General features: G+C 65.1%; 40 protein-coding genes (1 of these 40 only partly in view). 11 read left to right on the top strand and 29 right to left on the bottom strand.

What is annotated here, in order from left to right:
• Nucleotides 1-135: 135 nt before the first annotated feature.
• Nucleotides 136-1,839: a helicase HerA-like domain-containing protein gene (locus AC6CHY_RS15445; RefSeq protein WP_498227281.1), complete on the top strand. Its 1,704-nt coding sequence runs from the start codon at nucleotides 136-138 to the stop codon at nucleotides 1,837-1,839.
• A gap of 46 nt (nucleotides 1,840-1,885) precedes the next feature.
• Nucleotides 1,886-2,881 (top strand): hypothetical protein, encoded by a 996-nt coding sequence (locus tag AC6CHY_RS15440; RefSeq protein WP_498227280.1) that lies wholly within the window; start codon nucleotides 1,886-1,888, stop codon nucleotides 2,879-2,881.
• 26 nt (nucleotides 2,882-2,907) lie between these two features.
• Here AC6CHY_RS15440 and AC6CHY_RS15435 read toward each other — a convergent pair whose 3' ends face one another.
• The 10 genes from AC6CHY_RS15435 to AC6CHY_RS15390 form a co-directional block, all read right to left on the bottom strand.
• Nucleotides 2,908-4,179, bottom strand: a complete 1,272-nt coding sequence (locus AC6CHY_RS15435; protein ID WP_217390332.1) for an MFS transporter — start codon at nucleotides 4,177-4,179, stop codon at nucleotides 2,908-2,910.
• Between the two features lie 5 nt (nucleotides 4,180-4,184).
• Complete coding sequence (locus AC6CHY_RS15430) at nucleotides 4,185-4,673, bottom strand: MarR family winged helix-turn-helix transcriptional regulator (RefSeq protein WP_498227279.1); 489 nt, start codon at nucleotides 4,671-4,673, stop codon at nucleotides 4,185-4,187.
• 231 nt (nucleotides 4,674-4,904) lie between these two features.
• Nucleotides 4,905-6,860: an NHL domain-containing thioredoxin family protein gene (locus tag AC6CHY_RS15425; RefSeq protein WP_498227278.1), complete on the bottom strand. Its 1,956-nt coding sequence runs from the start codon at nucleotides 6,858-6,860 to the stop codon at nucleotides 4,905-4,907.
• Between the two features lie 143 nt (nucleotides 6,861-7,003).
• Complete coding sequence (locus AC6CHY_RS15420; protein WP_498227277.1) at nucleotides 7,004-7,774, bottom strand: hypothetical protein; 771 nt, start codon at nucleotides 7,772-7,774, stop codon at nucleotides 7,004-7,006.
• Nucleotides 7,764-9,875 (bottom strand): bifunctional copper resistance protein CopD/cytochrome c oxidase assembly protein, encoded by a 2,112-nt coding sequence (locus AC6CHY_RS15415; RefSeq protein WP_498227276.1) that lies wholly within the window; start codon nucleotides 9,873-9,875, stop codon nucleotides 7,764-7,766. Before AC6CHY_RS15415 ends, AC6CHY_RS15420 begins: the two co-directional genes overlap by 11 nt.
• Nucleotides 9,876-10,014: 139 nt before the next feature.
• A complete protein-coding gene (locus tag AC6CHY_RS15410) occupies nucleotides 10,015-10,635 on the bottom strand; it encodes a copper resistance CopC family protein (protein WP_498227275.1) in 621 nt (206 codons plus the stop codon).
• Nucleotides 10,636-10,693: 58 nt separating this feature from the next.
• Complete coding sequence (locus AC6CHY_RS15405) at nucleotides 10,694-11,323, bottom strand: hypothetical protein (RefSeq protein ID WP_498227274.1); 630 nt, start codon at nucleotides 11,321-11,323, stop codon at nucleotides 10,694-10,696.
• 185 nt (nucleotides 11,324-11,508) lie between these two features.
• Nucleotides 11,509-11,793 carry an HU family DNA-binding protein gene (locus AC6CHY_RS15400; protein WP_071212675.1) on the bottom strand — a complete coding sequence of 95 codons (285 nt, stop codon included), beginning with the start codon at nucleotides 11,791-11,793 and terminating at the stop codon, nucleotides 11,509-11,511.
• Nucleotides 11,794-11,874: 81 nt separating this feature from the next.
• Nucleotides 11,875-12,123, bottom strand: coding sequence for a hypothetical protein (locus tag AC6CHY_RS15395; RefSeq protein WP_498227273.1), 249 nt, complete (start codon nucleotides 12,121-12,123; stop codon nucleotides 11,875-11,877).
• Entirely contained in the window at nucleotides 12,116-13,099 is a 984-nt protein-coding gene (locus tag AC6CHY_RS15390; protein WP_498227272.1) for an SDR family NAD(P)-dependent oxidoreductase, read from the bottom strand. Before AC6CHY_RS15390 ends, AC6CHY_RS15395 begins: the two co-directional genes overlap by 8 nt.
• 388 nt (nucleotides 13,100-13,487) lie before the next feature.
• On the opposite strand from AC6CHY_RS15390, the gene AC6CHY_RS15385 reads away from it, so the two are divergent.
• The gene (locus AC6CHY_RS15385) at nucleotides 13,488-14,126 is read left to right on the top strand and encodes a DnaJ family domain-containing protein (RefSeq protein WP_498227271.1); all 639 of its coding nucleotides are present in this window, start codon (nucleotides 13,488-13,490) and stop codon (nucleotides 14,124-14,126) included.
• A 106-nt stretch (nucleotides 14,127-14,232) separates the two neighbouring features.
• Here AC6CHY_RS15385 and rpsN read toward each other — a convergent pair whose 3' ends face one another.
• The 8 genes from rpsN to AC6CHY_RS15345 form a co-directional block, all read right to left on the bottom strand.
• Nucleotides 14,233-14,538: a 30S ribosomal protein S14 gene (gene rpsN / locus AC6CHY_RS15380; RefSeq protein ID WP_068733062.1), complete on the bottom strand. Its 306-nt coding sequence runs from the start codon at nucleotides 14,536-14,538 to the stop codon at nucleotides 14,233-14,235.
• Between the two features lie 2 nt (nucleotides 14,539-14,540).
• Entirely contained in the window at nucleotides 14,541-14,708 is a 168-nt protein-coding gene (gene rpmG / locus AC6CHY_RS15375) for a 50S ribosomal protein L33 (RefSeq protein WP_007270730.1), read from the bottom strand.
• Nucleotides 14,708-14,944 (bottom strand): 50S ribosomal protein L28, encoded by a 237-nt coding sequence (gene rpmB / locus AC6CHY_RS15370; RefSeq protein ID WP_132359223.1) that lies wholly within the window; start codon nucleotides 14,942-14,944, stop codon nucleotides 14,708-14,710. Before rpmB ends, rpmG begins: the two co-directional genes overlap by 1 nt.
• Before the next feature lie 417 nt (nucleotides 14,945-15,361).
• Nucleotides 15,362-15,835: a MarR family winged helix-turn-helix transcriptional regulator gene (locus tag AC6CHY_RS15365; RefSeq protein ID WP_217390088.1), complete on the bottom strand. Its 474-nt coding sequence runs from the start codon at nucleotides 15,833-15,835 to the stop codon at nucleotides 15,362-15,364.
• A gap of 96 nt (nucleotides 15,836-15,931) precedes the next feature.
• Entirely contained in the window at nucleotides 15,932-16,729 is a 798-nt protein-coding gene (locus tag AC6CHY_RS15360) for an ABC transporter permease (protein ID WP_217390086.1), read from the bottom strand.
• Nucleotides 16,730-16,740: 11 nt separating this feature from the next.
• Nucleotides 16,741-17,685 (bottom strand): ABC transporter permease, encoded by a 945-nt coding sequence (locus tag AC6CHY_RS15355; RefSeq protein WP_498227270.1) that lies wholly within the window; start codon nucleotides 17,683-17,685, stop codon nucleotides 16,741-16,743.
• Nucleotides 17,682-18,836, bottom strand: a complete 1,155-nt coding sequence (locus AC6CHY_RS15350; protein ID WP_498227269.1) for an ABC transporter ATP-binding protein — start codon at nucleotides 18,834-18,836, stop codon at nucleotides 17,682-17,684. The genes AC6CHY_RS15355 and AC6CHY_RS15350 overlap by 4 nt, the downstream gene beginning before the upstream one ends.
• A gap of 52 nt (nucleotides 18,837-18,888) precedes the next feature.
• The gene (locus tag AC6CHY_RS15345) at nucleotides 18,889-20,127 is read right to left on the bottom strand and encodes a polyamine ABC transporter substrate-binding protein (protein ID WP_498227268.1); all 1,239 of its coding nucleotides are present in this window, start codon (nucleotides 20,125-20,127) and stop codon (nucleotides 18,889-18,891) included.
• Nucleotides 20,128-20,446: 319 nt separating this feature from the next.
• On the opposite strand from AC6CHY_RS15345, the gene AC6CHY_RS15340 reads away from it, so the two are divergent.
• A complete protein-coding gene (locus tag AC6CHY_RS15340; protein WP_071213195.1) occupies nucleotides 20,447-20,884 on the top strand; it encodes an Lrp/AsnC family transcriptional regulator in 438 nt (145 codons plus the stop codon).
• The gene (locus tag AC6CHY_RS15335) at nucleotides 20,881-22,296 is read left to right on the top strand and encodes an aspartate aminotransferase family protein (protein ID WP_498227267.1); all 1,416 of its coding nucleotides are present in this window, start codon (nucleotides 20,881-20,883) and stop codon (nucleotides 22,294-22,296) included. Before AC6CHY_RS15340 ends, AC6CHY_RS15335 begins: the two co-directional genes overlap by 4 nt.
• A gap of 90 nt (nucleotides 22,297-22,386) precedes the next feature.
• Here the strand turns inward: AC6CHY_RS15335 and AC6CHY_RS15330 are convergent, their stop codons facing one another.
• Nucleotides 22,387-22,677: a cupin domain-containing protein gene (locus tag AC6CHY_RS15330; protein ID WP_254456288.1), complete on the bottom strand. Its 291-nt coding sequence runs from the start codon at nucleotides 22,675-22,677 to the stop codon at nucleotides 22,387-22,389.
• Between the two features lie 203 nt (nucleotides 22,678-22,880).
• Nucleotides 22,881-23,288 (bottom strand): hypothetical protein, encoded by a 408-nt coding sequence (locus AC6CHY_RS15325; protein WP_498227266.1) that lies wholly within the window; start codon nucleotides 23,286-23,288, stop codon nucleotides 22,881-22,883.
• Between the two features lie 96 nt (nucleotides 23,289-23,384).
• On the opposite strand from AC6CHY_RS15325, the gene AC6CHY_RS15320 reads away from it, so the two are divergent.
• Together AC6CHY_RS15320 and AC6CHY_RS15315 are read left to right on the top strand one after the other, a co-directional pair.
• Nucleotides 23,385-24,056, top strand: coding sequence for a helix-turn-helix transcriptional regulator (locus AC6CHY_RS15320; protein ID WP_498227265.1), 672 nt, complete (start codon nucleotides 23,385-23,387; stop codon nucleotides 24,054-24,056).
• Nucleotides 24,057-24,181: 125 nt separating this feature from the next.
• Nucleotides 24,182-26,131 carry an acyl-CoA dehydrogenase family protein gene (locus AC6CHY_RS15315; protein ID WP_498227264.1) on the top strand — a complete coding sequence of 650 codons (1,950 nt, stop codon included), beginning with the start codon at nucleotides 24,182-24,184 and terminating at the stop codon, nucleotides 26,129-26,131.
• Here AC6CHY_RS15315 and AC6CHY_RS15310 read toward each other — a convergent pair.
• From AC6CHY_RS15310 to AC6CHY_RS15280, 7 genes are all read right to left on the bottom strand, one after another.
• Nucleotides 26,128-27,099: a PDR/VanB family oxidoreductase gene (locus tag AC6CHY_RS15310; protein WP_498227263.1), complete on the bottom strand. Its 972-nt coding sequence runs from the start codon at nucleotides 27,097-27,099 to the stop codon at nucleotides 26,128-26,130. The genes AC6CHY_RS15315 and AC6CHY_RS15310 overlap by 4 nt on opposite strands.
• A gap of 48 nt (nucleotides 27,100-27,147) precedes the next feature.
• Complete coding sequence (locus AC6CHY_RS15305) at nucleotides 27,148-27,951, bottom strand: amino acid ABC transporter ATP-binding protein (protein WP_269468896.1); 804 nt, start codon at nucleotides 27,949-27,951, stop codon at nucleotides 27,148-27,150.
• Nucleotides 27,948-28,883, bottom strand: a complete 936-nt coding sequence (locus AC6CHY_RS15300) for an amino acid ABC transporter permease (RefSeq protein WP_217390068.1) — start codon at nucleotides 28,881-28,883, stop codon at nucleotides 27,948-27,950. Before AC6CHY_RS15300 ends, AC6CHY_RS15305 begins: the two co-directional genes overlap by 4 nt.
• 16 nt (nucleotides 28,884-28,899) lie before the next feature.
• Nucleotides 28,900-29,832 carry an ABC transporter substrate-binding protein gene (locus tag AC6CHY_RS15295; RefSeq protein WP_498227262.1) on the bottom strand — a complete coding sequence of 311 codons (933 nt, stop codon included), beginning with the start codon at nucleotides 29,830-29,832 and terminating at the stop codon, nucleotides 28,900-28,902.
• 67 nt (nucleotides 29,833-29,899) lie between these two features.
• Nucleotides 29,900-30,952 carry a M14 family metallopeptidase gene (locus tag AC6CHY_RS15290; RefSeq protein WP_498227261.1) on the bottom strand — a complete coding sequence of 351 codons (1,053 nt, stop codon included), beginning with the start codon at nucleotides 30,950-30,952 and terminating at the stop codon, nucleotides 29,900-29,902.
• Nucleotides 30,949-31,398, bottom strand: coding sequence for a hypothetical protein (locus tag AC6CHY_RS15285; RefSeq protein WP_498227260.1), 450 nt, complete (start codon nucleotides 31,396-31,398; stop codon nucleotides 30,949-30,951). The genes AC6CHY_RS15290 and AC6CHY_RS15285 overlap by 4 nt, the downstream gene beginning before the upstream one ends.
• A 5-nt stretch (nucleotides 31,399-31,403) precedes the next feature.
• Nucleotides 31,404-32,444 (bottom strand): Rieske 2Fe-2S domain-containing protein, encoded by a 1,041-nt coding sequence (locus AC6CHY_RS15280; protein ID WP_498227259.1) that lies wholly within the window; start codon nucleotides 32,442-32,444, stop codon nucleotides 31,404-31,406.
• A 169-nt stretch (nucleotides 32,445-32,613) separates the two neighbouring features.
• Here AC6CHY_RS15280 and AC6CHY_RS15275 point away from each other — a divergent pair, with 169 nt between their 5' ends.
• On the top strand, nucleotides 32,614-33,276 hold the full coding sequence (locus tag AC6CHY_RS15275; protein WP_498227258.1) for a GntR family transcriptional regulator: 663 nt from the start codon (nucleotides 32,614-32,616) through the stop codon (nucleotides 33,274-33,276).
• A gap of 26 nt (nucleotides 33,277-33,302) precedes the next feature.
• Here AC6CHY_RS15275 and AC6CHY_RS15270 read toward each other — a convergent pair whose 3' ends face one another.
• The gene (locus tag AC6CHY_RS15270; RefSeq protein WP_498227257.1) at nucleotides 33,303-34,907 is read right to left on the bottom strand and encodes a PucR family transcriptional regulator; all 1,605 of its coding nucleotides are present in this window, start codon (nucleotides 34,905-34,907) and stop codon (nucleotides 33,303-33,305) included.
• 148 nt (nucleotides 34,908-35,055) lie between these two features.
• On the opposite strand from AC6CHY_RS15270, the gene AC6CHY_RS15265 reads away from it, so the two are divergent.
• The 3 genes from AC6CHY_RS15265 to AC6CHY_RS15255 all read left to right on the top strand — a co-directional run bounded on the left by AC6CHY_RS15265 (nucleotide 35,056) and on the right by AC6CHY_RS15255 (nucleotide 40,810).
• Nucleotides 35,056-37,110, top strand: coding sequence for a hydantoinase/oxoprolinase family protein (locus tag AC6CHY_RS15265; protein ID WP_498227256.1), 2,055 nt, complete (start codon nucleotides 35,056-35,058; stop codon nucleotides 37,108-37,110).
• Between the two features lie 2 nt (nucleotides 37,111-37,112).
• On the top strand, nucleotides 37,113-39,110 hold the full coding sequence (locus tag AC6CHY_RS15260) for a hydantoinase B/oxoprolinase family protein (RefSeq protein ID WP_498227282.1): 1,998 nt from the start codon (nucleotides 37,113-37,115) through the stop codon (nucleotides 39,108-39,110).
• Between the two features lie 383 nt (nucleotides 39,111-39,493).
• On the top strand, nucleotides 39,494-40,810 hold the full coding sequence (locus tag AC6CHY_RS15255; protein WP_498227255.1) for a purine-cytosine permease family protein: 1,317 nt from the start codon (nucleotides 39,494-39,496) through the stop codon (nucleotides 40,808-40,810).
• Between the two features lie 94 nt (nucleotides 40,811-40,904).
• Here AC6CHY_RS15255 and AC6CHY_RS15250 read toward each other — a convergent pair whose 3' ends face one another.
• A protein-coding gene (locus AC6CHY_RS15250; protein ID WP_498227254.1) for a PucR family transcriptional regulator crosses the window boundary here: on the bottom strand, nucleotides 40,905-40,989 show its final stretch. It continues 1,568 nt past the right edge of the window; 85 of the gene's 1,653 nt are visible here — the last part of the coding sequence; its start codon lies off the right edge, out of view; the stop codon is at nucleotides 40,905-40,907.

Below are 40,989 nucleotides of genomic sequence, written 5' to 3'. Positions count from 1 at the left end.
GGGCACGGAGCAGCGCACCGCAACCACGACGGCCGGCCCCGGGAGCATTCCTCCCGGGGCCCTGCGCATCCTGGCTGCCAAAAAGAATTGGCGCGCCCACCACCACTGTCACGATCCAGACCGTAGGCTATGGTCATGGCCAAGATGACAACAGCCCAGCACGTGGAATCCATCAGCGCAGGTTATGCCTTTGACGGGTTGGCGGTGAATCTGGGGGCAACGCTGGTCGATGGCCAGCTCTTCCCCGAGGCACAGGTCCGCCTGCCGTTGCGAATGATGAACCGGCACGGCCTGGTGGCAGGCGCCACCGGCACCGGCAAGACCATTACCCTGCAGTTGATGGCCGAACAGCTTTCGGCCCACGGGGTTCCGGTCTTCCTGGCAGACATCAAGGGCGATCTCACCGGTCTTTCCACGCCCGGGACCCCGACGGAAAAACTCACTGCGCGCACCGCCTCTGTCGGCATGAAATGGGAAGCCAAGTCCTTCCCCGTGGAGTATTACGCCCTGGGCGGCAACGGGCAGGGAACCCCGATCCGCGCCACCCTCTCCTCCTTCGGTCCCCTGCTGCTCTCGCGGATCATGGAGTTGAACGAAACGCAGGAATCCTGCCTGCAGCTGATCTTCCACTACACCGACACCAAGGACCTGGACCTCCACGACCTCAAGGACCTGCGCGCGGTCATCCAGCACCTGACCAGCGATGAAGGCCAGGACGAACTCGAGGGGCTGGGAGGCGTGTCCAAGGCGACCGCCGGCGTCATCCTGCGCGAGCTTGTCACCCTCCAGGCCCAGGGCATGGAGTCGTTTTTCGGCGAGCCGGAATTCGACACCGCCGAGCTCCTGCGCCAGGCACCTGACGGCCGCGGGGTCATCAGCATCCTTGAACTGCCGACCCTCATGGAAAAGCCGCTGCTCTTTTCCACCTTCATGATCTGGCTGCTGGCGGACCTCTTTGCCGAACTGCCCGAGGCCGGGGACCCGGAGAAGCCCAAGCTGGTGTTCTTCCTCGACGAGGCGCACCTGCTCTTCAACGGGGCCTCCAAGGCCTTCCTGACCTCGATCACGGCCACCGTCCGGTTGATCCGCTCCAAGGGCGTCGGCGTGTTCTTCGTGACCCAGACGCCCAAGGACGTTCCCGGCGACGTGCTGGGACAGCTGGCCAACCGCATCCAGCATGCCCTGCGGGCCTTCACCCCCGATGACGCCAAGGCACTGAAGTCGACGATCTCCACGTTCCCCACCAGCGACTACGACCTGGACGAGGCGCTGACGCAGGCGGGCACCGGCGAAGCGGTGGTCACTGTCATGAACGAGAAGGGCGCCCCCACCCCGGTGGCCTGGACGCGCATGTGGAGCCCTGAATCCACCATGGGCCCCTCCGCCCCCGACGTGGTATCCGGGATCATCGGTTCTTCCGCCCTGATGCAGGTCTACGGCACGAGCGTGGACCGCGAATCCGCCTACGAAAAGCTCAACGGGGCCACCACCTCGGGCTCCGAGGCGCCGGTGCCCACCGGAGGGTCGGTTGCCGCCCGGGTCCCGGGTCCCGGCCAGACGCAGGCCGACATCGACGCCGCCGCACGGCACATCGAGGAATCCATTCTTGGCCGGCCGTCGTCAATCCCGAATTCCGCTCCGGAACCGGGGGCGGCCGACTACACCAAGGCCGAACCGCCGGTGGCCACAACGGGTTCCCCCGGTGGCAGGACCAAGGCGCCGGCACCGGCGCAGAAGCCCGACAATCCCCTGCTTGACATGGCCTTACAGGCTGCAAACATGTTCGGAAGGGAAATGCTCCGCGGCATGTTCGGCACCAGGCGGCGCCGCCGCCGCTAGGACAATTAGCGCAAACGTCCCGATTTTCCCGGTAGCCTTGGACTCAATGAGCGAACGTTTATCACCCACAAGGGTCGCTGCCATCTGGGCGGCGGCCCTTGTGGTGCTGGCCGTAGTTGCAGTTTCCGTCATCGTCCTGGTGAACCAGAAGGCCTTCGGGCCGGCCCAAATGGTCAAGGAACTCCAGTCCCACCTCGTCAACGGCGAGGGCGCCCAGGCACTGGGCATGCTCAATGCCAAGGTGCCCGCGGGCAACGCCCTGCTGCTTGACGGCGAGGGGCTGAAGGCCGCCAGTGCCGACATCAAGGACTTCACCGTCGGCAAGCCCGAGGAGATCCTCGGGGCCGAGGACACCGTCAAGGTCGTGGCCAGCTACTCGATCCACGGCGTTGAGCAGCAAACCACCTACCAGTTGCGGCACACCGGGCGCAGCTGGCTGTTCTTCGACAACTGGGAGTTCGTTCCCACGACCCTTCCCACGGTGGCCATTTCGGCCAACACCACCAACGAGGTCTTGGTGAACGCGCGGCGCGCCCCGCTGGTCAAGGGCCAGGCCACCGTTCCGGTCTTCGTTCCCGCGGTCATCGACACCGGTTTCGCGACCCCCAACTTCAGTGCCGACTCGCGGGGCCTGGCCGTGACCGATTTCGCCAGGAAGGGCACGGAGGTGAAGTTGCAGACCCGGCCGACCAAGAAATTGCTCGACGAGGTCAACAAGCAGATCACCGCGTACCTCGATGGCTGCGCCAGCCAGCAGGTGCTCATGCCCGCCGGCTGCCCGATGAGCTACTCCACCTCCGCACGGGTGCAGTCGGACTCGATCCACTGGAGCATCGTGGACTACCCGGCCGCCGAGGTCGTTTCCTTCGACGGGGGCTGGTCCCTGCGTCCCTTGACCGTCAAGGCCCGCCTGGAACTCACCGAGCAGGACCTGCGGACCGGCAGGTACACCGAACAGACCATCGACGACACCTTCGGTTTCACCGCGGCGCTCAAGGCCAACACCACCAAGGTCCGCGTCACCCCCGTCTCCAGCGAGTAACGCGCGCTTCGGCCCAGCCGCGGGGCCTAGCGGCCCAGCGCGGGGACCAGCGGGCGGGATGCGGCCCGGTGCCTGGCCGGGGAGCCGGACTTCAGTCGCGGGGCGTTCCGCGACCTGCGCACCACCAGGACAACGGCGATGAGCCCGGCGACCAGGGAGAGCACCGCGCCGCTGCCGACCGACCAGCGGGCACCGAACTCGGTGCCGAGCCAGCCCACCAAGGGGGCGCCCAGGGGCGTTCCGCCCTGGACCACCATCACGTAGAGCCCCAGCACGCGCCCGCGGTAGGCAGGATCGACCGACAGCTGGATCATGGTGTTGGCGCTGTTGAGGAACGTCAGCGAGGCCAGCCCCACCGGCACCATCATCAGCGCGTACCAGAGGAAGCTCGGCATGAAACTGGCAATCAGTGCCGTGGCGCCAAAGCCGATGGCACCGCCCAGCAGGTAGCGCATCCGCGGCCTGCCCCGCCGGGCGGCCAGCAGGGCCCCGGCCAGGGTGCCGACGGCCATGATGGTTCCCAGCAATCCGAACTCCCCCGCACCGACGTTGAACACGTCGGTGGCCATCATGGCGTTGGTGAGCTGGAAGTTCAGGCCGAAGGTGGCCACGACGAAGGCCAGCCCAAAGATCAGCAGCAGGTCGGGGCGCTGGCGCACATAGGCCACGCCCTCGCGGATCTGGCCCTTCCGGCGGGCCACCAGCACGGTGGGCTGGAACCGCTCCGTGCGCATCTTGGCCAGGGAGAAGATCACCGCGCCGAAGCTGGCGGCGTTGATGAGGAATGCCGGTCCGGTGCCGAAGAGGGCAATCAGCATCCCGGCGACGCCGGGGCCGGCCAGCCGGGCCAGGTTGAACGAGGCGCTGTTCAGCGCCACGGCATTGGGCAGGTCGCCGGCCGGCACCAGTTCGGAGACAAAGGCCTGGCGTGCCGGCGCGTCGAAGGCGCTGGCCACGCCCAGCCCCAGTGCAAGCAGGTAGACATGCCAAAGCTCCGCGGCGCCGGTGACCACCAGTACGCCCAACAGCACGGCAAAGAAGCCCATCGCCGACTGCGTGACCAGCAGCAGCTTGCGCTTGTCCATGCGGTCCGCGAGCACGCCGGCAAAGGGGCCCAGGAGCAGAATCGGGAGGAATTGCAGGCCGGTGGTGATGCCGACGGCCGTTCCGTCGTGGTTGGTCAGCATGGTGAGCACCAGCCAGTCCTGGGCCACGCGCTGCATCCAGGTGCCGATGTTGGAGACCAGTGCGCCGGCGGTCCAGAGCCGGTAGTTCGGGTTTTTCAGGGCGCTGAACATCCGGCTCACTTGGCGCTCATTTCCTGCAGCAGGGCCGCGGCGCGCGCGAGCGTTGCCCGGTCCTTGGCTCCGAGTGTTTCCAGGCGCGTGGCCAGCCAGGCGGTGCGTTGGCTGCGTGCGCCCCGGTAGGCGTCCCTCCCGGCGGCGGTGGGTGCGATCAGCACCTGGCGTCCGTCGTGCTCGCTGGCGGTGCGGGTGACCAGCCCCGCCTCCAGCAGGGACTTCACGATGCGCGTCATGGACGGGGCCGCGACCTGTTCGCGGGCGGCCAGCTCGCCGATGGTGTGTTGCTCGTTTCTCAGGCCCGCGAGCACTGAATACTGTGCGGGGGTGAGCGACTCGGAGCTTGATTCCAGGCGCAGGCGGCGGGATGTCTTCATCACGGCCACGCGCAGTTCGGCGGCCAGGTCCCCGGTGTCGCTGGGGTCGGCGGGGGTTGTTGGTGCGGGTTTCGGGGCGTTGTTGGTTACGTTCACTTGATCCGGGCGAGCCACGGACCCTCCTTCAATGCGCCGGGCGACCCGGCGTCTTTGGTTTCGACCTCGTTGGTTTCTTTAGCATTGCTAACGATACGCGGGTCGAATTTTCCCCGCCATGACGCGGCTCACCGTTCGCATCCCGGCAGTGGGTGAGAATGCTCACCATGCCGCGGTGCACCCGCGGACGGCGCGAGGCCCGCCCCCGGATGGGGACGGGCCTCGCGGAGGGGCAGGGGAAGGAACCCGCTAGTTGTCCAGCCCGCGCAGGTCCAGGACCAGCTCGCTTTCACCCTCGGCGTCCAGGACCACCGGGATGCCCCAGTCCTGCTGGTAGAGGTGGCAGGCGGCGTGCATCGGGATCTCGCCACCCGGCTCCCCGTCGCAGGCGGCGGCGCGGGCCGTGATGTGCAGGACGCCCTCGGGGATCTCCGGGTTCAGTTCCAGGGTGCGGGTCAGGCCCGTCGAGGTGCCGCCGCCGGAGAGCAGCAGCTCCTCCGGGGAGGAAGAGATCTTCAGCTGGGTGGGATCCCCCCAGCGGTCATCGAGCTTCTGGCCCTTGGGTGCGGAGAAACGCACGGTCAGCGCGTGCTCCCCCGCCGTGACCTTGGTCTTGGGGCGCTGGGTCTGGCTGGCGCCCTCGTCAACGACCAGTGCCTCGGCCGGCAGCGGCAGGCGCACCAGCTGGTGGTTGTTGGTTTCCACGACCAGCAGGACCGGCTCGCCGTCCACCGAGGCATCGAGCTGCACGTCGGCCGGCTCGTTCAGGCCGCGGGCCAGGGTGCTGACGGTGGCGGTGGCCGGGTCGTAGCGGCGCACCGCTCCGTTGTAGGTGTCGGCGATGGCAATGGAGCCGTCGGGCAGCGCCGCAACGCCCAGCGGGTGCTGCAGGCGTGCCGCCTCGGCCGCGCCGTCGCGGAAGCCGAAGTCAAAGAGCCCGGCGCCGATCGCTGTTTCGACCGCTTCGACGGAGCCGTCCGCGGCCAGCACCAGGCGGCGCAGCGCGGAGGTCTCCGAATCGGCAACCCAGATGTTTTCCTGCTTGTCCAGGGCCAGGCCGGAGGACTGGGCAAACCAGCTCTCCCCGGGCGCCCCGTCGGCGAGGCCCTCCAGGCCCGTGCCGGCGAAGACGGAAAGGGCCAGGGTCTCGGGGTTGAAGGAGAAGATCTGGTGGGTTCCGGCCATCGCGATGATGACCGCGTTGGTCTTGGGGCTCCACAACACGTCCCACGGGGAGGACAGGGAGGTGTTCAGCGGGTCGTTGCCCAGGTCGCTGATCCAGGCCCCTTCGTTGCCGTCGCCGGCCGCGGTGCGGGCCTGGTCGGCGTCGAGCAGGCGCTGGATGCCGTTGCCTGCCAGCGTGGTGACCGCGCCGGTGTCGAGGTTCAGCCCGCGCAGGCGGTGGTTCACGGTGTCGGCGATGACCGCGTGGTAGCCCAGGGTGGCGGCAAGCTCGGCCGGGAGCAGGGCCAGGCCCTGGGGCTCGTTGAACTGTGCGGTGGCCGCGTCGCCGTCGGCAAAGCCCTTAACTCCGGAGCCGAAGGTGCGCACCACGGTGGACAGGTCGTTGCCCAGTTCCACGATGCGGTGGTGGCCCGAGTCCCCGATGAGGAAGTTTCCGTTTTCCAGGGCCACCGCCTTGCCCGGGAAGCGCAGGTCGCCCTCGCGTGCCGGGGGTGCCACGTAGGGGCCGGTGCCGCGGTGCAGCGTGCCCTTGGCGTCGTGCTCGGCGATGAGTTCCTCCACCAGCGACTCCAGTCCGCTGGCGTGGCCCTCGCCGGAGAGGTGGGCGACGATGTAGCCCTCGGGGTCCACGACCACCAGGGTCGGCCAGGCGCGGGCGCCGTAGGCCTGCCAGGTGACAAGCTCGGGGTCATCGAGCACCGGGTGCTGGATCTCGTAGCGTTCCACGGCCGCGGCCAGGGCCACCGGGTCCGCCTCGTACTCGAACTTCGGGGAGTGGACGCCGACCGTCACCAGGACCTCGGAGTACTTGGCCTCCAGCGGCCGCAGTTCGTCCAGCACGTGCAGGCAGTTGATGCAGCAGAAGGTCCAGAAGTCCAGGATCGTGATCTTGCCACGGAAGTCCTGCAGCGTCAGCTGTTTCCCGCCGGTGTTCAGCCAGTTGCGGCCGACCAGTTCTGAGGCGCGGACCTTGTACGAGGTACGCACGGATTCGGTTCCGGTGTTTGTGGGCGCTGTCATGGGGATACTCCTTGAGCTTGTCGGCTGACGCGGTGCTGGATTCAATTATCCCGGTTTGGTCCCCGGGGCGGGACATCATGACCTGATGCGACGAACCCGCCGGCGGGCCCCGGGCCCCTTGCCCGGGCAAGGCACGGGGCCGGTTAGCCGGCCTGGGCGAGTGCGGCGTTGAGGATCTGGGCTGCCATCTGGCTGAACTCGGGGGCCTCAAGGCCGTCACCGGCGATGAAGGACACCATTGCCACGTGGTCCCCCTTGGCCTTGATCAACACCAGGGCCTGCTGGCGCATTCCCTGGCCGGGCCTGCCGCGGGTCCACGCGATGGCCGAGTCCGCCTCGCCGGCCTTGAGATCCGGCTTGGCGGTGGCGAAGGGCACCGTCTCGGTTTCCTGGTGCATGGTCACCTTCTTGCAGTCGGTGAGCATGGCCAGCACGGTGGCGTAGTGCGCCTCCAGCGCGGCCTTGTCGGTGACCTTGGCGACCTCGACCGACCCGGTGGCGGGAATCTTCTCGGTCAGGAAATCGGTCCGCGCGCCCTCGCCGCCCATCTGCAGCGGGGACCAGTTCAGCGACTCGATGACCTCGGCGCATTGGGTGGGCAGCACGGTGACCCCGCCCTGGGTACCCTCCGGCGCCTTCTTCAGCGCTGCGAGTTCGGTGCCGGTGATCACCCGTGCCTGGTCGAAGCCCAGCCGTGCGGCCATGGAGATGCCCGAGGCCACCGAGAGCTCCGAGACGTCCAGCTCGGTAGCCGCGCTGGAGGGCGCGGCGGCGGAAGACCCGGTGCTGAGCGGTGCGTGCCCCTCGGGCAGCTCGACCGCCTGCGGGGATCCCGCGCATCCGGCCAGCAGCAGGCCCATCGACAGGCTCAGTGCAAGGGTGCGCAGGGCACCCGTCTTGGTCCTAGCGGCCACGGCGCGCAATCTCCTCGTCTCGTTTTTTCAACTGGGCAAACATGTCGTTGTACGCATTCAACTCGGCGTCGTTGTCGCGTTCGGCCTGCCGGTCCTTGCGCTTGCTCTCCCTGGAGTCGTCCCGGTTCCAGGAGACCATCACGCCCAGGGCCAGCAGCAGCGTCGGGATCTCGCCGATCCCCCACATGGCCCCGGCGCCCAGCCGCTGGTCCTCCAGCGCATCCTCGCCCCAGGTGCGTCCCATGTTGCCGAACCAGTCGGCCTGCATCAGCGAGGTGGAGCTCATGATGGAGACCCCGTAGAAGGCGTGGAAGCTCATGGTCGCCAGCAGGATCACCAGGCGCAGCGGGTACGGCGCGCGGCGCGGCACCGGGTCGGTGCCGATCATCGACAGGGCGAAGAGGTAGCCGGTGATGAGGAAGTGCACGTTCATCAATTCGTGGCCCACGTGGTTGCGCAGGGCGAAGCCGAAGGCCTCGGTGCCGTAGAAGATGATGATCGATCCGGCGAAGTTGGCGGCGGCGAAGATCGGGTTGGTGACCAACGCGGAGAACTTCGAGTGCACCAGCACCAGGATCCACTCGCGCGGCCCGCGGGTCCCGTCGCCGCGCGAGGGCAGGGCCTTCAGGGCCAGGGTGACGGGCGAGCCGATCACCAGGAACAGGGGCGCGACCATGGTCAGCGCCATGTGGTCGACCATGTGCACGGAGAAAAGGATCTTGCCGTAGACGGCCAGGGCGCCGGAGGTGAAGTAGAACAGGCAGGCCAACCCGACCATCCAGGAAATCGTGAGCAGGACCGACCACTTGTCTCCGCGGCGGCGCACCTTCACCACGGCCCACAGGTAGGCGAGGGCCAGGAAGAGCGCGATGGCGATCCACAGCCAGTCGAAGCGCCAGACCTCAAGCCAACTGGCACTGGTCAGCGCCGGGGGAAGCTCGTACCCGGTGAGCAACCGTGCCGGGGTCGGCAGTTCCGGCGCGGTGTCAGGAGTGGGAGGCGCGGTGCGGGCCAGGACCGTGGCCAGTGCCATGACGGCGGCCATAACGATGGCCTCGGCGCCCACCACGAGCCAGGCGGCGCGCGTGGCCTGGAGCTTTCCGTCCCGAAGCGCCGGGATCACCCGTCGGCGGTGGGCCAGGCCCAGGGCACCCAGGGCCAGGGTGGCCACGGCCTTGGCGATCACGATCCAGCCGTAGGGGGTCATCCACTGGTCCCAGCCGGTGATGCGGATCGAGGCGTTGACGACGCCGGAACCGGCGACCAGGACGATGGAAATGGTGGCCAGCGCCGAGAAACGCTGCAGCACGGTGCCGGCCAGGATGGGCCGGGTGCCCGCGTAGCGGCCCGGAGCCTTGGCGGCCAGCAGCGGGGCCAGCGCGGCAAGCACGACAATGCCGCCGAACCAGAGGCACACGCCCACCAGGTGCAGCATGATCGAGTTGACCGCTCCCCAGTGGTCGTCGCCGCCGGCGGCATGTCCGATCAGGGACATCGGCAGGACTCCCGCGAGGGAAAAGACGGCGGTGGCACCCACCAGTGCCGGGGACCGCACGCCAAAGGCCAGCGAGGAGGTGATCGCGGCAATCACGATCATCCAGGCCCAGGCCCGGCCCACGGAAATGTTCAGGACGTAGTCGAGCATCGCGCTGGTATAGCTGGGATCGGTGCTCATGGGCTTGCCGACGAGGTCCCAGAAATTGAAGACCAGCACCCCCGCCGCGGACACCGTCCAGAGCATGCCTGCGGCGGCGGCAAGGTTCATGGTGCGGGCAAAGGCGGGATGGACCTGGCCGCCGTCGGTGTCGTGTTCGCCCGGTGCCGGGCGCTTGGGCTTGGTGGAGCGCGGCAGGATGGTGGCGGCAAAAACCAGCGCGGCAACCGTGATGGCCATCGAGGAATGGTGAAGCGCTTTGGCCACGGGAAGGGCCCAGCGGATCAACGGTCCGGGGTCACCCAGCTCGCTGGCCTGCGCGGTGCCGGCAAAGTAGCTGGCCGCGATCAGCACCAGCACGCCGACAGCCAGTGCGGGAAGGGTCAGCAGCGGCCACAGCCGTCCCGTGGGGTCCGCCGCCTGCGCCCTGGCGGCCGTTGCCTGCATGTTCCGTGACTTGTTCACAATGTCCTTTCAGCTTCCTGCCGCTTCATTCTCCCACCGATCGGCCACTCCTCCGGGCCCAGGGTGGCCCACGCCACCCTGGGCCCGGAAGAGTTGCGACAGGTCGTTGCCGGGCAGCAGGCTACTTGTTTTGGCGGCGGACCTTGAGCAGCACCAGCACGACCATGCCGATTCCGGCAAGGGCGAGGATCGTCCAGACAAGGCCGGCGGGCATGCCGGCCAGGGGCTGGCCGTCCGCGGCGTCATCGGCGGTCGCTGCGGTTTCGGCCGCGGGTGCCGGTCCTGCCGCCGGTGCGCCGGCGTCAGGGGCCTGGGCGGTTGCGGGCGCGGAGTCCGCGACGGCCGCGGGGCCGTTGACCTGGAAGTCGATGTCCTTGGCGATCGGGTGGCCGTCGGAGGACACCACGCGGGCAACCAGCGTGTAGCTTCCGTTGGGCAGCGGGGCCTCGGGGGTGACGATGACGTCACGGCGGTCAATCTTGAAGGTGGTGCCGATCTTCTTCCCGTCGGCGGCCTTCAGCTCGAGGATGGTGCCGATCTCCTTGATGTCCCCGCTGAAGGTGAGCACGAGCGACTTCGGTGAGGTCTTGAGGACGTCGCCGCTGGCCGGGGTGGAGGAAATCAGCTCATCGTGCGCCTGCGCTCCGGAGACGCCGAAGACGGTCATCAGGCACAGCAGCACGGCGGCAAGGAGCACGCCGATCCGGGTGGCGGTGCGCGGGGTTGGGATTACTTGGGTCATGGGTCTTGTGGTCCTGTCCTTCGCGGCACTGCTGCGCCGCGATCGTGGTCTGGGGCTTTTACGAGAATGCGAAAGCGGGACCACGCGGAGGACCGCGGCGATGCAGCGCGGGACGCAGCACGTCGCGCAGCACCAAGGACCTGAAGGGGACACCGAGCAGCGGCTGCTTGCCGCGTACGGATGGCAGGCTGCGGATGAACAGGATCAGTCGCGGCACGTAGAGGGAGACGACGTCGGCGAATGCACGAACAGCGACTTCGCCCCGGCGCAGGGCCACCACGGTCACCGCCGCCGCAAGCACGTGCGCGAGCGGCATCAGCCAGGATGCGGAGGGATCGGCGGCCGCTGCCACGGAGGTGTCCACGCTCAGTGTCAGGGTGTGGGCGGCGTGACCGGCAAGACTTGGGTCTTCATTGAGCAGACCTGAGGCCCGATGCTGGTGTCCGAACAGGGCAAAGGCGCCGTGGTACGCACCCTGGCTCAGCATCACCGCTAGCGCGGTGCGCGGCAGCGAGATCCGGCTGCCTGCAAGCGCAGTGCAGATCGCGGCACCGATGCACAGCAGGAGGCCGAGAATCGGCAGCGGCGGCAAGTCGCCGTCGATCAGTGTGTGGGAGGCAGCGGCAAGGCTGGTGCAAACGAGCGCGCCAATCCAGCCACGCACGATGCGCTGGCCGTGATTCTTCATGCCGTGATTCCACCACCAAGGGATTCCGAGGTCTTGCCTACAAGTTCCAGCAAACATTCTACGGGGTTCTACTGATCGTAGAACCCAGATTTCGCCGAGGGCCCCGTTAACGCCAAGCCGCCCCCTGCTTCCGGTCCATGGACCGATGCAGGGGGCGGCTTGAAAGCTGTTGCGCGGGGCGCAGATTACTTGCCGGTGACGGCAGCCTTCAGCTTCGAGCCAGCGGTCAGCTTGACCGAGTGGCCGGCCGGAATCTGGATGGCTTCGCCGGTCTGCGGGTTGCGGCCGGTGCGTGCTGCACGGTCGGTGCGCTCGACTGCGAGCCAGCCCGGGATCGAGACCTTTTCGCCCTTGGAAATCTGGGAAACGAATACGTCGAACACTGCATCCAAAACACCGTTGACGGCTACCTGGGAGTTGCCGGTCTTCTCGGCGACAGCTGCAACAAGTTCACTACGGTTCATAGCCAAAGTATGTCCTCCTGGACTTCATCTTCCCGCCCGGTATCGGCGCGGGTCGCCTCGCGTTCGCGGGGACTTCTGTGTGAGAACTTACCAAATGTTCCTGCGCGAAACGCCCGAATTGGGCCGAATTCCCGGGAATTTTTTGAACTTTGGCAGGTTTTTCGCGTTCAGCGGCAGTTTTTCAGCCCAAAGAGAGACGAACAGCACGCCCGGGCCGGCAATCGTCCCTTCCCCCGAAGTCGCGCGCGAGTTGCCGATTTCGGTTCCGATCGCGACAAAAATCGGGTTGGGTACGCTCCCTTGAAACCGCTCGGGGCGACATTCGGCCTCAGCCAAGCAAGGAAATTCCGGTGGCGGATTCAGCTGCGTTCCAGATGGTCTTCGCAGCGTGCGGATCGGTGGTGATCGAAGCGGGCCTGGTCGTTGTCGGACCGCCCTTGACCCAACCGTTCGGACCGTAAAACACCGGTCCCTCAGAGGTGAACGCTTCGGGGTCCAGCGCGGCACGGACAATGGGCCAGGCGCCCCTGTCCTTGCCTTGGGCGAAAGGCGCCTGGAGCGTGTCCGTGGCCCGCTTGAACGCTCTCGGTTCATTGACGCCGACAACCGCAGGGGTGCGCCCGGAAATCGAGTAGCCGGGATGCGCGCCCAGGGCACGGATGCTGCTCGAAGACCGCTGAAGCCGACGGTTCAGCTCAAAGGCGAAGGACTGGAGCATGATCTTGGATTGCGCGTACGCAAGCCACGATGAATAGTTCCTCAGCAATTGGGGATCGTCGAGGCGCGGGCGGACCAACAGGGTCGACAGCGAGCCGAGGGCCACCACGCGGGAAGCCGCCGCCCGTTCCAGCACGGGCAACAGCCCGGCAACCAGCGCAAAGTGACCGAAGTAGTTGGTCGCGGCCACCAGCTCCAGCCCGTCCATGCTGCGTTGCCTCGTCCGAGGGGTATGGACCATGCCTGCGTTGGCGATCAGGACGTCCAGGTGCGTGAGACCGTTGAGTTCCTTGGCGGTTTCGGAGACCGACTGAAGACTGGCAACATCAAGTTCGACGACACGGAGATTTGCGGCCGGGACCCTGGCGCGGATGGCCTGGGCAGCCGTTTCGGCCTTGCGGGTGTTCCGGCACGCCATGATGACCTCTGCGCCGCGTCCGGCCAGCTGGAGGCTGCTCCAAAAACCGATGCCGGCATTCGCCCCGGTGACCAGTATCCGCAGTCCGGCGGCATCGCCGACGTGGCGGTGAGCCGCGGTTGCGGTCTGTGGCATGGCACGGTTCGGGACCGCGTGGGTGGTTTTGTTCTGGCTCATGATCTCCAAAGCTACCGCCTGCCAAGCCTGGCGTTTGGCATTCCGGTTTGGTTGGTCCCGCCTGGAGCATCCCTTAACCCAGGGGTAGATACCCCGCCGGTGCACCGCCGGCGTTGGTGCGGGCGGGTCGCGACCCGGTGGCGGCAGACGAAATTTCCGATGCGGTGCGACAGAGCTGCGGCGGCTGCAGTAACCAGGGGCATCAGGGTGGCGATACCGAAAAGCGCCTTCATGGGCGGCAGCCCATCGAATCCTGGGCTTAGCGAGCCGTTGGAATGCAGGGAATGAGCCACAACGGCATGGGGTGCCTGCAACTGCCAGTCGTTGCCCCGCTGCCGGGCCCTCGTTAGTGTTGGTGGGGATCCTCATTGAAAGGTGGGCGACACCCATGGCCCGACGCAATCTTGATGAAAACAGTGAGGCATCGCTGCGCTCGGCGCGCTACCGCCTGGACCGGGACATTGCCGAGGAACTCCCCCTCACGGACGAATATGCCCAGCGCACCGGGAAGACCCTTGGCGACACGGAGGAGGCGCCTGCCGCGATCCCCCGCTTCCTCGCCGAGGACGAGGTCTGGGAGGCCGCCAACAGTGCCTTGGATGCTGCGTTCGCGCGGGGAGAATTCGACAACCTTGCCTACGCCGGCAAACCCATACCCGGCCTTGGCGCCACCACGGATCCGGACTGGTGGGTCAAGGGGCTTATCGAGCGGGAGAAAATCACCGGCCTCGGCCCCCCTGCCTTGATGCTGCGCAAGGAAGACGATGAGCTTGAGGGGACCCTTGACCGGTTGTCCGGCGCCGCCGCCGTGCGGGCCCTGCTTGAGGATTTCAATGCCCGCGTCATCGATGCACGTCGCCAGCTGCTCGGGGGACCTCCGGTAATTACGCCCCTGCGGGACGTCGAGGTCGAGATCGCCGCATGGAAATCGCGACGATCAGCCGAGGTTCAGGAGCAGGAAGTCGCGGTTGCGCCGCGACGTGCCAGGTGGCTCGGACGCTGGCTGGGTAAACGCAATAGGCCGTAGCCTCCCCCGGCTCCGTGCCACCAGGCGTCCTCGGGCAACGCGTTGAACCTTTAAATGGCCAAAGGCCCCAACCGAATCGGTTGGGGCCTTTGACTGCTTCTGGAATTTACCAGGAAGACTTGGTGATGCCCGGAAGCTCGCCACGGTGTGCCATGTCGCGGAAGCGAACACGGGAGATACCGAACTTCTGGAGGGTGCCGCGGGGGCGGCCGTCGATGGCGTCGCGGTTGCGAACGCGGATCGGCGATGCGTTGCGGGGCAGCTTCTGCAGGCCCAGGCGGGCCTCTTCGCGTGCCTCGTCGGTTGCGTTCGGGTCAACGAGGGTCTTCTTCAAGGTTGCACGCTTTTCGGCGTAACGCTCAACGATGACCTTGCGCTGCTCGTTCTTAGCAATCATGGACTTCTTGGCCATCTTTAGCGCTCCTCTCGGAATTCGACGTGCTTGCGGACTACCGGGTCGTACTTCTTCAGAACCATGCGGTCTGGGTTGTTACGACGGTTCTTACGGGTTACGTAAGTGAAACCGGTGCCGGCGGTCGACTTGAGCTTGATGATGGGACGTACGTCCTTATCCTTAGCCACTAGATCTTCACACCCTTTGCAATGAGTCCGGTAACAACGGCGTCGATGCCGCGAACGTCAATGAGCTTGATGCCCTTTGCCGACAGGGTCAGCGTGACGTTACGGCGCAGGGACGGAACCCAGTAGCGCTTCTTCTGGATATTCGGGTCGAACCGACGCTTGTTGCGGCGGTGCGAGTGGGAGATGCTGTGTCCGAAATTCGGAACTGCACCAGTCACCTGGCATACTGCTGCCATGATCACTCCTCAGTTGTAGTAAATATTGGCGGTACTCGTTTTACAGATACAGCGGAAAACTGCTGCCTCTGAATCTGCGTATAAGAGTCCCGCCACCAGTTGTGACACCGTTATTACTGCACACTTTGAAGGTAACCAGGCTGGGTGAGAACCAACCGAAGCGCCCTGATTAGCGTGAAAGACGGTGAACCTCGCGGTCGGCGAGTATTTTTCCCTACTCAGCTGTCCGCGATATTCGGTTTTACGGGTAACCGCACAAACCCGATTGGGCATGCACGACTTAACGCCTAATCATTCTAGGCGATTAACACATCGGCAGCCAAATCGACAACATGCCTTTTTGGCTTCCACGCATGCGATCTACCTCACTCCCGGGTACGGCTGCGCCGTCACCGGGGAGAGTGGCCCGGTTGCTTCCTACCGCAGGATCCAGTGTTCGGGATTCAGCTGGCCCACAAGCTTCCGGCCGATACGCGCCAATTCCGCAACATCGTGGTCGTCAAGTCCCTGAAAAATCATCTTTTGCACCGAGTCGACGTGTTCGGGGGCCAGGGTCACCACGGTGTCCCAGCCTTCGCGGGTCAGCTTGGCAATGGTGACACGGGCATCCTCGGCGGACCTGCTGCGTTCTACCCATCCGCGGCCCTCGAGCTTCTTAACCACGTGTGAGAGCCTCGAAAGCGAGGAGCTGGTGCGCGATGCCAGCTCGCTCATGGCCAGGATGTGGTCGGGGGCCTCCGACAACATGGCCAGCACCGTGTAGTCAAAGAGGGTGATCTTCGCCTGGACCTGCAGTTCGCTGTCGAGAGCGGCCGGCAGCAACGTCGTCACCGAGACGAGAGCCAGCCAGGCTTCTCTTTCCACGGGCGTCAACCACTTCGGTTCAGTCATGGCCACTATCTTTCCACAGGCCCTGCCCGCTTTCCCCCTTCTGTCCCCTTGTCACCGGTGGTTAGTGGCAGAAATCGCGTGTCCGGCGCGGCCAGGCTAGCGCGCGGCCAGTGCCTTTCGCCGGCGGTAGGCAATGACCTGGGAGGTCACCACCACCACGAGTGCAAGGATGAACATCGCCGATCCGATGACGTTGGCCTGGGCCGGAATGCCCCGGGTGGCCGAGACATAGATGAATTTCGGGAAGGTCGAGAAGTTTCCGGAGTTGAAGTTGGTGATGATGAAGTCGTCGAAGCTCATCGCGAACGACAGCAGCGCCGCGGCGACGATGCCCGGAAGCAACAGCGGGAACGTCACCTTCCAGAAGGTGGTGATCGGGCTGGCATAGAGGTCGGAGGCCGCCTCTTCGAGGCGCGGGTCCAGCGAAGAGACCCGGGCCCTGACGGTGACCACGACGAACGACATGCAGAAGATGATGTGGGAAATCACGATGGTGCTGAATCCAAGCTCCCAACCCAGGTTCAGGAACTGGGCCAACAGCGAGGCTCCCAGCACCACCTCGGGTGTGGCCAGCGGCAGGATGATCAGCAGGTCCGCGGTATTGCGGAACTTGAATTTGTAGCGCACCAGGCCCAGGGCCACACAGGTTCCGAGCACCGTGGCGAAGATGGTGGCAACCACGCCGATCTGCAGCGAGTTCACCAACGATTCGCACACATTGGGGGCGCCGCAGGGATTCTTCCAGTTATCAAGGGTGAATCCTCGCCATTCGAGGTTGGTGCGCCCGGCATCGTTGAACGAGAAAACGAAGATGTAGGCAATCGGTACCAGCAGATAGATGAAGGCGAGGCCCCCGGCGACAGGAATGAACCAGCGCCCAAATTTTTGTCTCATGCCTTGCCTTCCTAGAACAATTCCTTGGTGCCAAATCGCTTGATGTAGATCATGACCAGCGCAAGGATCAGGACCATGAGGATGAAGCTCAGCGCCGAGGCCCCGGGGTAGTCGACCACCTTGAAGAATCGCGAGTCAATGATCTGCCCGATCATTGCCGTGTCCCGGTTGTTGCCCAACAGTGCGGCGTTGACATAGTCTCCGGCCGCCGGAATGAAAGTCAGTAGGGTGCCGGCAAAAACACCCGGCATGGACAGCGGCAGCGTCACCTTGAAGAAGGTGGTCAGCGGGCTGGCATATAGGTCCCCCGAGGCCTCCAACAGGTTGGTGTCCAGTCGGTCGAGGTTCGCGTATATCGGCAGCATCATGAACGGCAGGAAATTGTACGTCAGTCCGCACACCACGGCGAAGGCGGTTGCGGTGAGGTGGCCATCCGCCGGCAGGATCGCAATGGCCCGCAGCACCGTGACCACCGGGCCCTCGTCGGAGAGGATCTGTTTCCAGGCCTGGGTGCGCAGGATGAAGCTGGAAAAGAAGGGCGCGATCAGCAGCACCAGCAGGATCCCCTGCATGAGCTGTCGCCCGCGCAGGCGGACTGCCACAAGGTAGGCCATCGGGTAGCCGATGAGCAGGGCAGCGACGGTGGCGATGAGCGCGAAGAGGAACGAGCGCAGGAACACCTCCCAGTAGGCGCCGACGACCGTGGCGTAGTTGCCGAATTCGAGGGCCGGGACAAACTCGCCGATCTCCGCGCCCGGTGGCCTGGCATAGAGCGACATGCCCAGAAGGACCAGTACCGGAGCCGCAAAGAACAGGGCCAGGACGGCCATGCCGGGAATGATCAGGTAGAGGCCGACCCTGCCCTTGCGCCTTTCGGCGACGAGTTCTTCCTCGCTGCGAAGGTCCTGGGGTCCCCTGTTCTTCCGTCTGCGGGAACGCTCCACGGTGGAAGTCATACCGCGTCCTGCCCCTCAGTGGTCTTTGCGGACCCGTCAAGGCCGAAGGAGAAGTCCGGTTCCCAGGTCATGCGCACGGTGTCCCCGCGCCGCGCCGGGGCCTGGCCCATGTTCTGCGAGAACGTGGCGAGGGTGCCGATGCCCGGGACCTCCACCAGGTATTCGGTGCTGACCCCGGTGAACGAGGCGTCAAGGACGGTGCCGGTGAGCATGTTGGCACTGGGCGAGTATTCGTCGGACAGGTTCAACACCCGCATCTTTTCCGGGCGCACTCCCACCACGGCTGCACCGCTGTGGGACACGGCCCGGTCCTTGGGCATGACCAGGCGGTGGCCTGCCACGTCCACGGCGACGGCGTCGCCGAGGTCCTCGGTGACGCTTCCGGGCATCAGGTTGGACTTGCCGAGGAAGTTTGCAACGAAGGCGGTCCTGGGCAGTTCGTACAAATCGCGCGGGGCACCCATTTGCTCGATCTTGCCCTTGTTCATCACCGCGACGGTGTCGGCCATGGTCATGGCCTCCTCCTGGTCGTGGGTCACGTGGATGAAGGTCAGGCCGACCTCGGTCTGGATTGACTTCAGCTCCACCTGCATCTGCCGGCGAAGCTTCATGTCCAGGGCGCCGAGCGGTTCGTCAAGCAGCAGCACGGCGGGACGGTTGACCAGCGCACGGGCCAGCGCCACACGCTGCTGCTGCCCTCCGGAGAGCTGCATCGGCTTGCGCGCGGCCAGGTGCTGGAGCTCGACCATCTCCAGCGCCGCCTTGGCCCGGGCGACCGAGTCCCCGACCCGCTTGCGCTTGAGTCCGAAGGCAACGTTGTCGAGCACCGTCATGTGCGGAAACAGCGCGTAGGACTGGAAGACGGTGTTGACCTGGCGTTGGAAGGAAGGCAGCTTGGTGACGTCCTTGCCTCCGATGCTGATCGTTCCGCTGGTGGGCTGTTCGAGGCCTGCAATCATCCGCAGCGTGGTGGTCTTGCCGCAGCCCGAGGGGCCGAGCAGGGCAAAGAACGTGCCGCTGGGCACCATGAGGGTCAGGTCGTCGACCGCGGTGAAATCCGAAAATCGCTTGGTGACGTTGGCCAGATGAAGGTCGGCCCCGGAGGACGCCTTGGGCCGGGCCTCGTCCTTGATGGTGGAAGTTGTTGTCATTTTCGGACGCCAATCAATTGCTGGGACTTTCTGTGGATCTGCAGGCCGGGCACTACGCGCCGATCGAGGTCTGGAACTGGCTGTTGAAGTTGGTTTCTTCCTCGGCGCTGAGTGACCTGAAGACGTGGGCCTTGGCCAGGTCGGATTCGGACGGGAAGATCAGCGGGTTGTTCATCAGCTCCGGGTCGATCTTTTCCATCGCTTCCTTTGCACCCTGGACCGGGGAAATAAAGTTCACGTAGGCGGCCACCTGGGCGGCGACCTCCGGTTCGTAGTAGTAGTCCATGAGCTTCTCGGCATTGGACTTGCGGGGAGATGCGACAGCGACCATGAGGTTGTCACTCCACAGCGTTCCGCCCGCGTCGGGGAGCACGAACTCCCACTGGTCGTCGTTCTCGAAGTTCATCTGGGTGATGTCACCGCTCCAGACGATTCCGGCGATGGCGTCCCCGGAAATGAAGTCTTCCTTGTAGGAGTTGCCCTTCACCTGGCGGATCTGGCCGTTCGCGATCTGCTTGGAGAGCACGTCGGTGGCGGCGGCGAATTCGGTGTCGCCCCAGCCGCCTGAGATGTCCACGCCGTTGTCGAGCATCAGCAGGCCCATGGTGTCGCGCATTTCATCAAGTACGGTGATCCGGCCCTTGAGGTCCGGATTCCACAGGTCGGAGACCGTGCGCAGCCCCTTGGGGTACTTGGCCTTGTTGTAGGCAATGCCCGCGTAGCCGCTTTGCCAGGTCAACGAGTTCTTGCGTCCCGGGTCGAAGTCAACATCCTGCAGGCCAGTCAGGAGGTTCTTGATGTTCGGGATGTTGGCGTGATCCAACTCCTGGGTGTACCCCTGGCGGATGACGCGACCGGCCATCCAGTCGGTCAGGGTGATGATGTCCTGGCCGATGTCCTGGCCCGCGGCGAGCTGAGCCTGGACCTTGCCGTAATAGGAGTCGTTGCCGTCTATGTCCTCGGCGTAGTGCGTCTTGATTCCGGTGCGCTTGGTGAATTCGTCGAGGGTCGGGTAGTTCTTGGCCTCGTCATCGTAATCCAGGTACAGCGTCCAGTTGGCCCAGAAGATGTTCTTGTCGCTTTCGGACATGTCTGCCACGGCGGCCGCGGTACTGTTGCCGGCGTTGCCGCCCGTGCCCCCGGTCCCGCATGCGGCCAAGAAGGCGGCGAGACCAAGGCCCCCTGCACCGGCCAATAGCCTGCGGCGCGACAACTGCATGCGCTGTGCCTGCTGGATCAGTGCCCGTACCGCTGGATCCCTGGGCAATTCACGCTGGTTCTGGTTGGACATTCTTGGTTTCCCCTTCAGCTGGCACAGCGTCTTCCCTTGACGCCCACTGGGCGATCGTGACGCCCGTCACGGTCGACTCTTGACATGGATCATGTCAGGAATCGCTCTTTCTGACAATAGTTTTCGTCGACATACATTTCACACACGATGGAAATCAACCGTCAGAAGGCTCTTCCGCAACTGATTCCTTCGGGCTATGCTCATTCCCAAGCGGTGTGGCTGGTGCCACAGCGCGGAGCATGGACACCCGTTTGATCGATCAGGAGGTCGATAGGAAGTGACCCAATCCGCACCCAATGGAGCGCCCCATGGCTTCATCATGGATGAAACGTCCAAGGCAATCATCGAGCAACTGCAACAAGATGGACGTCGTTCCTACGCAGCCATCGGCAAGGCCGTCGGGCTCAGCGAGGCAGCCGTGCGGCAGAGGGTCCAGAAACTCGTCGACAGCAAGGTCATGCAGGTGGTTGCCGTCACCGACCCCCTGCAACTTGGCTTCAAGCGCCAGGCCCTGCTGGGCATTCGATCCACCGGCGACATCATCGCCACCGCCGACCGGATCGCAGCCCTGCCCGAGGTCGACTACTGCGTTGTGGTGGCCGGCCCCTCGGACATCATTGCCGAGGTCATTTGCGCCAATGATGAGGACCTGCTGCGCATCATCACTGAAATTCGATCCGTGGAGGGGGTGCGTGAAACCGAAACGTTCATGTACCTCTCGCTACGCAAACAGGAATACAACTGGGGTACCCGATGACCATATCCAGCACCACCGCCAGCGCTGCAACCAGCACCACGCCCTTGGGCACCGACCGACAGGCCGCCGCCCGGGACCACCTGTGGATGCACATGGCGCGCCACTCCCCCTTGCAGGAAGGCGCCCGCGTCCCGATCATCACCCGCGGCCAGGGCCACATGCTCTATGACGATGCGGGCAAGTCCTACATTGACGGGCTGGCCGGCCTCTTCGTCGTCAATGCCGGCCACGGCCGGGCCGAGCTCGCCGAGGCCGCCGCAAGGCAGGCGGAAAAACTCGCCTTCATGCCGCTGTGGTCCTACGCCCACGAACCGGCCATCGACCTGGCCGAGCGCCTGGCCAACTACGCGCCGGGCGACCTGAACCGGGTCTTCTTCACCACCGGCGGCGGCGAGGCCGTCGAATCGGCGTTCAAGCTGGCCAAGCAGTACTTCAAGCTGCAGGGCAAGCCCGGCAAGCACAAGGTGATTTCCCGGGCACTGGCCTACCACGGCACCCCGCAGGGCGCCCTGGCCATCACCTCGCTGCCGGGCATGAAGACGCCGTTCGAACCGCTGGTGCCCGGCACCTTCCGCGTCCCGAACACCAACTTCTACCGAGCCCCCGAGCAATTCGCGGACAACGAGAAGGACTTCGGCCTCTGGGCCGCCGAACGCATCCGTGAGGCCATCGAGTTCGAGGGCGCAGAATCGGTTGCCGCGGTCTTCCTAGAGCCGGTGCAGAACTCCGGAGGCTGCTTCCCGCCACCCCCGGGCTACTTCCAGCGGGTCCGCGAGATCTGCGACGAGTACGACGTGCTGCTGGTCTCCGACGAGGTCATCTGCGCCTTCGGACGCATCGGCTCGATGTTCGCCTGCGAGGACTTCGGCTACGTGCCCGACATCATCACCTGCGCCAAGGGCATCACCAGCGGCTACTCTCCGCTGGGCGCCATGATCGCCTCGGAAAAGCTCTTCGAGCCGTTCAAGCACGGGGACACTACCTTCTACCACGGCTACACCTTCGGCGGGCACCCGGTGTCCACCGCGGTGGCCATGGCGAACCTGGACATCTTCGAGCGCGAGGGGCTGAACCAGCGGGTGAAGGACAACGCCCCGATCTTCAAGTCCACGCTGGAGAAGCTCAAGGACCTGCCGATCGTCGGGGACGTGCGAGGCGCGGGCTACTTCTACGGCATCGAGTTGGTCAAGGACAAGAAGACCAAGGAGACGTTCAACGACGAGGAATCCGAGCGCCTGCTGCGCGGCTTCCTGTCCACCGCGCTCTTTGACGCGGGGCTGTACTGCCGCGCCGATGACCGCGGCGACCCCGTCATCCAGTTGGCTCCCCCGTTGACGGTGGGCCCTCCGGAGTTCGACCAAATGGAGTCGATCCTGCGATCGGTGCTGACCGAGGCGGAAAACCACGTCTAGGCACCTTCGGGAGTGCACCGGGGCGGGAGGCGATGATGGAATCGCCTCCCGCCCCGGTGCACTCCCCGCCGGATCGCGGCGGTAACCCTGCTATTTGAGCTCGATCTCCACGAACACGAACTCCGATGCCCCGTCGTTGAAGACGTTGTGCTCGCTGCCGGCAACGCGGGTGTAGGAAACACCTTCCTGCAGGGAGTTGACCGCCACCCCGTCCCTCGTTTCCAGGCCGAGCTCCCCGGTGGTCATCGGGACCACGACATAGTCAGTGGGATGGACGTGCCACCCGGTTTCGGTTCCGGGGGCGAAACGCCATTCGGTGACGCGCACGCGTTCGTTGTCGATCTGGAGGTTGGCCACTGCGGCAGGTCGCGTCACGGTCATGTTGTGTCCTTAGTACTTGGGCCGGAGATGTAGCGCGGGCGTTCTCGGCCCATCCTGCCATCCCGGACAGGGCCGGACAACCGGCACCCCGCGCGACGCCGGCGCACTGAACGCGCAGATGGCCGGCGCCGCGAATGGTGGGAATCCATGCACGGCACCGGCCACGTGGTCCTGCCGAAGCGACCGGGCCCAGCGAAATGACGCTAGGCTCCCCGTGCCGTGGCGAGCCGGTTCAGGGCCAGTGCGCCGATGAGCAAACCGAAATCGCGCAGCGCGACATCGAAGAATCCCGGCAGCACCAGCAGGTTCACGATGATGCCCAGGAGCCAGAGCACGACGACCAGCGACCCGATCTTGGGGCGCAGTGCGACCAGGACGCCGGCGGCGATCTCCACGACGCCGACCACGTACATGAACACCTCCGGGCTGACCGGGATGATGTCCGTGGCCAGGGGCGCCAGATACTGCGTCCAGTCGGTGAGCAGGTTGGTGAACTTGTCGAGCCCGAAAACAATCGGCGCAACGGTGAAAATGGTTCGCAAGAGCACGAACGCTTGGTGATTGAGCTTGGCGCTGCGTTCGGTTGCAGCACCCACGGTGTGCGTGGCCATGGCCTCGGCCCCTCTTTCTAAAGTGATGATGCCTAATTTTAGAAACGTCGCGGGCTCTAAGTCAACAGTTGCTAACTTTAGATTTACACTGGAGTCATGAAGCTTCCACCAGGGGATCAAGGGCTGGCCGCCGTGGCAGCATTGGCCGATCCGGTGCGCAAGGCAGTGTATGAATTCGTGCGCACCAGCGAGGCGGCAGTGGGACGTGACGAGTGCGCTTCCGCGCTCGGGTTGCCCCGCAATACCGTGGCCTTCCAGCTGGACAAGTTGGCCGACCAGGGCCTGCTCGCCGTGCAATTTCGCCGGCTCAAGGGAAAAGGCGGCCCGGGTTCCGGGCGACCGGCGAAGCTCTACGCGGCCGCGCACCTGGACGTGGCGGCAAGCGTGCCGCACCGCGAATACGCCCTGGCCGCGGACCTGATGGCCAGGGCCATCGAAAGGGCCGGGGCCGAAGGCCGGCCGGTCGCGCCGGTCCTGGCCGAGGTGGCACGCGAGGCAGGCAAGGCCATCGGCACCCGCATCGGTTCGCTGACGCAGGTGCTGGAGGATCACGGATACCGGCCTGAGGTCCGCATGGACGGCTCGGTCGAGCTACTCGACTGCCCGTTCCACCAGCTCTCCGCCAACCACAGGGACACCGTGTGTTCCATGAACCTCGAGCTGCTCACGGCGGTGGTCGACGGGGCCGAGGCGCCGTACCGCGTCTGCCTTGACCCGCCCACGAACCAACACCATTGCTGCGTGAGGCTCGATCCCCGCCAGGACTAGCCACGCCACGCACCCCGGCGCACGCCCCCTATCGGCAACCGATGCCCGCGGCTAGGCTGGCACCAATACGTCAGGGCCTGGGAGTCCGCATGGCAGGCCCATCGGTTTTTGACTGGGGAGTCGCCATGAGCATTGATGAAAAGCAATCCGGTGAACGCGTCGACGAGAAGGCCGCACGCGAGGTGGCCGAGGCCGCGCGCGAGCAACAATGGGAGCGGCCCAGCTTCGCCAAGGGCCTGTACATGGGTGACTTCGACTGGAGCCTGATCCACCCGCACCCGCAACCCGACCCCGAGGCGGCAGCTCGCGGCACTGCCTTCATGGCCGCCCTACGCACGGCCATCAAGGACTTCGACCCGGGCGTCATTGAACGCGAGTCCCGGATCCCGGACGACTACATCAAGGCCCTGCGCGAGGTGGGCGCCTTTGGCATGAAGATCCCGGTGCAATACGGAGGACTCGGGCTTGACCTGGCCGACTACGGCCGGGCGCTGATGCTCCTGGGCACCCTGAGTCCAAGCCTTGGCGCCCTGCTCTCGGCCCACCAATCCATCGGGGTACCCGAGCCGGTGAAGATGTTCGGCACCGAGGAACAAAAACGGGCCTTCCTTCCCCGGTGCGCGGCAGGGGCCATTTCCGCCTTCCTGCTGACCGAAAACGACGTGGGCTCGGACCCCGCGCGGCTGGGCACCACCGCCACCCTCGCCGACGACGGACAAAGCTACCTCATCAACGGCGCCAAGCTCTGGACCACCAACGGGGTCGTGGCCGAGCTGCTGGTGGTCATGGCGGCCGTCCCCGCCGGCCAACTGCCCGACGGAAGCAGGTCCCGCGGCGGCATCAGCGCCTTCATCGTGGAAGCAGATTCCCCCGGCATCGTCGTGGAAAACCGCAACGCCTTCATGGGGCTGCGCGGCATCGAAAACGGTGTCACCCGGTTCCATGACGTCAGGGTCCCGGCGGCGAACCGTCTGGGCAAGGAGGGCGCCGGGCTGAAGATCGCCCTGAGCACCCTGAACACCGGACGCCTTTCCATTCCGGCGATGTGCGCCGGGGCCGGCAAGTGGTCGCTGAAAATCGCGCGCGAATGGTCAAACGCCCGCATCCAGTGGGGCAGGCCAGTCGGGGAGCACGAGGCGGTCGGCAAGAAGATCGCCTACATCACCGCAAGCACCTTCGCCCTGGAATCGGTGTTCGAACTCTCGGCCGCGCTGGCCGACGCCGGGATGAAGGACGTGCGCATCGAGGCAGCGCTGGCCAAGCTCTTCTCCTCGGAGGTCTCCTACAAGATCGCAGACGAGCTGCTGCAGATCCGCGGCGGACGCGGCTACGAGACCGCCGCCTCACAGCGGGCCCGCGGGGAACGCGCCGTCCCCGTGGAGCAGGCACTGCGGGACCTGCGCATCAACCGCATCTTCGAGGGCTCCACCGAAATCATGCACCTGCTCATCGCCCGCGAAGCGGTGGACGCGCACCTCAAGGCGGCCGGCGCCCTGGCCGACAGGGACTCGGACCTGCAGGCCAAGGCCAAGGCGGCCATGGGTGCTTCCGGTTTCTATGCCAAGTGGCTGCCGAGCCTGGCCGTGGGCTCGGGGCTGCTTCCCAACTCCTACGCGCAGCACGGGCGGCTGGCCAGGCACCTGCGCTACATCGAGCGGGCCTCGCGCCGTCTGGCCCGGCACACCTTCGCCGGCATGGCCAAGTGGCAGGCCGGCATGGAACAGCACCAGGCGTTCCTGGGCAGGGTCGTCGACCTGGGGGCCGAGCTCTTTGCCATGGCGGCCTGCATCTCGCGGGTCGAGCTGATGCGCACGCGGGACCCGGCGAACGCGGCCTCGGCCGAGCTGCTGGCCCTGGCGTTCTGCGAACAGTCCCGGCACCGCTGCGAAACCCTGTTCCGGGATCTGTGGGCCAATAGCGACAAGACCGACAGGAAGCTGGCAAGGAAGGTGCTGGCCGGGGACTTCAAATGGTTGGAGGCAGGCGTGCTGGATCCTTCGGAGGGTACAGGCGAGTGGATTGCCCCGTGGACCACCCAGACGTTGCCGGACCGGCGGCGCCCGTACGGCGCCTAGCCCAGATCGAGCACCAGTCGCTTGCCCTTGCACCGCGAGACGCAAATCATCATGGTGTCCCCGGCATCGCGTTCCTCGTCCGAGAGCAGGGAATCGCGGTGGTCGACCTCCCCTGAAACGACAGGCGTCTCGCAGGTGCCGCAGATCCCCTCGCGGCAGGAGTTCAGCGGGCTCATGCCTGCTTCCTCCAGGGCCTGCAGGATGCTGACCCCCACCGGCACGCTGACCTCGGTTCCGTCGGTGCCCTGGACCGTGAATTCGTGGTCGCCCTGGTGCGCCGCCGCGGCCGCGCCCGCCGCCTCGGGGTCCGCGGCAAATCGCTCGACGTGCAGGCGGGACGGGTCCTGCCAGGACCGGGCCAGGGATTCGATCACCTTCAGCAGCGGACCTGGCCCGCAGGTGTACAGGTGGAAGTCCGCGGACCTGTCCGCCAGCAATTCGGCCAGCGGGTAGAAGCCGCTCTCGTCGTCCGCGTGGATGTGCACCTTGTCCCCGTGGACCGCCAGCTCCTCGAGGAAGGCCATGTTCCGCCGGCTGCGGCCCAGGTACACCAGCTTCCAGGGCACGCCCGCCGCGGCTGCGGCCCGCACCATGGGCATGATCGGGGTGATGCCGATGCCGCCGGCCAGGAACACGTATTGCGGTGCCGGTGCCAGCGCGAAGTTGTTCTTGGGCCCGCGCACCTGGATTTTGGTTCCGGGGCGCAATTCGTCGTGCACGTAGGCCGATCCGCCGCGCCCGGCCGGTTCGCGCAGCACCGCCAGGCGCCACGATTCCCGCTTGCCGGGGTCCGAGCAGAGGGAATATTGCCGGATCAACCCGTTGGGCAGCAGCACGTCCAGGTGCGCCCCGGCACTCCACTCGGGCAGTTCCCGCCCCAGCGGGTGCCGCAGCTCGAGGGACAGGACGCCGTCGGACTCGCTGCTGATGCGGTGGACTTCGGTTTCAAAGAATTCCAGGGTCGACATCGGTGTGTGCCCTTTCGAAGATGCGTGGTGAATGGATGGGTTGATGGGTCAGAGGACCGAGGCCAGGAAGGCGCGGGTGCGTTCGTGCTGCGGATTGCCGATGACGTCCTGGGCCGGGCCCTGCTCCACGACGTGGCCGTCGTCCATGAACACCACCCGGTCCGCGACGTCCCGGGCGAAGTTCATCTCGTGGGTCACCACGACCATGGTCATGCCGGTGGCCGCCAGGTCCTTCATGACCTTGAGCACCTCGCCGACCAGCTCGGGGTCCAGGGCGGAGGTCGGTTCGTCGAAGAGCATGACCTTCGGCCGCATGCACAGCGCCCGGGCAATCGCCACGCGCTGCTGTTGGCCGCCGGAAAGCTGCCGCGGGTAGGCCTTGGCCTTGTCTGCCAGTCCCACCGATTCGAGCAGGGCAAGGGCCCGCGCCGTAGCGGTCGAGCGCTTCTCCTTCAGCACCAGGCGCGGGGCCTCGATCAGGTTCTCCAGCACGCTCATGTGCGGGAACAGGTTGAAGTGCTGGAACACCATCCCGATCTCCACCCGGCTGCGGCAGATCTTCGCGTGCGGCTGTTCGTGCAGCTTGGTGCCCCTCAGGTCGTAGCCCATGACCGACCCGTCTACCCACATCCGCCCGCCCTCGATCGTTTCCAGGTGGTTGATGCAGCGCAGCAGCGTCGACTTCCCCGACCCGGAGGGCCCGATCAGGCACACCACCTCCCCGCGCTCCACCCGCAGGTCGATGCCCTTGAGCACCTCCAGCCGGCCGTAGTTCTTGCGGATCGCATCGGCCTTGATCATTGGTCCGGGTGCCGTGGCGGTGGCGCCGGTTTCCAGGATGGTCGCACTCATTTCTTGGCTCCCTTGCCGGTCAGCGGGTCGTGGACCCGCACGAAGCGTTTGAGTTGTTGCCACGGGGTCGCCGGCAGGCTGCGCTGCCCGCCCTTGGCATAGTGGCGTTCCAGGTAGTACTGCCCGATGCTCAGGATCGAGGTGACCACGATGTACCAGATGCTGGCGACCATCAGCAGCGGGATGGTCTCGAAATTGCGCGCGTAGATGATCTGCGCGGAGTACAGCAGCTCGGGCACCGAGATGACCGAGACCAGGGCCGTGGTCTTGAGCATCCCGATGGTCTCGTTGCCGGTGGGCGGGATGATCACGCGCATGGCCTGCGGCAGGATGATCCGCCGCATGGTCTGCAGCCGGTTGATGCCCAGCGCCCCGGCCGCCTCGGACTGGCCGTGCTCCACCGACAGGATGCCGGCACGCACGATCTCGGACATGTACGCCGCCTGGTTCAGCCCCAGCCCCAGGATCGCCGCGGTCAGCGGCGTGATGATCCGGTTGGCGTCCAGGTCCACCCCGGGGATGCCAAAGGTGATCGAGGGATAGAGCGCGGCCAGGTTGTACCAAAAGAGCAACTGGACCAGCACCGGGGTGCCGCGGAAGAAGTTCACGTAGGCGAAGGCCGCGGTGCGCACCACCGGGTTCGCCGAGATCCGCATGACGGCCAGCACCACGCCCAGCACGATGCCGATAAGCATGCAGATAGCGGTCAGTTCAAGGGTGATGCCGATGCCGCGCACGATGGAGACGTCGCGGATGTACATCCCCACGGTCTCCCACCCGAAATTCGGGTTGGTGACCACGGAGCGGGCAAGCAGCAATCCCAGGAACACGATCACGGCGGCGGAAATCCAGCGCCCCGGGTGCCGCGCCTTGACGATGCTGTACTCGTCGGTGGCCGGGGAGGTCTTCTTGGGTTCGGTCATGAGTGTCATCGCGTGGTCCCCATCGCTACTTCAGCACGACGTCTGCGGAGGTGATCTCGGTGCTGGCCGGCAGCCCCCACTTGGTGTTGATCTCCTGGTAGGTCGGGGATTCAAGCACCGCGGTCGTGGCGGCCTGGATGGCAGGAAGCAGCCCGCTCTTTTTGCCCAGCGCCGTGCCGGTCAGTTCCGGCTCGTAGTCCGGGCCCTGCGCGACCTCAAACTTCCCGCCGGCCAGCTTGCCCTGGTAGGCCAGCGACACCGAGTCGGCCATGACCCCCTGGACCCGGCCGGAGGTCAGCGCGAGGTTCGCGTCGTTCTGCGTGGGGAAGAACTGCATGTCAATGGCCGGGCTGCCGGCCTCGGTGCATTTCTTGGAGAACGCCGGCAGGATGTCCAGGGACTGGATCGATCCCTTCTGCGCGGCGACCGCCTTGCCGCACAGGGTTGCCGCGTCCACGCTCAGCTTCTCGGGGTTGCCCGGCGCCACGGCCAGCCCGGTGCCGCCCTGCAGGTATGGCACGAAATCCACGGCCTTGCGGCGCTCGGCGGTGACGCTGAAGGTGGACATGCCCAGGTCGTACTTGCCCGAGGCCAGGCCGGGCAGGATGGTGTCGAAGGTTGCCGGGACGTGCTCGACCTTCAGGCCCAGCACCGCGCCGATGGCATCGCCCATGTCGGCGTCCCACCCGATCAGGGTCTTGTTGTCGGTGTCGTAGAACTCGAACGGCGGGTAGGTGGGGTCCGAGGCAATGCGCAGCACCCCCGACTCCCGGATGTCCGCCGGGAGCAGGGCGCGGGCGTCCTCGTTGACGACCAATGCGGTGGTGGCCGCGGATCCGGATGCCGGGGCTTCGGGGCCCTGCGTCGTCTCGGCCTGGGAGACAGTGGTGCAACCGGTGGCGGCAAGGGCAAGGAGCATGCCGCCGACCAGGAAACGGGAGGTGCGGTGCGAGATCATAATCTGTCCTTCTTCGGTGGTGTCCGGGCCGCGAGTGGCACCGGGCTAGGTGGGAGAACGGGAGTGGTTACGATGCGGGGGAATCAAGCAGCGGTGCAATGTGGAGCAGGTGGGTGCCCGGGGCCACCAGCGTGGGTCGGCGCATGATCGCGACCACCCCGTCGACGCGGGCATGGAAGGGGCGCGGCGCGCGGTCCAGTTCGTCGATGAAGTGCACGCGTGCCACCGGCTGCCCGGCGCGCACCGCCTGCCCCAGGTCGACGAGCGGTTCGAAGAGCCCGGCCGCGGTGGAAGTCACCGGGGACTCGGGCACCAGCTCCAGCCACTGCGGATCGGCCGGTTCGACGGCGTCGCCGTCGCCGTCGCCGTCGCCCCGCAGGATCCCCAGGCCGGCCAGCAGTCCCGGCATGCCGCGGCGCATGGCCCCCAGCGCATGCCTGTCCACGGTCCCGGCCCCGGAAAGCTCGGTGGAGATGGTCGGGATCCCGGCCAGGTCCCCGGCGCTGGACAGCGAGCCCGGCTCGAGCATCGGGGCGACCACCATGACGTAGGGCAGCCCCAGCAGCCGGGCCGTGCGCAGCTTTTCGCGCCACAGCCGCTCGTCGGGGCCGCGGTAGATGAAGGCACAGGGCAGGTAGGTCGAATTCGACCCGCCCGAGTGCATGTCGATCACGAAGTCGGCGCGCGGCAGCAGGGCACCGGCGATGAGCGCGGCGACCTGCTCGGTGGGCCCGCCGTCGGCGCGGCCCGGGTAGCTGCGGTTCAGGTTCCCTGCGTCGATCGGCGAAACGCGGGCGGCGGAGCGCACGGCCGGGGAGTTGGCCGCCGGGACGATGATCACGGTGCCGGACAGCCGGGCGGGATCCAGGTCGCGGATCAGCTCGTGGGCCAGGACCTGCCCCTCGTATTCGTCCCCGTGGGTGCCTGCGACCAGCAGGGCGACAGGCCCGGGGCCCGAGGAAATCACGGCCAGGGGCACCGGGATGACCGCCCCGTCGTGCACGTTGTCCGAATGCACCACGTGCCCGTAGCCCAGCTGCCTGCCGGTCGCGGAGAAGTCGATCCCGGTGAAGGCGGCGGCCGGCGCGTGGGCGCGCACGGCCGCGGTCCCGGCGCTCACGGGACCCACCGCAGGGCGGCGGCGCGGCGCGGGGCCAGCATCGTCACCGAGACCCGGGCCCCGGGGGCGGTGAGCGAGAGGCGCAGCGATTCGTCGTCCTCGCCCTCCACGATGAACACGTCCCCGGGGTTCAGCCAGCGTTCCCAGGGCCCGTCGACCGCGGCGACCAGCACCTGGCCGTGCAGCGAGGTCACCACCATCTGGTGCCCGGCGGCGCGCTGCACGACGCCGGTGTGCCCGTCGGCGTAGACGGTGGTCTGCACCCCGATGTAGTCGGGGTCCGCCTCGATGAGCACCTCGGGCCCGGACGCATCCTCGGCCAGCCGGGCGGTCCAGCGCCAGGGGTCCCCGCGTTCGTCGGTGTCCGGGCAGGCAGCCAGGGTGCGTTGCCCGGAACCGGCTTCCCAGTAGTCGTCGAGCGAATCCTTGCGTACCAGCATCCACATGGCGGCTAGGCCCTTGCGCCGGCGACGGGCCGGTCCGCGGCGGCGGCCTGCTCGCGCTTGATCAGCGTGGCCAGGATGCGCCGGGCCTTGGCCACGCCGCCGTCCTGGGCGATGAGCACGTCGAATTCGCCGGGCGGGCGGGATTGCATGCCAAGTTCCTGCGCCTCCAGGGCATCGGCGTCTTCACGCAGCACGGTCTCCAGCCCCACGCGCAGGTCCTCGGTGGCCTGCGCGTCGTCGAGCGCGAAGTTGCGGCTGAACGCGTAGTAGTACCAGGAGTTGTGCTCGTCGATGGGGGTGATGCCGTTGAGCACCTTGATCAGGTAGCCCTCGGCGCGCGGCTTGCCCTCCCCGGTGATCCCGGAGTGCAACACGTGCAGGTTGGGGACGAAGAACTCGGTGCAGTGGAAGCGGTCGAACAACCCGCGGGCGTTCATGGTGTCGGCGTACAGCGGCGGCGCCTCGACCGAGGGCATCAGCCGATCGACGCTGACCACCGATCCCTCGACCTCCACCGTGATGCCGTGTTCGTAGATGTAGTCGTCGCCCACGGTGGTCTTGTGAAGGAACGACTCGTGCGTCAGATCCAGCAGGTTGTCGTGGATCAGCTCTGCCCGGCAGGCGAACGGCACCGAGTGCGTCACGGTGGCCCATCCCGGGTCGTTCATCCAGTGGGTGTCGGGCACGTCCGCGGGGTCGGCCAGGTCCGCGTCCCCCATCCAGGCCCAGATCCAGCCGTCCTTTTCCACCAGCGGGTACTTGCGCACCTTGGCGCGTTCGGGGATGGTGCTCTGCGCGGGAACCTTGGTGCACATGCCGTCTTCCCCGTAGGTGAAGCCGTGGTAGCCGCATTCGATGGAATCCCCGATGGTTCGGCCAGCCGAGAGCGGGAAGGCCCGGTGTGCGCAGCGGTCGGCCAGTGCCACGGGAGTGCCGTTCTGGGTGCGGAAGAGCACCAGGGGTTGCTCGCAGATCACGCGCTTGACCGGTTTCCGGCTGACCTCGCTGCTCCAGGCCGCCACGTACCAGGTGTTCAAGACATACATGTTTTTTCCTTTGTCGGGAGGTGGAACGCTGTGGATTGTATTCACCGTATACAGTGGATACGGAAGGGTCAAGGGTTTTTTGTGACCCGCGCCACCAGTCCCGCGTCGAACGGCGAAAACCGCACGCTAGACTGCTGGGAACCGCGAAGGAAGATACTCAGGGAGACGCATGGCTACGGGAGTCCACGACGCACGGCCGCTGGCGGTGCGGGTCCACGAACAAATCGCGTCCGAGATCGTCAACGGCACGCTGAAGCCGGGAACCGCGCTGGTGCAGGAACAGGTCGCCGCGCAATACGGCGTCTCCCGCACCCCGGTGCGCGATGCGTTGGCCCAGGTCGCCATGGAGGGCCTTGCCACGCTGGTGCCCGGAAGCGGCTATGTGGTCAACGACCTCACCACCCAGGACGTGCGCAACGTCTTCGAGGTTCGCTACCACCTGGAACAGCTCGCCCTGGCCCAGGCCCTGGGCAGGCACACCCCGGCCCAGCTGGTGCGGCTCCGGGCGCTGATCGACGAATTCGAGACGGTGGACCCCACCGACGCCGAGGAGCAATTCAGGCTCGGCAAGGAATTCCACCTCAAGCTCATCGAGCCCTGTCCCAACGAGTACCTGCGCGAGACCCTGGGCGGCATCTGGGCCCATCCGATCCAGCGGCGCATCACCCGTGCCTACCAGCTGGGCCCGGAACACCAGGCAGCCATCGCGAGCGAGCACCGCGAAATCCTCAAGGCCCTGCCAGCCGGCGAGCTCGACACGATCATCCGGGCGCTGGGCCGCTGCCATGACCCGGGCGACATCGACCCGCACAGCCTGCCCGCGCGCGGCTAGCCCGAGGGGTCTGCACAGGGATGAAGCTATCCCTGATGCGCGGAACCGCGAATTCGCAGGATCTCGTCCTGGTACGCAAGATACAGGTTGGCGAGGAGCCCCGGGTCGCTAGGGCTCCCACCCAGAATCTCGCCAACCTTTTTGACTCGGTATCGCACAGTGTTGGGATGAACATAGAGCCAAGCCGCCACTCGGGCGACATCTTGGTCCATGGCCAGGTATCCCTGGATCGTGTCCACCAGGTCTTTCTCATGCCTCAACGGCTGGACGAACCGGGTCAATCTTTTGCGGTCGGCCGGGCTTTTGAGACGCGCCAGGAACCAGCTCGCAGGATCAAGCTCATCCATCCGAACCAGGCTTCCACACGCTCCGACATCGTTGGCGGAACGCCGCCGTGCTACGCCCGCGGCAAGTTCGGCGTCCTGGAATTGCTCGGGAACCTGGGCCAGCGATCCGGAGGGCTCGCTCAGCCCGATCGCCAGCCCTTGGGCGCCGACGGACAGCCATTGCTCACTTACCTTGGACGCGGGAAGCAATGCGTGGAACCCGGGCGGCACGTCGGGGGTCCGTCCGTTCTCGGCAAAGAGCAGGGGCACGCCCATGCGCTCCGCCGAATCGATCAAGGCGTCGACCTTGGACGGCGTCAAAACCTTGTCGCCCAGCGTGGTGGCCACCACCGAGCGGACGGACTCGAAGCCCTTGAACCCAAAAGGTTTCAACAACTCCCAATATCGCAATTCGCGTGAAACATCGATGCCGTCCTGCAAATTGGTGAGCAACTGTGCATTTTCATGCCGCTGACGCGAGGTATCCAAGTGGTTGATGCCCTTGATGGCTCCGAGCATGCGCTGGGTAGTTTCAAGCAGGACATCTCCCAAGTCATCGAGCAGGGTTCCCTGCCGCGTGGCAATCGCCAAGTGGTACCCTCGGCCGCGCAACACCATTGAACGGTACATAACCTCCCAGCGGCCAATGGCAATCCTGTCATAACGCGAGGAGCCGCTGTTTATGGCCGAGAAGATGAGGTTCGTGGGCCCTTCACCCGTTGATTCAACAATGATGCCGGAGTCCTCGTAAAGTACAGCGGTCCCGCGACAAGCGGTACCCAAACGTGTAATCAGTGACTTGATCGGGTCGTCCGACGAGATGCTGTCCAGCAGGTCGTTGGTCAGCCAAAGCATGCGCTTCAGCCCGTAACCGTCCGGCGCGGGCGCACTTCGATTGACATAGTTCTCGATGTGCCGAAAAGGGATTTCCGGGGCAACCGCCACTAGTGGCAACCCAACCTCAACACAGCTTTGGCGCAACGCATCGGGAATCGACTGGAAATACACACCGACACCGAAAAACAGGGCAGCGACCTTGGCGCGACGCAGGGCGTCCACCAGCGCCCTGGCCACGGCTTCCGGCCGCGCCTCATTGAGAAATCTCATGCCCGTGGTCAGCATGACATTCCCCGGTTCGAACCACCGGGCCGGATCGTGTATTTCCGAGCTATGCGCTCCGGTGATCTCCGGATCGAGCGACCCCGGAACCACAAGATCCAGACCTAGGGATTTCTCTTTCAGAACGTCACTCAAGCACAGCACGCAGTTCACCTTCGTCCTTTTCGCCCGCGCTTTCGAGGTCATGGAGCCCACGATTACACCGCGCCACATGTGGATTTGTAGAAATTACAATCATAGGCCAGCGACCTTTGCATTCCGCTAATGACAGAGATCCACGTCACACTGCATGGTTGGGTGAAGCTAAAAACCTCGAATCAACAAGGAGCGCACTATGGCCAATTTACGAGTCGCGGTGGACGTCGGAGGCACATTCACCGACGTCTGCATTTTCGATGAGGAGACCCAGGAAATGCGGGTCACCAAGGTTCCCTCCACTCCACAGGACCCCATGTTGGCCGTGATGGGCGGCGTGGAACGCGCCAAAATCAATCTGGCCGATGTCTCGTTGTTTTCGCACGGAACAACCGTGGCAACAAACGCCCTCATTACCCGCAATTTCCCTTCCGCCGCCATGATCACAACCCGGGGATTCCGAGACGTCATCGAAATCCGTGACGGTACCAAGGACGATCTTTGGGATGCCTACAACGATGTTTCCGGCCCATACATTCGCCGCCGCGACCGCTTCGAAGTCACGGAACGCATCGACTTCTCTGGGAAGGTTGTGACGCCGCTGGATGAGGCAGAAGCACGCCAGCTTGCGGCCTTGCTACGCAAGCGCGGTACCAGCACTATCGCCGTCTGCTTCATCAATTCATATGCGAACCCCGCCAATGAAATCCGGATGCGCGAAATCCTCCAGGAAGAACTTCCCGAGGCCACCGTCTCAGCCTCCGCGGAGATACTGCCCGAGATTTTCGAACACGACCGTTTCAATACGGCGGTCTCCAACGCCGTTCTGGCCCCGCTGGTGACCGGATATGTGGACCGCTTGGCCACAGAACTCAATGACGGCGGCTACACCGGGGACCTGTTGCTCCTTCATTCAGGCGGCGGGTCAATGACCCCGAGAATGGTCAAGAAATACCCGGTGAGGCTGGCTGCCTCCGGCATTGCTGCGGGAGCCATCGCCGCAAAGCACGTGGCCCAGCAATGCGGATTCGAGAACGCCGTTGGACTCGACATGGGTGGCACTTCCACCGATATCTGTCTGGTATCTGGCGGTGAGTTGCGGATCACCAAAGAATGGCAGGTCGAATACGGGCATCCGATTGTCTTCCCCTCCATCGAGGTCCTAACCATTGGGGCCGGTGGCGGTTCCCTTGCCCACATTGATATTGCCGGGTCGCTGCGCAACGGACCGCAGTCGGCGGGGGCAGCACCGGGCCCGGCCTGTTACAACTCCGGCGGCGACCAACCCACCAACTGCGATGCAAATGTTGTGCTGAACCGCTTAGGCACTTCGCTGGCTGGCGGCGCCAAGACCCTGGACCGTGAACTTTCCCGCGAGGCCATCAGCCGCGTCATTGCCGCGCCGCTGGGTATGGGTGAAGCCGAGGCGGCCCATGCCATCCTGCAGGTCGCCAACGCCAACATGGCCGATGCAGTGCGCCTGATCTCGATCCGGCGCGGCTACGACCCACGCGATTTCGCACTCATTGCCTTTGGCGGGGCTGGTGCACTGCATGGTGCCGAGGTGGCCCGCGAACTGAATATCCCTACCGTCGTGGTCCCGGCCAATCCCGGAGTTACCTCCGCGCTGGGTTGTCTGCTGGTTGACATCCGACACGACCTCTCGGCCATGTTTACGGGGCTGGCCTCCGAGACCGACCCTGCGGAGGTCGAAACCCGATTCAAGACATTGGAAAAGGAAGCTTCCTCACGTCTGCGGCACGAGGGAGTGAGCGATGAGAACGCCGTGCTGCAGCGGGAGATCTCCATGCGCTACGCCGGCCAGTGGCGCTCACTATCAGTGTCCATCGGTTCAGGGCGAGGTGCCCTTGAAACAGCCGTAGAAACTTTCCACCAGGAACATGAACGCGAGTTCGCCTTCCGCCAAGACGACCAGCCGGTCGAGATTTACCAGCTACTACTCAGCGCCGTTGGCAAGACCCCAAAACCCGCATTCATTCCTGCCACCGAGCTCAACGCTGATCCGGGTTCCCCCGTTTCGACACGCGAGGTTTACTTTGGCGACACCGGATGGCTGGCAACTCCCGTCTACGATCGTGCCCTACTCCCGCCAGGTGCCACGTTCAGTGGTCCGGCGATCGTAGACCAACTCGATTCCACCACAGTGGTTCCGCCACGCACGACAGCCGAAATCGATGGATGGGGCAATATCCGCATCCACCTTCACGATCTTCCCTCAAGCAAGGAGTCCTAGTCATGACCGATACACTCGTTGCCCCAGTCACCCTGGCAACCCCTCCGACGCATCCATCGCTGGATCCTGTCACCTTTGAGGTGCTGAAGAACGCGTTCGCCACCTCGGTCGACCTAATGAGCGAACAAATCCTGCGCACCTGCTATTCGTTCGTCATTTATTCACGTGATTTCTCCTCGGCCCTGTGCGACGCGTCCGGAAACACGGTGATGCAGGGCTCCGGTGACATTGCAGTGCACGTTGGCACGCTGCATTTCCAGTGCAAAGCAGTGATCGAGGAATTCGGCACCGATATCCACCCCGGCGACGTCTTTGCCATCAACGACCCTTACCGTGGCGGCACCCACTTCAACGATGTTTCGTTCGTTCGCCCCATCTTTGCTGACGGCGAGGTCATTGCTTTTGCCCAGAACAAGGGCCACTGGGCGGACATCGGCGGCAATGTCCCGGGATCCTTCGATGTCAACGCCAAGGAACATTTCGGTGAAGGCTTGCGCATCACCCCGGTGAGAATCTGGTCCAAAGGCGTCTTCCTGCACGACGTCGCTCAACTGCTGGTTTCAAACACCCGCGCGCCGCGCCAGGCGATGGGCGACCTGCATGCCCAGTCCGAGGCCACTGCCGTCTGCGAGCGCGAGGTGCATCGACTGGTCGGCAAGTACTCCAAGGACACTGTCTTGGCGGCCATGCAGGAAACCCAGGACTACGTGGAGCGGACGGTTCTGCGACAACTGGAATCCCTCCCCCAAGGCGAGTGGGAAACCACCGACTACATTGACGTGGATCCGGGTAAAGCCGAGGGACTAGTGCCCATCAAGATCAAACTCAAACTTGATGGGCAAGGCATCCACTACGATCTCTCCGGATCGGCTCCAGCCGTGGCAACGTTCCTCAACTCCGGATACGGGACCACCCATTCAGCAATTTACGCCGGCACAAAGACGTTCTTCCCAGACGTTCCATTGAACTCCGGCTTCTATGCCGCGGTCCAAGCGGAGATCGGCCCGGAGGGTACCGTGGTCAACGCAGGGTGGCCGTTCGCTGTCACCGGGTTCTGCTCCGGTCCGTACGAGAAGATCATGAACGGGATCTTCGAGTTGTGGAGCCAGATCATGCCGGAACGCGCCATGGCGTGCGCGTTCAACCTCGAATACTTGCTGGTTGGCGGCAAGGACGCACGGACCCCGAACAACGAGTACTTTATGTGGTACGACTGGATGGCCGGGGGCTGGGGCGGACGCGCCACCAAGGACGGCTCCAGCGCCACGGCTCCGGTGTTCGGCCCGGGGCTGGCAGTGCAACCGGTCGAGGGCCAGGAACGGCTCTCCCCCGTGCTGACTACCCGACACGAGATTGCCATGGATTCCGCCGGCCCTGGTCGGTACCGTGGCGGTCTGGGGATTGAAAAAGGCGGGATGCTGACCGACGCCTTCGACACCGTCATGAGCTATTGCTGCGACCGTGCCCGCTCCATCACCTGGGGAATCGAGGGCGGACTGCCCTCGATTCCGCACGGAGTCTGGCTGAACAAGGGAACGGCGGAACAACGCTACCTCGGATCGAATTTCTCCTCCGTTCCGGTACAGTCGGGCGATACCTTTACCCGTCCTTCCGCCGGCGGTGGCGGCTTTGGGGACCCGCTGACGCGACCTTCCGCGGAGGTCAGGGAAGATGTCATTGATGGCTACGTCTCGATTGAACGCGCAGCCAAGGACTACGGCGTGGTGATTCGTGAGATCGATGCGGAGCTCGACGAATTCGAGATTGATGAGGTCGCCACGACGACGTTGAGGGAGCAGATCCGTGCCGCGCGACACGGATGGCTCGCCGAGGATCCGCATGCGGTCGCGGAGAACTACCGCAAGGGCACCACCGACATGCTCGATGTTATTCGCCGTCACGGTGTCATTCTGGACTGGGGCACCGGCGAACTGTTTGAAAACACTACGACCGAGTACCGGCAGCTGATGAAGCGCCGCTCGTCAGACCACTGGGTCTGACCGCCCGCCTGCCCACGTGCCAGGGGTGCGGAGCACCTGCCTAGTTCCCGGCCGCTTCGCACCCTCCTGGCATGGCAGTGCCCATAAAGGGCCCACTGATTTCCGGCCGCCGACCCACCTGCGATGTAGCAGGCTGCATCGCGCCCGGGGATATGGAGCGGGAAGCCGATTTTCTACGGAATCCCGTCATGAACACACCGCATTGACATTTTTCACCGGGCATCGACCGATAATCTCTGTCGAATTACGCCCGATTCCTCGTCTTACACATCTGGCACCAGGCGCGCACGGGATCGACCCGGGGCCCTGCCGTGCCCGTTTTCAGGAGAAATCTCGTGTCAACACAATCGACGGCCGAAAATACAGCCACAGATAACAGGAAGATGAGTGCAGGCTCGCTCTCGATGGCTTGGTACGGCCTGGTCTCGGCAATGTTCTTCATCTACATCGGTGCCTCCCTGGCCCAGGCCTATGGCACCATCGACACCCTCATCGGCCTCGCCATCACGATAGTCATCTACGGCGCTATCAACAGGGTCCTCGCCGGATATGCATTGGAACATTCCTTGACTGTTGCCCAGTTCTCCCGCTCCCTGCTCGGCAGCAAGGGAGCACTGCTGGCCACCTTGGTCTTTGCCGCCACCGCCATTTATTACGCAGTCTTCGAGGGCGCAATTCTCGGCTACGCCTTCCAGACGCAATTTGGCGGACCCATCCAGCTTTGGTACGCAGTGGTCGTGCTCTACACGATTCCCCTAATCGCCGGCGGCATCCAACGCTGGCTGGACAAGGTCAATGGCTGGCTGCTCCCCATTTACTGGGGTGGGCTGATCACCGCAGTCATTTGGGCCTCAATAGCCCATCCCGACGGCAGCGGCTGGCTCACCCACGCAACAGGTCCCCTGTCGTTCGTTGCCGGCGGACCCGGCTGGTTGGCCACCTGCGCTGCGTTTATGGGCGTGTGGATCCTCATGATGTACACCATGGACTTCGCCGCGTTGGGGCGCGCAAAGGACGTGAAGTTCCACAAGCGTTACACCTTCGGGTGGCTCTTTTACACCCTGGCCTTTGGCGTCAACTCACTGATCGGCATTTATCTCACCTTCGCAATCCCCGGCGCGGAGGCCACCGAGACCGGTGTTGCAGGTGCCCTGGTCCAGCTCATGGGCCCACTCGGCCTTATGGTGGTCTTCGTGTCCCAGACCCGAATCAACACCGCGAACTACGCGCTGGGCATTGCCAACCTGCGTGAATTCGGCGAACGTGCCCTGCACCTGCGAGCGCCATCGCTGGTTTGGGTCGGGATCGGTGGGCTTATTATCTACCTGTTGATGCTCCTGCCGGTCGTCAAATACCTGTTGTTGGCCCTGGCATGGCAGGGAGCACTCGTCACCGGCTGGGTGGCGATCGCGCTGGTACACATCCACGTCCAGGAGCGGCGCGGCGGCACCGTGCCGCAAGGGTCGCTCCCCGACTCTGCATTCCCTGCACTCAACCGCGCCGGCGTCGCTGCGTGGGTCATTTCGGCCATTGCCGGGATCACGCTTATCCAATCCGGCGTCCCCTGGGCCTCTAACATAGGGTCGCTGGCCACCCCCGTACTGGCCGCATTGATCTATGTGGTGCTGATTCACCGTTCCCAAGCTCCATCAGGGGACACCACGGTGATTCCAGTCAGGCACCAAAGTTCAGCCACATAGCGGCATAGCGAGGCCGGAGCACGGAGCACACTTTGGAACCATGCGCCGGCCCCGCTATGCACCTACACGCGGCTAGCCCCTGGCCCCTGCCGCCCTACGGGCGCCGGCCCGACCCGAGCCAGAGCCATGCGACGTGCAGGGAGGTCCGCGACTCGGCGTCGTCCAGGCTGACCCCGAGC

The sequence above is a fragment of the Paeniglutamicibacter sp. GQ140 genome (genome assembly GCF_059759235.1).
Note: the sequence above shows the minus strand (reverse complement) of the source record. Positions and strands in the feature narration are given on the sequence as shown.

Bases quoted from the DNA above. Each gene is read 5' to 3' on its own strand.
- AC6CHY_RS15405 (WP_498227274.1), bottom strand. From the start codon at position 11,323: ATGAAGAATCACGGCCAGCGCATCGTGCGTGGCTGGATTGGCGCGCTC.
- AC6CHY_RS15310 (WP_498227263.1), bottom strand. From the start codon at position 27,099: ATGTCGACCCTGGAATTCTTTGAAACCGAAGTCCACCGCATCAGCAGC.
- AC6CHY_RS15445 (WP_498227281.1), top strand. From the start codon at position 136: ATGGCCAAGATGACAACAGCCCAGCACGTGGAATCCATCAGCGCAGGT.
- AC6CHY_RS15285 (WP_498227260.1), bottom strand. From the start codon at position 31,398: ATGTGGATGCTGGTACGCAAGGATTCGCTCGACGACTACTGGGAAGCC.
- AC6CHY_RS15385 (WP_498227271.1), top strand. From the start codon at position 13,488: ATGGCCCGACGCAATCTTGATGAAAACAGTGAGGCATCGCTGCGCTCG.
- AC6CHY_RS15355 (WP_498227270.1), bottom strand. From the start codon at position 17,685: ATGACTTCCACCGTGGAGCGTTCCCGCAGACGGAAGAACAGGGGACCC.
- AC6CHY_RS15335 (WP_498227267.1), top strand. From the start codon at position 20,881: ATGACCATATCCAGCACCACCGCCAGCGCTGCAACCAGCACCACGCCC.
- AC6CHY_RS15260 (WP_498227282.1), top strand. From the start codon at position 37,113: ATGACCGATACACTCGTTGCCCCAGTCACCCTGGCAACCCCTCCGACG.
- AC6CHY_RS15390 (WP_498227272.1), bottom strand. From the start codon at position 13,099: ATGAGCCAGAACAAAACCACCCACGCGGTCCCGAACCGTGCCATGCCA.
- AC6CHY_RS15305 (WP_269468896.1), bottom strand. From the start codon at position 27,951: ATGAGTGCGACCATCCTGGAAACCGGCGCCACCGCCACGGCACCCGGA.
- AC6CHY_RS15410 (WP_498227275.1), bottom strand. From the start codon at position 10,635: ATGACCCAAGTAATCCCAACCCCGCGCACCGCCACCCGGATCGGCGTG.
- AC6CHY_RS15275 (WP_498227258.1), top strand. From the start codon at position 32,614: ATGGCTACGGGAGTCCACGACGCACGGCCGCTGGCGGTGCGGGTCCAC.
- AC6CHY_RS15320 (WP_498227265.1), top strand. From the start codon at position 23,385: ATGAAGCTTCCACCAGGGGATCAAGGGCTGGCCGCCGTGGCAGCATTG.
- AC6CHY_RS15265 (WP_498227256.1), top strand. From the start codon at position 35,056: ATGGCCAATTTACGAGTCGCGGTGGACGTCGGAGGCACATTCACCGAC.
- rpmB (WP_132359223.1), bottom strand. From the start codon at position 14,944: ATGGCAGCAGTATGCCAGGTGACTGGTGCAGTTCCGAATTTCGGACAC.
- AC6CHY_RS15255 (WP_498227255.1), top strand. From the start codon at position 39,494: ATGAGTGCAGGCTCGCTCTCGATGGCTTGGTACGGCCTGGTCTCGGCA.
- AC6CHY_RS15270 (WP_498227257.1), bottom strand. From the start codon at position 34,907: ATGACCTCGAAAGCGCGGGCGAAAAGGACGAAGGTGAACTGCGTGCTG.
- AC6CHY_RS15345 (WP_498227268.1), bottom strand. From the start codon at position 20,127: ATGTCCAACCAGAACCAGCGTGAATTGCCCAGGGATCCAGCGGTACGG.
- AC6CHY_RS15315 (WP_498227264.1), top strand. From the start codon at position 24,182: ATGAGCATTGATGAAAAGCAATCCGGTGAACGCGTCGACGAGAAGGCC.
- AC6CHY_RS15425 (WP_498227278.1), bottom strand. From the start codon at position 6,860: ATGACAGCGCCCACAAACACCGGAACCGAATCCGTGCGTACCTCGTAC.
- AC6CHY_RS15440 (WP_498227280.1), top strand. From the start codon at position 1,886: ATGAGCGAACGTTTATCACCCACAAGGGTCGCTGCCATCTGGGCGGCG.
- AC6CHY_RS15350 (WP_498227269.1), bottom strand. From the start codon at position 18,836: ATGACAACAACTTCCACCATCAAGGACGAGGCCCGGCCCAAGGCGTCC.
- AC6CHY_RS15330 (WP_254456288.1), bottom strand. From the start codon at position 22,677: ATGACCGTGACGCGACCTGCCGCAGTGGCCAACCTCCAGATCGACAAC.
- AC6CHY_RS15340 (WP_071213195.1), top strand. From the start codon at position 20,447: ATGGATGAAACGTCCAAGGCAATCATCGAGCAACTGCAACAAGATGGA.
- AC6CHY_RS15300 (WP_217390068.1), bottom strand. From the start codon at position 28,883: ATGACACTCATGACCGAACCCAAGAAGACCTCCCCGGCCACCGACGAG.
- rpsN (WP_068733062.1), bottom strand. From the start codon at position 14,538: ATGGCCAAGAAGTCCATGATTGCTAAGAACGAGCAGCGCAAGGTCATC.
- AC6CHY_RS15360 (WP_217390086.1), bottom strand. From the start codon at position 16,729: ATGAGACAAAAATTTGGGCGCTGGTTCATTCCTGTCGCCGGGGGCCTC.
- AC6CHY_RS15295 (WP_498227262.1), bottom strand. From the start codon at position 29,832: ATGATCTCGCACCGCACCTCCCGTTTCCTGGTCGGCGGCATGCTCCTT.
- AC6CHY_RS15325 (WP_498227266.1), bottom strand. From the start codon at position 23,288: ATGGCCACGCACACCGTGGGTGCTGCAACCGAACGCAGCGCCAAGCTC.
- AC6CHY_RS15365 (WP_217390088.1), bottom strand. From the start codon at position 15,835: ATGACTGAACCGAAGTGGTTGACGCCCGTGGAAAGAGAAGCCTGGCTG.
- AC6CHY_RS15280 (WP_498227259.1), bottom strand. From the start codon at position 32,444: ATGTATGTCTTGAACACCTGGTACGTGGCGGCCTGGAGCAGCGAGGTC.
- AC6CHY_RS15435 (WP_217390332.1), bottom strand. From the start codon at position 4,179: ATGTTCAGCGCCCTGAAAAACCCGAACTACCGGCTCTGGACCGCCGGC.
- AC6CHY_RS15415 (WP_498227276.1), bottom strand. From the start codon at position 9,875: ATGCAGGCAACGGCCGCCAGGGCGCAGGCGGCGGACCCCACGGGACGG.